The 56,605-nt window shown below is 70.4% G+C and carries 48 protein-coding genes; 24 read left to right on the forward strand and 24 right to left on the reverse strand.

Annotated elements, in window-relative coordinates:
- On the forward strand, positions 1 to 3,033 hold a 3,033-nt coding region (locus AB0H84_RS41465), incomplete at its 5' end, for a DNA-directed RNA polymerase subunit beta (RefSeq protein WP_357617268.1).
- 63 nt (positions 3,034 to 3,096) lie between these two features.
- On the opposite strand, the gene AB0H84_RS41470 is transcribed toward AB0H84_RS41465, so the two are convergent.
- Positions 3,097 to 4,695, reverse strand: a complete 1,599-nt coding sequence (locus AB0H84_RS41470; protein ID WP_357617270.1) for a phospholipase A2 — start codon at positions 4,693 to 4,695, stop codon at positions 3,097 to 3,099.
- Positions 4,696 to 5,072: 377 nt separating this feature from the next.
- On the opposite strand from AB0H84_RS41470, the gene AB0H84_RS41475 reads away from it, so the two are divergent.
- The 4 genes from AB0H84_RS41475 to AB0H84_RS41490 all read left to right on the forward strand — a co-directional run bounded on the left by AB0H84_RS41475 (position 5,073) and on the right by AB0H84_RS41490 (position 9,991).
- Positions 5,073 to 5,696 (forward strand): helix-turn-helix domain-containing protein, encoded by a 624-nt coding sequence (locus AB0H84_RS41475; protein WP_357617272.1) that lies wholly within the window; start codon positions 5,073 to 5,075, stop codon positions 5,694 to 5,696.
- Positions 5,696 to 7,432, forward strand: a complete 1,737-nt coding sequence (locus AB0H84_RS41480; RefSeq protein WP_357617274.1) for an ABC transporter ATP-binding protein — start codon at positions 5,696 to 5,698, stop codon at positions 7,430 to 7,432. The genes AB0H84_RS41475 and AB0H84_RS41480 overlap by 1 nt, the downstream gene beginning before the upstream one ends.
- Entirely contained in the window at positions 7,429 to 9,381 is a 1,953-nt protein-coding gene (locus AB0H84_RS41485) for an ABC transporter ATP-binding protein (RefSeq protein WP_357617276.1), read from the forward strand. The genes AB0H84_RS41480 and AB0H84_RS41485 overlap by 4 nt, the downstream gene beginning before the upstream one ends.
- A gap of 124 nt (positions 9,382 to 9,505) precedes the next feature.
- The gene (locus AB0H84_RS41490) at positions 9,506 to 9,991 is read left to right on the forward strand and encodes an NUDIX hydrolase (RefSeq protein ID WP_357617278.1); all 486 of its coding nucleotides are present in this window, start codon (positions 9,506 to 9,508) and stop codon (positions 9,989 to 9,991) included.
- Positions 9,992 to 10,019: 28 nt separating this feature from the next.
- Here AB0H84_RS41490 and AB0H84_RS41495 read toward each other — a convergent pair whose 3' ends face one another.
- Together AB0H84_RS41495 and AB0H84_RS41500 are read right to left on the reverse strand one after the other, a co-directional pair.
- A complete protein-coding gene (locus AB0H84_RS41495; protein ID WP_357617280.1) occupies positions 10,020 to 10,907 on the reverse strand; it encodes a family 16 glycosylhydrolase in 888 nt (295 codons plus the stop codon).
- A 23-nt stretch (positions 10,908 to 10,930) separates the two neighbouring features.
- On the reverse strand, positions 10,931 to 11,245 hold the full coding sequence (locus tag AB0H84_RS41500) for a hypothetical protein (RefSeq protein WP_357617282.1): 315 nt from the start codon (positions 11,243 to 11,245) through the stop codon (positions 10,931 to 10,933).
- Positions 11,246 to 11,374: 129 nt separating this feature from the next.
- Between AB0H84_RS41500 and AB0H84_RS41505 the strand changes: the two genes are divergently transcribed.
- Genes AB0H84_RS41505 through AB0H84_RS41515 form a run of 3 tightly spaced genes read left to right on the forward strand, consistent with a single transcriptional unit; the run spans position 11,375 to position 18,360 of the window.
- Positions 11,375 to 11,767, forward strand: coding sequence for a YbaB/EbfC family nucleoid-associated protein (locus AB0H84_RS41505; protein ID WP_357617511.1), 393 nt, complete (start codon positions 11,375 to 11,377; stop codon positions 11,765 to 11,767).
- Between the two features lie 13 nt (positions 11,768 to 11,780).
- Entirely contained in the window at positions 11,781 to 17,804 is a 6,024-nt protein-coding gene (locus tag AB0H84_RS41510) for an NUDIX domain-containing protein (RefSeq protein ID WP_357617284.1), read from the forward strand.
- A 40-nt stretch (positions 17,805 to 17,844) separates the two neighbouring features.
- On the forward strand, positions 17,845 to 18,360 hold the full coding sequence (locus tag AB0H84_RS41515; protein WP_357617286.1) for a hypothetical protein: 516 nt from the start codon (positions 17,845 to 17,847) through the stop codon (positions 18,358 to 18,360).
- A 4-nt stretch (positions 18,361 to 18,364) separates the two neighbouring features.
- Here AB0H84_RS41515 and AB0H84_RS41520 read toward each other — a convergent pair whose 3' ends face one another.
- On the reverse strand, positions 18,365 to 19,567 hold the full coding sequence (locus AB0H84_RS41520; protein WP_357617289.1) for a cytochrome P450: 1,203 nt from the start codon (positions 19,565 to 19,567) through the stop codon (positions 18,365 to 18,367).
- A gap of 82 nt (positions 19,568 to 19,649) precedes the next feature.
- On the opposite strand from AB0H84_RS41520, the gene AB0H84_RS41525 reads away from it, so the two are divergent.
- From AB0H84_RS41525 to AB0H84_RS41535, 3 genes are all read left to right on the forward strand, one after another.
- Complete coding sequence (locus AB0H84_RS41525) at positions 19,650 to 20,270, forward strand: TetR/AcrR family transcriptional regulator (RefSeq protein ID WP_357617291.1); 621 nt, start codon at positions 19,650 to 19,652, stop codon at positions 20,268 to 20,270.
- A gap of 91 nt (positions 20,271 to 20,361) precedes the next feature.
- On the forward strand, positions 20,362 to 21,891 hold the full coding sequence (locus tag AB0H84_RS41530) for a carboxylesterase family protein (RefSeq protein WP_357617293.1): 1,530 nt from the start codon (positions 20,362 to 20,364) through the stop codon (positions 21,889 to 21,891).
- Between the two features lie 10 nt (positions 21,892 to 21,901).
- Positions 21,902 to 22,387: a hemerythrin domain-containing protein gene (locus tag AB0H84_RS41535; RefSeq protein ID WP_357617295.1), complete on the forward strand. Its 486-nt coding sequence runs from the start codon at positions 21,902 to 21,904 to the stop codon at positions 22,385 to 22,387.
- A gap of 15 nt (positions 22,388 to 22,402) precedes the next feature.
- Here the strand turns inward: AB0H84_RS41535 and AB0H84_RS41540 are convergent, their stop codons facing one another.
- Positions 22,403 to 23,368, reverse strand: a complete 966-nt coding sequence (locus AB0H84_RS41540; RefSeq protein ID WP_357617297.1) for an MBL fold metallo-hydrolase — start codon at positions 23,366 to 23,368, stop codon at positions 22,403 to 22,405.
- Between the two features lie 155 nt (positions 23,369 to 23,523).
- On the opposite strand from AB0H84_RS41540, the gene AB0H84_RS41545 reads away from it, so the two are divergent.
- Positions 23,524 to 24,957, forward strand: coding sequence for a serine hydrolase (locus AB0H84_RS41545; RefSeq protein WP_357617299.1), 1,434 nt, complete (start codon positions 23,524 to 23,526; stop codon positions 24,955 to 24,957).
- Positions 24,958 to 25,076: 119 nt separating this feature from the next.
- Positions 25,077 to 26,771, forward strand: coding sequence for a DEAD/DEAH box helicase (locus AB0H84_RS41550; RefSeq protein WP_357617301.1), 1,695 nt, complete (start codon positions 25,077 to 25,079; stop codon positions 26,769 to 26,771).
- Positions 26,772 to 26,811: 40 nt separating this feature from the next.
- Here the strand turns inward: AB0H84_RS41550 and AB0H84_RS41555 are convergent, their stop codons facing one another.
- The 4 genes from AB0H84_RS41555 to AB0H84_RS41570 form a co-directional block, all read right to left on the reverse strand.
- Entirely contained in the window at positions 26,812 to 27,315 is a 504-nt protein-coding gene (locus AB0H84_RS41555) for a DUF4232 domain-containing protein (RefSeq protein ID WP_357617303.1), read from the reverse strand.
- Positions 27,316 to 27,412: 97 nt separating this feature from the next.
- Positions 27,413 to 29,467 (reverse strand): S8 family serine peptidase, encoded by a 2,055-nt coding sequence (locus AB0H84_RS41560; RefSeq protein ID WP_357617305.1) that lies wholly within the window; start codon positions 29,465 to 29,467, stop codon positions 27,413 to 27,415.
- A gap of 106 nt (positions 29,468 to 29,573) precedes the next feature.
- The gene (locus tag AB0H84_RS41565) at positions 29,574 to 31,181 is read right to left on the reverse strand and encodes a phospholipase A2 (RefSeq protein ID WP_357617307.1); all 1,608 of its coding nucleotides are present in this window, start codon (positions 31,179 to 31,181) and stop codon (positions 29,574 to 29,576) included.
- A gap of 240 nt (positions 31,182 to 31,421) precedes the next feature.
- Complete coding sequence (locus AB0H84_RS41570; RefSeq protein ID WP_357617309.1) at positions 31,422 to 32,639, reverse strand: serine hydrolase domain-containing protein; 1,218 nt, start codon at positions 32,637 to 32,639, stop codon at positions 31,422 to 31,424.
- Between the two features lie 201 nt (positions 32,640 to 32,840).
- On the opposite strand from AB0H84_RS41570, the gene AB0H84_RS41575 reads away from it, so the two are divergent.
- Positions 32,841 to 33,662: an SAM-dependent methyltransferase gene (locus tag AB0H84_RS41575; RefSeq protein ID WP_357617311.1), complete on the forward strand. Its 822-nt coding sequence runs from the start codon at positions 32,841 to 32,843 to the stop codon at positions 33,660 to 33,662.
- Positions 33,663 to 33,688: 26 nt separating this feature from the next.
- On the opposite strand, the gene AB0H84_RS41580 is transcribed toward AB0H84_RS41575, so the two are convergent.
- From AB0H84_RS41580 to AB0H84_RS41590, 3 genes are read right to left on the reverse strand one after another with little or no spacing between them, the layout of a single operon-like run.
- Positions 33,689 to 34,366, reverse strand: a complete 678-nt coding sequence (locus tag AB0H84_RS41580) for a hypothetical protein (RefSeq protein ID WP_357617313.1) — start codon at positions 34,364 to 34,366, stop codon at positions 33,689 to 33,691.
- Positions 34,367 to 34,369: 3 nt separating this feature from the next.
- Positions 34,370 to 35,377 (reverse strand): hypothetical protein, encoded by a 1,008-nt coding sequence (locus tag AB0H84_RS41585; RefSeq protein ID WP_357617315.1) that lies wholly within the window; start codon positions 35,375 to 35,377, stop codon positions 34,370 to 34,372.
- Complete coding sequence (locus AB0H84_RS41590) at positions 35,368 to 35,682, reverse strand: hypothetical protein (protein WP_357617317.1); 315 nt, start codon at positions 35,680 to 35,682, stop codon at positions 35,368 to 35,370. Before AB0H84_RS41590 ends, AB0H84_RS41585 begins: the two co-directional genes overlap by 10 nt.
- A 168-nt stretch (positions 35,683 to 35,850) precedes the next feature.
- Here AB0H84_RS41590 and AB0H84_RS41595 point away from each other — a divergent pair, with 168 nt between their 5' ends.
- Both AB0H84_RS41595 and AB0H84_RS41600 read left to right on the forward strand, forming a co-directional pair.
- Positions 35,851 to 36,237 carry a YbaB/EbfC family nucleoid-associated protein gene (locus AB0H84_RS41595; protein WP_357617319.1) on the forward strand — a complete coding sequence of 129 codons (387 nt, stop codon included), beginning with the start codon at positions 35,851 to 35,853 and terminating at the stop codon, positions 36,235 to 36,237.
- A gap of 13 nt (positions 36,238 to 36,250) precedes the next feature.
- A complete protein-coding gene (locus AB0H84_RS41600; protein WP_357617321.1) occupies positions 36,251 to 36,631 on the forward strand; it encodes a YbaB/EbfC family nucleoid-associated protein in 381 nt (126 codons plus the stop codon).
- A 168-nt stretch (positions 36,632 to 36,799) separates the two neighbouring features.
- Here the strand turns inward: AB0H84_RS41600 and AB0H84_RS41605 are convergent, their stop codons facing one another.
- Positions 36,800 to 37,882, reverse strand: a complete 1,083-nt coding sequence (locus AB0H84_RS41605) for a LacI family DNA-binding transcriptional regulator (protein ID WP_357617323.1) — start codon at positions 37,880 to 37,882, stop codon at positions 36,800 to 36,802.
- A gap of 180 nt (positions 37,883 to 38,062) precedes the next feature.
- Here AB0H84_RS41605 and AB0H84_RS41610 point away from each other — a divergent pair, with 180 nt between their 5' ends.
- Genes AB0H84_RS41610 through AB0H84_RS41630 form a run of 5 tightly spaced genes read left to right on the forward strand, consistent with a single transcriptional unit; the run spans position 38,063 to position 42,715 of the window.
- Positions 38,063 to 38,917, forward strand: a complete 855-nt coding sequence (locus AB0H84_RS41610) for an ABC transporter substrate-binding protein (protein WP_357617325.1) — start codon at positions 38,063 to 38,065, stop codon at positions 38,915 to 38,917.
- A 33-nt stretch (positions 38,918 to 38,950) separates the two neighbouring features.
- Positions 38,951 to 39,760: an amino acid ABC transporter permease gene (locus AB0H84_RS41615; RefSeq protein WP_357617327.1), complete on the forward strand. Its 810-nt coding sequence runs from the start codon at positions 38,951 to 38,953 to the stop codon at positions 39,758 to 39,760.
- Positions 39,757 to 40,512, forward strand: a complete 756-nt coding sequence (locus AB0H84_RS41620) for an amino acid ABC transporter ATP-binding protein (protein WP_357617329.1) — start codon at positions 39,757 to 39,759, stop codon at positions 40,510 to 40,512. Before AB0H84_RS41615 ends, AB0H84_RS41620 begins: the two co-directional genes overlap by 4 nt.
- Positions 40,509 to 41,570 carry a Gfo/Idh/MocA family oxidoreductase gene (locus AB0H84_RS41625; protein WP_357617331.1) on the forward strand — a complete coding sequence of 354 codons (1,062 nt, stop codon included), beginning with the start codon at positions 40,509 to 40,511 and terminating at the stop codon, positions 41,568 to 41,570. The genes AB0H84_RS41620 and AB0H84_RS41625 overlap by 4 nt, the downstream gene beginning before the upstream one ends.
- A gap of 26 nt (positions 41,571 to 41,596) precedes the next feature.
- On the forward strand, positions 41,597 to 42,715 hold the full coding sequence (locus AB0H84_RS41630) for an FAD-binding oxidoreductase (protein WP_357617333.1): 1,119 nt from the start codon (positions 41,597 to 41,599) through the stop codon (positions 42,713 to 42,715).
- 56 nt (positions 42,716 to 42,771) lie between these two features.
- Here AB0H84_RS41630 and AB0H84_RS41635 read toward each other — a convergent pair whose 3' ends face one another.
- From AB0H84_RS41635 to AB0H84_RS41660, 6 genes are all read right to left on the reverse strand, one after another.
- Complete coding sequence (locus tag AB0H84_RS41635; protein WP_357617335.1) at positions 42,772 to 43,650, reverse strand: hypothetical protein; 879 nt, start codon at positions 43,648 to 43,650, stop codon at positions 42,772 to 42,774.
- Positions 43,651 to 43,780: 130 nt separating this feature from the next.
- Positions 43,781 to 44,854 carry a hypothetical protein gene (locus AB0H84_RS41640; RefSeq protein WP_357617336.1) on the reverse strand — a complete coding sequence of 358 codons (1,074 nt, stop codon included), beginning with the start codon at positions 44,852 to 44,854 and terminating at the stop codon, positions 43,781 to 43,783.
- A complete protein-coding gene (locus tag AB0H84_RS41645; RefSeq protein WP_357617338.1) occupies positions 44,851 to 45,903 on the reverse strand; it encodes a polyamine ABC transporter substrate-binding protein in 1,053 nt (350 codons plus the stop codon). The genes AB0H84_RS41640 and AB0H84_RS41645 overlap by 4 nt, the downstream gene beginning before the upstream one ends.
- Positions 45,904 to 46,007: 104 nt before the next feature.
- Positions 46,008 to 46,988 (reverse strand): ABC transporter ATP-binding protein, encoded by a 981-nt coding sequence (locus AB0H84_RS41650; protein WP_357617340.1) that lies wholly within the window; start codon positions 46,986 to 46,988, stop codon positions 46,008 to 46,010.
- Complete coding sequence (locus tag AB0H84_RS41655) at positions 46,985 to 47,776, reverse strand: ABC transporter permease (RefSeq protein WP_357617342.1); 792 nt, start codon at positions 47,774 to 47,776, stop codon at positions 46,985 to 46,987. The genes AB0H84_RS41650 and AB0H84_RS41655 overlap by 4 nt, the downstream gene beginning before the upstream one ends.
- The gene (locus AB0H84_RS41660) at positions 47,773 to 48,564 is read right to left on the reverse strand and encodes an ABC transporter permease (protein ID WP_357617344.1); all 792 of its coding nucleotides are present in this window, start codon (positions 48,562 to 48,564) and stop codon (positions 47,773 to 47,775) included. Before AB0H84_RS41660 ends, AB0H84_RS41655 begins: the two co-directional genes overlap by 4 nt.
- Before the next feature lie 171 nt (positions 48,565 to 48,735).
- Here AB0H84_RS41660 and AB0H84_RS41665 point away from each other — a divergent pair, with 171 nt between their 5' ends.
- Positions 48,736 to 49,677 (forward strand): LacI family DNA-binding transcriptional regulator, encoded by a 942-nt coding sequence (locus AB0H84_RS41665; RefSeq protein WP_357617346.1) that lies wholly within the window; start codon positions 48,736 to 48,738, stop codon positions 49,675 to 49,677.
- Positions 49,678 to 49,749: 72 nt separating this feature from the next.
- Here AB0H84_RS41665 and AB0H84_RS41670 read toward each other — a convergent pair whose 3' ends face one another.
- The 3 genes from AB0H84_RS41670 to AB0H84_RS41680 all read right to left on the reverse strand — a co-directional run bounded on the left by AB0H84_RS41670 (position 49,750) and on the right by AB0H84_RS41680 (position 52,157).
- Complete coding sequence (locus AB0H84_RS41670) at positions 49,750 to 49,977, reverse strand: hypothetical protein (protein WP_357617348.1); 228 nt, start codon at positions 49,975 to 49,977, stop codon at positions 49,750 to 49,752.
- Between the two features lie 248 nt (positions 49,978 to 50,225).
- Entirely contained in the window at positions 50,226 to 51,446 is a 1,221-nt protein-coding gene (locus AB0H84_RS41675) for a cytochrome P450 (protein WP_357617350.1), read from the reverse strand.
- A 252-nt stretch (positions 51,447 to 51,698) separates the two neighbouring features.
- The gene (locus AB0H84_RS41680) at positions 51,699 to 52,157 is read right to left on the reverse strand and encodes a MarR family winged helix-turn-helix transcriptional regulator (RefSeq protein WP_357617352.1); all 459 of its coding nucleotides are present in this window, start codon (positions 52,155 to 52,157) and stop codon (positions 51,699 to 51,701) included.
- Between the two features lie 98 nt (positions 52,158 to 52,255).
- Between AB0H84_RS41680 and AB0H84_RS41685 the strand changes: the two genes are divergently transcribed.
- Both AB0H84_RS41685 and AB0H84_RS41690 read left to right on the forward strand, forming a co-directional pair.
- Complete coding sequence (locus tag AB0H84_RS41685) at positions 52,256 to 53,653, forward strand: FAD-binding protein (RefSeq protein ID WP_357617354.1); 1,398 nt, start codon at positions 52,256 to 52,258, stop codon at positions 53,651 to 53,653.
- A gap of 198 nt (positions 53,654 to 53,851) precedes the next feature.
- Positions 53,852 to 54,151, forward strand: coding sequence for a hypothetical protein (locus AB0H84_RS41690; RefSeq protein WP_357617356.1), 300 nt, complete (start codon positions 53,852 to 53,854; stop codon positions 54,149 to 54,151).
- Between the two features lie 37 nt (positions 54,152 to 54,188).
- On the opposite strand, the gene AB0H84_RS41695 is transcribed toward AB0H84_RS41690, so the two are convergent.
- Together AB0H84_RS41695 and AB0H84_RS41700 are read right to left on the reverse strand one after the other, a co-directional pair.
- Positions 54,189 to 54,431: a hypothetical protein gene (locus tag AB0H84_RS41695; protein ID WP_357617358.1), complete on the reverse strand. Its 243-nt coding sequence runs from the start codon at positions 54,429 to 54,431 to the stop codon at positions 54,189 to 54,191.
- 10 nt (positions 54,432 to 54,441) lie between these two features.
- Positions 54,442 to 56,605, reverse strand: a 2,164-nt coding sequence (locus tag AB0H84_RS41700; RefSeq protein WP_357617360.1) for a hypothetical protein, incomplete at its 5' end; no start/stop codon positions are given.

Genomic DNA, 56,605 nt, shown 5'->3' on the forward strand with positions numbered 1-56,605 from the left:
CTCATGACGCCGAAGGGCACGTTCATCATCAACGGCACCGAGCGTGTCGTGGTCTCGCAGCTGGTCCGCTCGCCTGGCGTCTACTTCGAACGCACCGTGGACAAGACGTCCGACAAGGATCTCTTCGGCTGCCGGGTCATCCCGTCCAGGGGTGCCTGGCTCGAGTTCGAGATCGACAAGCGCGACAGCGTCGCCGTACGCGTCGACCGCAAGCGCAAGCAGCCCGTGACGGTGTTCCTCAAGGCGCTGGGATGGACGAACGAGCGGATCCTCGAGCGGTTCGGCCGCTTCGAGTCCATGCGGGCCACCCTGGAGAAGGACCACACGGCCGGCCAGGATGACGCGCTGCTGGACATCTACCGCAAGCTGCGGCCGGGTGAGCCGCCGACCAAGGAGTCGGCGCAGACCCTGCTGGAGAACCTCTACTTCAACTCCAAGCGGTACGACCTGGCCAAGGTCGGCCGATACAAGGTCAACAAGAAGCTGGGTGTCGACGCGGAGATCACCCAGGGCACCCTGACCGAGGACGACATCGTCTCGATGATCGAATACCTGGTCCGGTTGCACGCCGGCGAGACCTCGATGGGTGCGGCCGTCGTGGAGGTCGACGACATCGACCACTTCGGCAACCGCCGCATCCGCAGCGTCGGCGAGCTGATCCAGAACCAGGTCCGCCTGGGCCTGGCCCGCATGGAGCGGGTCGTGCGCGAGCGCATGACCACGCAGGACGTCGAGGCGATCACGCCGCAGACCCTGATCAACATCCGCCCGGTCGTGGCGTCGATCAAGGAGTTCTTCGGCACCTCGCAGCTGTCGCAGTTCATGGACCAGACCAACCCGCTGGCCGGCCTGACGCACAAGCGGCGGCTGAACGCGCTGGGCCCCGGTGGTCTGTCGCGTGAGCGAGCGGGCATGGAGGTGCGCGACGTGCACCCGTCCCACTACGGCCGGATGTGCCCGATCGAGACCCCCGAAGGCCCCAACATCGGCCTCATCGGCTACCTCGCGTGCTTCGGCCGCCTCAACGCCTTCGGCTTCGTCGAGACGCCTTACCGCAAGGTCGTCGACGGCAAGGTGACCGACCAGGTCGACTACCTGACCGCCGACGAGGAGGACCGCTACGTCAAGGCGCAGGCCAACTCGGCGCTCAACCCCGACGGCTCGTTCGCCGAGGCGCGCGTCCTGGTCCGCACCAAGGGCGGTGAGACCGAGTACGTGCGCTCCGCCGAGGTCGACTACATCGACGTGTCGCCGCGCCAGATGGTGTCGGTGGCCACCGCGATGATCCCGTTCCTCGAGCACGACGACGCCAACCGGGCCTTGATGGGCGCGAACATGCAGCGGCAGTCCGTGCCGCTGCTGAAGAGCGAGGCGCCGCTGGTCGGCACCGGTATGGAGTACCGAGCCGCGACCGACACGGGCGACGTGATCAGCGCCGAGAAGGCCGGTGTGGTCGAGGAGGTCTCCGCCGACTACGTCACGGTGATGAACGACGACGGCACGCGGACGACGTACCGGGTGGCCAAGTTCAAGCGCTCCAACCAGGGCACCTCGGTCAACCAGAAGCCGATCGTGGCCGAGGGCGACCGGGTGGAGGCCCACCAGGTGATCGCCGACGGGCCGTGCACCGACAAGGGTGAGATGGCGCTCGGCAAGAACCTGCTGGTGGCGTTCATGCCGTGGGAGGGCCACAACTACGAGGACGCGATCATCATCTCGCAGCGGCTCGTCCAGGACGACGTCCTGTCCTCGATCCACATCGAGGAGCACGAGGTCGACGCCCGCGACACCAAGCTGGGTCCCGAGGAGATCACCCGGGACATCCCGAACGTGTCGGAGGAGGTCCTGGCCGACCTCGACGAGCGGGGGATCATCCGGATCGGCGCCGACGTGGTGCAGGGCGACATCCTGGTCGGCAAGGTCACCCCGAAGGGCGAGACCGAGCTGACGCCGGAGGAGCGGCTGCTGCGCGCGATCTTCGGTGAGAAGGCCCGCGAGGTCCGCGACACCTCCCTGAAGGTGCCGCACGGCGAGCAGGGCAAGGTCATCGGCGTCCGGGTGTTCAGCCGTGAGGAGGGCGATGAGCTGCCGCCGGGTGTCAACGAGCTGGTCCGCGTCTACGTGGGCCAGAAGCGTAAGATCACCGACGGTGACAAGCTGGCCGGCCGCCACGGTAACAAGGGCGTCATCTCCAAGATCCTGCCGGTCGAGGACATGCCGTTCCTGGAGGACGGCACCCCGGTCGACATCATCCTCAACCCGCTGGGCGTGCCCGGCCGGATGAACGTCGGCCAGGTGCTGGAGATGCATCTGGGATGGATCGCCGCCAGAGGCTGGGACATCTCCGGGATCGAGGAGGCGTGGGCCGAGCGGCTGCGCGAGAAGGGATTCGAGAAGGTGGCCCCGCGCACGCCCATGGCGACCCCCGTCTTCGACGGCGCCAACGAGGAGGAGATCGTCGGCCTGCTCGGCCACACCAACCCCAACCGCGACGGTGACCGGATGGTGCAGCAGAGCGGCAAGGCCCAGCTGTTCGACGGCCGCAGCGGTGAGCCGTTCCCGTATCCGATCGCGGTCGGCTACGTCTACATCCTCAAGCTGCACCACCTGGTCGACGACAAGATCCACGCGCGTTCGACCGGCCCGTACTCCATGATCACCCAGCAGCCGCTCGGCGGTAAGGCCCAGTTCGGCGGCCAGCGCTTCGGTGAGATGGAGGTGTGGGCGCTGGAGGCGTACGGCGCCGCCTACGCCCTGCAGGAGCTGCTGACGATCAAGTCCGACGACGTCCTGGGCCGCGTGAAGGTCTACGAGGCCATCGTCAAGGGCGAGAACATCCCCGAGCCTGGTATTCCGGAGTCCTTCAAGGTCCTCATCAAGGAAATGCAGTCGCTCTGCCTGAACGTCGAGGTGCTCTCCAGCGACGGCATGTCCATCGAGATGCGCGACACCGACGAGGACGTCTTCCGCGCCGCGGAGGAGCTCGGTATCGATCTGTCCCGGCGTGAGCCGAGCAGCGTGGAAGAGATCTGATCCGCCGATCGCGAACCGCAGGAGCGGCCGGATGGCGAGCGATCCGCCATCCGGCCGGGTCCGTCAGCGTGTGGCGTTCGCGCCGTTCTTGGGGTTGCCCAGGCGAACCCCCTGGCGGTAGACGAAGGCCCACCGCTTGCAGAGGGTGCGGACGAAGATGTTGTACGCGTTGCAGGTCCAGTTCTTGAGCGTGTGGTAGAAGACGTCGTCGACCTGGGACTTGCGATAGCGGTCGAGGTAGTAGCGGTAGTGCTTGTAGGTGTTGCCGATCAGCCCGTAGCCGTAGTCGTGCATGTCGCAGGCCGGCCGGAAGTCGAAGCCGGTGGGGCGGTCGGGGGCGTTGGTGCAGTGGTCGTAGTCGATGCCCATGACGTAGCGCTTGCTGGGCAGTTTCCGCCACAGCGGTTTGCGCCAGCCGTAGTGGGCGACCCAGGATGCGCAGCCGGCCCTCTGGTAGTACAGCCACTTCCAGGCGTCGTTGCAGTACGACGGGTACGCCTGCGGGTTGGAGATGTCGCCCGGGAGGAAGTCACCGGGGTCGGGCGCGGTGGCATCGGGGTCGTTGATCCCCTTCGCGCCCTGGATGGGATCGCCGCCGGCCGGCCGCGACGTGTCGGTGGCGGTCGCGGTGGGGGCGGCGGTGCCGCTGGCGAAGGTCAGCTGCCAGCCGCCGTCCGTGGGCGAGTCGATCGACGTCAGGCGCCCGATCTGGTCGTAGGTGTAGGTGGACGCGGGAGAGCCGCTCAGGCTGGGATCGGCCACGGTGCGCAGCAGGCCGTTGGCGTCGTATCCGTAGCTGGCGACGGTCTGCGGGGCGTCCGTGCCGGACGTGAGCGTGATCTTCTTGAGGCGGCCGGCGAAGTCACCGAAGGAGGAGGTGGTCGCCGTGGTGGAGGTGGCGTAGGTGACCGTCAGGGTCTCCTCGGGCGTCTCGCCCGCGGCCGGCTCCTTGACGGTGCTGACGCGGCCCTGGGCGTCATAGGCCACCGTCGAGGCGCCGTAGGCGGTGTTGCCGGTGGCCGTCACCCGCCAGGTGTCGGTGCTCTGCAGCCCGTCGAGCTTGGTCCAGGTGTAGGTGAGGCCGAGCTCGGCGTTGCTCTGGGAGAAGTTGTCGTCCCCGGCCTCCGTGGCGCCCTTGTCCATCGCGATGGTCTCGGAGATGGAGGTTCGCATCGCCCCGGCCGCCGAGTCCCACCGGGTCGTTTCGGTGATCTTGGATCCGTCGCCGCTCTCGTAGCGCTGGACGCCGCCGCCGTCGGGGAAGGAGACGCTGCTCTTCAGGGCGTAGCGGGTGGTGGTGCCTCCGTCGAGCTCGGTGACCACGATGGCGCCGCTCTGGACGTCCAGCTTCCTGTCGAGCATGCCGCCGAGGAACTCGGCCTGCCAGCCCGGCCCGAACACCGCCATCTCGGGGCGGGAGGCGGGGGCCGACTGCGGCCGCGCGAGGTCGCCGCCGCCGGTGGCCACGCCGTGGGTACGGCCGATCGACCCGGCGGGCACATCCGATTCGTCGATCTTGAAGGTGTCGGTGTCGGAGAAGTACAGACCCGGACCGACTTGCTGGACGGCGTCCGGGTCTTCGGTGGCGGTGGCGGAGGCTGCCGGTGAGAGCAGGGGGAGTAGCACCGCGGCGACGGTGGCGGTGAGCGTTAATCGGCGCACCAGGGCTCCTGAATTGTGGGGGGTGATTAGATCACTTGGACAGTAAATGATCCGAACACCCTCGACAAGGGCCTGGACAAATCTGTGAACCGGTGTTCAAATCGCCCACGGGGCTGGACGCTGAATTGGCTGACAATTCTTCATCTACGCAGGTCGGCGTGGTTGTGTGGAGAAATTGTGGCAACAATATAGAGTTCGCGCGGATAATGCGTCAATTACGCTCTCGCGGTCGCCGAGAAAGGCCGCCTCATAAGATGTGCCGCCCGCCGGCGGAGTCCCCCTGTTCGGATGTGCGCCCACCGTCCCATGCGCGCGACCGGCCCGCCCGGTCTCATAACCTGTTGAACGAGTGAGTGCTCGCTCATTAGACTCGTCCCATGACCAAGAGGCGAAGGGTGCCGGCCATGGCACCAGAAGACCGCCGTGCCGCGCTCATCGCCGCCACGCTCCCCCTGCTGCGCGAGTACGGCGCCGCGGTGAGCACCCGCCAGATCGCCGAGGCCGCGGGCGTGGCCGAGGGCACGATCTTCGGTGTCTTCCCCGACAAGGCCTCGCTGCTCCGGGCGACGCTGATGAGCGCGTTCGACCCGCAGCCGGCGGTCGACGCGCTGGCGTCCATCGGCACGCAGGTCGAGCTGCGCGAGCGGCTGCGTGAGGCGGTCGCGATGCTGCGGCAGGGGATGCGCGCCAACGCCAATCTCATGGCCGTGCCCAGGGAACTGCTCGCCGACGACGCCGAGTTCCACGAGCGGATGCTGGACGGCCGCCGCCGGATCGGGACGGCGATCGCCGCTCTGGTCGAGCCCGACCGCGACCGGCTGCGCCGCTCTCCCGAGGGCGCGGCGCACCTGCTGCTCATGCTGATCGCGGTGAGCGTGCACCGCGGCTTCGGCCTGGGCGGCGAGTTCGGGGACATGGACGACGAGGAGATCGTCTCCGTGCTGCTCGACGGGCTGCTCGTGCGGCCCCACCCCACCCCTTCGACAGAAAGCGCATCTTGATGCTGCTCCGTCTCCTGCGGGTCCAGCTCAGGCCGTACGGGAAAGAGATCACGCTCGTCGTGCTCTTCCAGTTCGTGCAGACCCTGGCCACGCTCTATCTCCCCACCCTCAACGCCGACATCATCGACGACGGCGTCGTCAAGGGGGACACCGGTTACATCATGCGCATCGGGCTGGTGATGCTCGGTGTGACGCTCGTTCAGATCGTCTGCTCGATCGTGGCCGTGTACTACGGTGCACGGACCTCGATGGCCCTGGGCAGGGACCTGCGGGCCGCGATCTTCGGCCGGGTGCAGGACTTCTCCGCCCAGGAGGTCAACAGATTCGGCGCGCCCTCCCTGATCACCCGGACCACCAACGACGTGCAGCAGATCCAGCTGCTCGTGCTGATGACGTTCACGATGATGGTGGCGGCTCCGATCATGTGCGTCGGCGGCATCGTGCTGGCGCTCCGCCAGGACACCGCGCTGTCGTCGCTGCTGCTCGTCGTGCTGCCCGTGATGATCGCCATCGTGTCCCTGATCGTGGTGCGGATGCGCCCGCTCTTCCGCACGATGCAGGAGCGCATCGACCGGATCAACCAGGTGCTGCGCGAGCAGATCACCGGCATCCGGGTCATCAGGGCGTTCGTCCGCGACAGGCACGAGCGCGAGCGCTTCGGCGTGGCCAACGACCGGCTGACCGACGTGTCACTGCGGGTCGGACGGCTGATGGCGCTGATGTTCCCCACGGTCATGCTGGTGGTGAACGTCTCCAGCGTCGCCGTGGTGTGGTTCGGCGGCCACCGCATCGCCGACGGGACCATGCAGGTGGGCGCGCTGACCGCGGTCATCGCCTACCTCATGCAGATCCTCATGTCGGTGATGATGGCGATGTTCATGTTCATGATGATCCCGCGGGCCGAGGTCTGCGCCGAGCGCATCGAGGAGGTGCTCGGCACCGAGCCGACCGTCCACCCGCCGGCCGACCCGGTCATCCCCGAAAGCCGCCTCGGCGAGCTGGAGCTGCGCTCCGTGGACTTCCGCTACCCGGGTGCCGAGGAGCCGGTGCTCTGCGACGTGAGCTTCACGGCGCGGCCCGGCCGTACCACCGCGATCATCGGCAGCACGGGCAGCGGCAAGACGACGCTGCTCAACCTCATCCCCCGCCTCTTCGACGCGACCGCCGGCGAGGTGCTGGTCGACGGCGTCGACGTACGCGACCTCGACCCGGCCGTGCTCTCCCGGGCCGTCGGCCTGGTCCCGCAGTCGCCGTACCTCTTCTCCGGCACCGTGGCCTCCAACCTGAGGTACGGCAGGCCGGACGCGACCGACGAGGAGCTGTGGCGGGCCCTGGAGATCGCTCAGGCCCGCGAGTTCGTCGAGGCGATGCCCGGCGGCCTGGACGAGCCGATCTCCCAGGGCGGCACGAACGTCTCCGGCGGCCAGCGTCAGCGCCTGGCCATCGCCAGGACGCTGGTGCACCGGCCCGAGATCTACCTGTTCGACGACTCCTTCTCCGCCCTCGACTACACCACCGACGCCCGGCTGCGGGCCGCGCTGGCCGAGGAGATCACCGACGCCACGATCGTCATCGTGGCCCAGCGGGTGAACACCATCCGCGACGCCGACCGCATCCTCGTGCTCGACGACGGCCGCGTGGTCGGCAGCGGCGACCACGCGGAGCTCATGAGCACCTGCCCGACGTACCGGGAGATCGTGCTGTCCCAGCTCACCGAACAGGAGGCAGCGGCATGACCACCCAAGCGCCCGCGCGCCGCCCCCAGCCTTCCTTCGGCCCCGGCAGGATGATGTCCGGGCCCGCCGAGAAGGCGCACGACTTCGGCGGTTCGCTCCGCCGCCTGCTGCGGCTGCTGCACCCCGAGCGCGCGCTGCTCACCGTCGTCCTGGCCCTCGGCGCGGCCAGCGTCGCGCTGACCGTGACGGGCCCCAAGATCCTCGGCCACGCCACCGACCTGATCTTCGCCGGCATCGTCGGCGCCCAGCTGCCCGCCGGGGCCACCAAGGAACAGGCCGTGGCGGGGCTGCGCGCCAGGGGGCAGGGCACGCTCGCCGACATGGTGTCGTCGATGAACGTGGTGCCCGGCCACGGCATCGACTTCACCGCGCTGGCGCAGGTGCTCGGCTGGGTGCTGGCGATCTACGTGCTGGCGGCGGTGCTCGGGATCCTGCAGTTCCGGCTGACCACGGTCGTCGTGCAGCGGGCGGCGTTCCGGCTGCGCGAGCGGATCGAGGCCAAGCTGGCCCGGCTGCCGCTGAGCTACTTCGACGGCCAGCCGCGCGGCGAGATCCTCAGCCGCGCCACCAACGACACCGACAACATCGCGCAGACCCTGCAGCAGACGATGAGCCAGCTCATCTCGTCGGTGCTGACGGTCGTGGGAGTGCTGGTGGTGATGTTCTGGATCTCGCCCATCCTGGCACTCATCGCGCTGGTCACGGTGCCGGTCTCGGTCTTCGTCACCACGGCCGTCGGCAAGCGCTCGCAGCCGCAGTTCATCAAGCAGTGGTCGTCGACGGGCAAGCTCAACGGCCACATCGAGGAGATGTACGGCGGTCACACGCTGGTCAAGGTGTTCGGCAGGCAGAAGGAGGCCGCCGAGACCTTCGCCGAGCACAACGAGGCCCTGTTCACCTCCAGCTTCCGCGCCCAGTTCATCTCCGGGATCATCCAGCCGGCGATGATGTTCATCGGCAACCTCAACTACGTGCTGGTCGCCGTGGTGGGCGGGGTCAAGGTGGCCTCGGGCTCGATCTCGCTGGGCGACGTGCAGGCCTTCATCCAGTATTCGCGGCAGTTCAGCCAGCCGCTGACCCAGGTGGCCGGAATGGCGAACATGGTGCAGTCGGGCGTCGCCTCGGCCGAGCGGGTCTTCGAGCTGCTGGAAGCGCCCGAGCAGTCCCAGGAGCCCGAGGGGCCGGCGCGGACCGCGCCGATCAGGGGGCGCGTGGCGTTCGAGAACGTGTCCTTCCGCTACGCGCCGGACCGGCCGCTGATCGAGAACCTGTCGCTGACCGTGGAGCCCGGCCAGACCGTGGCCATCGTCGGCCCCACGGGAGCGGGCAAGACGACGCTGGTCAACCTCATCATGCGCTTCTACGAGGTGACCGGCGGCCGTATCACGCTCGACGGCGTCGACATCGCCGAGATGTCCAGGGAGGAGCTGCGCGCCAACATCGGCATGGTGCTGCAGGACACCTGGCTGTTCGGCGGCACGATCGCGGAGAACATCGGCTACGGCGCGGAGGGCGCCACGCGCGAACGCATCGAGGCCGCCGCGGAGGCCGCCCACGTGGACCGCATCGCGCACACGCTGCCCGACGGCTACGACACGGTGATCGACGAGGAGGGCGCGACGGTCAGCGCGGGCGAGAAGCAGCTGATCACGATCGCCCGGGCGTTCCTGTCGGAGCCGGCGATCCTGATCCTGGACGAGGCGACCAGCTCGGTCGACACCCGGACCGAGGTGCTCATCCAGCGGGCGATGAGCTCGCTGCGCGAAGGGCGCACCAGCTTCGTGATCGCCCACCGGCTCTCCACGATCCGCGACGCCAGCCTGATCCTGGTCATGGAGAACGGGCGGATCGTCGAGCAGGGCACGCACGAGTCGCTGCTCGCGGCGGAGGGCGCCTACGCCCGGCTGTACTCGGCCCAGTTCGCCCAGGCCGTGGTGGAGGTGGACTAGCGGGATTTCGCCCCGTATGTCCGGGCCGCCGCCATGGAGCCCGGCTGCTCGCCGCCGTGGGTGTCACCGGCCCACGGCGGCCGTCGCATGCGCGGGCGACGGCCGCCCGAGCACAATGAACGACATGAGCAAGCCCTACCTTGAGCCGGCCGAGTGGTACGCGACCCTGCCGACGGCATATGCCGCGGCCTGCGCGCTCCTGACCGACGACGACGACCGCGTCCTGCTCGTCAAGCCGAACTATCGCCCGTACTGGGCGGTCCCGGGTGGTGTCGTCGAAGCCGGGGAGGCTCCGCACGAGTGCGCCGTGCGGGAGATCCGCGAGGAGCTCGGGCTGGACGTCCAGGTCGGAGAGTTGCTGGTGGTGGAGTGGTCGCCCCCGCTGGGGGAGCGGCCGAGCCCCATGCTGACCTTCCTCTTCGACGGCGGCGTCGTCGCCGACCCCGGCCGGATCAAGCTCCAGGCCGATGAGCTGGACGCCGCCGAGTTCCTCGGCTGGGAGGAGGCCGAGGAACGGCATCCAGCGCACACCGCGGCGCGGCTCCCCGCCGCGCGCCGTGCCCGCAGGAGCGGCCGTACGGTCTACCTTCCCGTGGGCTCACTGACGTGATGAGGGCCGTGGCGGCACGGGTGGTGGGTCACCAGGCGCGGGTACGGCCCATCCACACGTTGCGAGCGCGGAAATAGGTGTTGCCGGCCGGACCCGGTTGCTGATCCCAGCCGGGATCGCCAGGCTCGAGTCCCGAAGCCCAGGAGCCCATCTGCAGGTTGATGATGAGCCACTGCGGGACACCGGCCCAGCCGACTCCCCGGTGGGTCGCCTTCCAGACCCCGTCGAAGTAGTAGTCGAGCAGGACGTCGTTCCCGTCCTTGGACATCCAGACGCGGTACTTGTGCCAGGCGTCGGGGTTGTGGCCGCTGATCGGCTCACGCTCGACGAGCGCGTCGCCGCCGCCGTCGTTCTTGTTCCACGTGTTGAAGAGGTTGGTGGAGTCCCCCACGTATTCGAGGATGTCGCTCTCCGGCGGCCAGGTCGGCCAGATTCCCGTGGTCCAGAAAGCCGGCCAGATGCCCTGACCGGTCTGCGTGCGGAACTCGCCCTCGATGTCGTACTCGGGGAACTGGTCGTTGACGAGGATCTGCTTCTTGGCATGGACGGCGCCTGAGCGGTACCACAGCGGAGCGTTCGGCGGTTGCGGGCTGTTCCCGTCGGGTGCGGCCAGCCGGGTCGCCGTCAGGGTCAGCACGCCCTGGGCGAGAGAGACCTGGCCGGCGTGCATCCGGGCGGCGCCGTTGTGGGTGTCGGTGTAGGAGTCCCAGGGGTAGAGGTAGTTCCACGCCTGGTCGAAGGCGGACTTACTGCTGAAGGAGGACTTCTCGATGATGTTCTCCCACGAGGCTCCGCTGCGGCGGGCGCGGTCGGCGGCTGACGTCGCGGCGTGTGCCTCGGTGGGGATGAGCGGCAGTCCTAAGGACAGGCCGCCGATGGCCAGCAGTTGACGCCGGTTGATTCCTTGTTCTGCCATATCTGCCTTTTCTTTCGCTGTCCTCATCGAGCGCTGGTGCGCAGGGTGCTGGCGTCCTCGCAGGCGTCGTACGTGTGCGATGCCCGCCGGATCCGGGTTTCCTGCTTCTGGAGCGCGGCCGCCAGCAGTTCGAGCCCGTTGCCGATGCTCTCCATGCGTGGCCCCCGCGCCTGCCAGTACATGAGGCCGTAGTCGTCGTCGCCGAGCGCGGCGCGTGCCCCGGAGGACGACGTCTCGAACCGGGTCCGTACGTCCGCCACATCACCGGCCATCCCGTCCGCCGCGCACGCCAACCGGTCGAGGTGGCTCTTGCTGAAGACGACACCGTCGAAGATCACGGTTCGGCAGCTTAACCGGCACACGCCGCCATCGGGGCGGTTGATCGATATTGCCCCCAAAATCAGGAAAGAATGCTACTTCTGAGATCTTTGAGGCTGAAGTGGCACACGTGAGGGACAGAGGTGACGATGGACGAGTCGTGGCGGCTGCTGGAGCAACTCGTCCAGGAGGTCAACCAGCAGACCGAGCAGCTCAGGAAGATGCAGGAGAAGGTCGGGGAGCTGTCGGCGACGGCCACGTCGAAGGACGGCATGGTGACCGTGACCGTCGGTCCGCGCGGTGAGGTGCGGACGATCGACTTCGACCCCCGGGTCTACCGCAAGCTGTCGCCGTCGGAGCTCTCCGCTGTGATCGTCGAGCAGATCGGGCGGGCGACCAGCGAGGTCTCCGCCGGGATGAAGGAGCTGATGGAGCCCTTCGTACCGAATCTTCCGTTCGAGGATCTGTTCGGCGAGGGGACGGACTTCGCGTCATTCCTGCCGCAACCGAGCACACCCGAGCCGCGGGACCCCCGGCCGTGATCAGGACAGTCTGATGGGGCTCGATCTCAACCTGGTGCCCGACGTGGTGAAGCCGCTGGCGCAGCCGTTGGCGGGCGGTGCGATCCCGGACGCCGACGTCGGCGGGATCATCGCCGAGGCGGAGACGCTGGAGCACCTGGCGGATCTGCTGGCGAAGATCAAGGCGGAGGACGCCCACGCCGTCGTACGCATGCTGCGCGGCTGGGAATGGCAGGGCCCCGCCAAGGAGGCGTTCGAGCAGGCGTTCGCCGCGCTGGGCGGGGAGGCGGAGGCCGCCGGCCGCCCCTCCGCGGAGGCGCTGATCGACCGGCTGGGGCAGGCGCTCCGGGAGGAGTCCGCGTCCCTGCGCCGGCACGGCGTGCGGATGCAGCAGACCGAGTGGATGATCTATGCCTCGCTGGCGCTGCTCGGCGTGATGATCGTCCGACTCCTGGTCTGGATCTACGTCAACGGCCCGGCCGTCCTCAGGCTGATCCAGCACCACACGGTGCTGACCCAGGTGAGGATCGAGACGGTCAAGCGGCTCGTCCTCGTCAACATGGTGAAGTTCGCCGCGATCTCGGGTGGCCTGGACTTCGGCGTGCAGGTGGCGCAGCAGATCTGGGGGGCTCGCGAGGCGGGCGACTTCGACCTCGAGTCGCTGGCGATGTCACTCGGCAGCGGGGCACTGACCGGCGCCCTGTTCGCCGGCGCCAACGCGGGCCTTTCGCGCCTGCTGAGCCGGCCGATGGTGTACGTCGCCTCGGAGGCCGAGCTGGCCGTGCGTGACAGGGTCGTGGCGATCACACAGAGCATGTACGGCCAGGCGCTGCTGGGCGGAGTGGCGGGCACCGCCGGCGCCGTCCCCGGCCTGGCACTCAGCGGGCAGCTCGACGCCGAACACCTGGCCTACACCTTCATCTCCGGCGTCGCGGGCGGCCTCGACATCCCGGCCTCGGCACGGGTGAGCTTCGTCCCGATGCGGGCGGTCGCGGAGCTCGGCGATTCACCCCTTCTGGAGGCCCCCCACGCCGATCCTCCGCACTCACCCGATGGGCCGCCCCCGGCGGATCCCCGAGCCCTCGAGCCGCACCGGCCCGGGAGCCCCGGCGACCACACCCCACCGGCTGCCGACCACGACGCGACTGCGCTGGTGGAGCACTCCCGGCCCGAGGAGCACGGCGACGCCGACACCTCGACCGACCGTGACCAGTCCCAAGCGGGCGACGTGCTGCTCCAGCCGTACCCGAGTCCGGTGATCATGGGTGAGGTCACCCGTCGCCACGACACGCTCCTGCCCGGCCCGGTCGGCGACAGGGCGGGCCACGGCGGAACCCCGGCGCGACCCCCGCAGGGCCTCCCTGCCGAGCGAACCCCGACCGGTGAAGCCGCCCCCGCCTCTCCGCCGGTTTCGAGCAGGCTCAGCCGCGGTTCCCTGCTGCCGGCCACCGTTCCGGCGACCATCAGCACGACGCCTTATGACGTCGGCACGCCAGAGCAGCACGCCCAGAGGGCCGATGAGCCTCCCAAAGCAGCCGCCGAACAGCGGCCTGAGGCTCCCAAGGAAGCCGCCGAACAGCGGCCTGAGGCTCCCGAAACGGCCGAACCGGGATCAACTGCCCACAGCAGGCCCGAACCACCAGAGCAGTCTCCCGCAGGCGCCCCTGCGCCTCACGCGCCACGCGACCACGGCACCACGCCGGAGACGCGGACATCGGCGCTCCCGGAGACGCCCCTGGAGCAGGCCCTGACGGGACAGGCCCCGGAGCCCGTGGCGGGCCCGTCCGGCGCCCGCCCGGCGACCAGTCACCTCAGTCACGGGGACCGGCCCTACGACGCGCTGCCCGTGCATCCGATCCCCGACGCGACGGCGGCCGCCCACCCGCACTCCTCCGAGCAGGGGGCACCCCACGCTCCGGACGCCTGGCGTACGAGCCTTCAGGGCGGCCCGGACGTGCCCGCGGCTCGCACCGCCGCACTTCCGGAGGACCCTCGCCGGATCGAGCCGGTGACGAGACGGGTGGCGGACCTGCTCAGCCGGGACGGCCAGTACGACCCCATCAGCGGCGCCGCCTGGGAGGCCGCCTACACCACGACGGTGAAGACGCTGATGGACACGATGGACTCCTCGACGAGGGACATGCTCGGCGTCGGGCGCAAGCAGCCCCTGCGTCAGGCGGTCGGCGACCCCGGGAGCTATCTCGTCCTGAGTGAGGTCAAAGCCGTGGGAAGAACCGTGCGGACCTGGCAGGCGGTCGAGCGGAACTCCATCCAGTCCTTCGTGGAAGGCTCTCTCAGGTTCTCGGACACGCAACGCCGGATCATCCGCCAGATACCGTTCGACTCACCCGAAGCGCTCCGCATAGCGAGGCGGCTGGCCGTCGAAGAGCTCCTGAGAACATGGGGCTACGGCGCCGGCGAGATGCTGCCGGAGCGGCTGGCCATGCACATGGCCGCGCGCGACGAGTTCGGGCTGACCGGGATCCTCGACCTGGAGACGTACGGCTCTCCGAGCCGCAGCACGACCGCCAGGGCGGTCCACGCCCGCAGCGGCGACATGCTGCGCGACTTCCTCCGGCAGCAGTACGCGGAGACGCAGCGCGAGCTGGGCCGCCGCGGCATCGAGGAGCTGGTGCTCTACCGGGGGATGACGCTCGACCCGTTCCATCCGGTCCCCGCTCTGGCGGACGCCGCGAACGGCGACGTCGTGCCGGCCCCGCCGGGGCTGCCGTTGCAGTCCTGGAGCGCCATGCCCGGGGTCGCCAAGCGGTACACCGGCCTGGGGGACGGGGCGGTCATGGCGGGGGTCATCCCCGCCTCCCAGGTGCTGTCCACCCCGTGGACGGGGATGGGCCAGCTGCCGCTCAACGAGTTCGTCGTGCTCGCCACGCCCGGCGAGGTCACCGTGCTGCGGCCGCCGCACGTCAGCGCGCCCGATCCCACTATGTCCGACATACCGCCCGGCTGGCAGCTCTCGAAGCCCGGCGACGGGTGGACGTACTGCGAGCAAGGGCACCGGCACTGGGGGACCGAAGGCGGGTCGGGCCTGCTGGCCTTCCACCGCCCCCCAGGCGGCGAGGTCCACGTCCTCATGCAGCTCCGCTCCATGGAGACGCATCACGGTGGTACGTGGGGACTGCCCGGCGGCGCCCGCCACAGCGGCGAGGACCCGGTCGAGGCGGGCCTCCGCGAGGCGGCCGAGGAGAACAGGCTGGACCCGCGCGAGGTGAACGTACGGGGAGTGCACCACGACGATCACGGCGGCTGGGCGTTCGACACCGTCATCGGCGAGATGGCGCACCTGGCCGACGTGTGGCCCGCGTCGCGCGAGTCCCTCGACAACGCCTGGGTGCCGCTGGAGGAGGTGCCGCGCCTCAATCTCCATCCCGACCTCGCCCGATCGTGGCCCAGCGTGCGTGCGGAGCTCGAACGCGTCCTGACGGACTCCGGCACCGGTGGCGGCCGGCCGCCCGCCCCAGACCCGACGCCCCCGGGTCCGGCCGCACGTCCCCTGGGAACGCCTCCGGACATTCCCGGCGAGTACTCGCCGATAGCTGATCCGCGGCCACGGAACTTCGCCGAGGCCGCGGCGATCGTCCACCGCTGGACGCCCGGCAACGAGCGCCGGGACGGCAGCGATGAGGAGCTCCTGGCGGAAGGCCGGCGGCTGGTGGACCAGCTGCCCGTGCTCGACCAGGGCGACACGACGGCCAGAGCCCTGGCAGCCATGAGCCGGATCATCCAGTGGCATGATCCGCGAAGGGCCCTCCCCGAGATCGCGGCCGAACTCGGCCTGGGCCGTGATGTCGACGCCCTGGTCGACCTCTACGGCGACGCCCGGCGGCATGGCCTGGCCCCCGACAGCGCGACCGACCGTGCGGGGCTGACCGATATTCTCAAGAGGAGCATGGAGGCGGACCCCCATCGCTGGGCGGGGCAGCGGCACCACACCCTGTTCTCCCTCCATGACGTGACCGCCGCGCAGGCACGCACGGTCGGGCTCCTGGTCCACATGATGAAGGAGCCGGTCACCTACCGGAGCGCCAGGGACTTCGTCAGACCGGTGATGGAGCGGCACGGCATCCGCGACACCGCGCAACTGCTCCCGGTCGTCCGGGCGGCCCACGAGAACGGCTACCTGCCCGGTGGGACGAGCGGGGAGGCGGCGTTCCACGCGGGCATGGACCGGTTCCGGCAGGAGGACCCGTACCTGTGGGACGGCGTGCTGCTCGCGGAGCGGCACTCCCTGGCCGATCCCGGCGACGCGACGGCACGTCTGGTCGCGCTCCTGGACGAGCACGCCTCACGCACCAGCACGGGTGCCGAGCGCGCCGTCCCGCCGCTGGAACGCCTGGCCGGCGACGTCGGCCAAGGGCGCTCGGTCGAGCAGCTCGTACGCCTGGCCGAGGACGCGCTGGCGCACGGCGCCGACCTCGCGCACGCGAGCGGCCCCCGTGAGCTCACCGGCCTCCTCCACGCCCACCGGGCGCGAGATCCGCATCTCTGGGACGGGCTGCGGATCGCGGCCGAGCGCGACATCACGCATCCGAGCGACGACGAGGCGCGAGCCCTTTCCCGTCTCGCCGAGATCACCGGGTCGGATGCGCCGTCCCGGCTGTGGGTGTTCGATCCGCTGCGCCGGCTGGCGGGAGAGGCGGGTCTCGACCATTCCGTCGAACGGCTGGCGCAGCGGGCGGCCGAGGCCCAGCGGGCCGGCTTCGACCTCTTCGGACCGGTCGACCGGCGTCAGGTGATCGACGCCCTGACCGGGAACGCCCCGATCGGCCGGCCACCGGGCACACCGGAGGTCCCGCCGGGCCTGCACGATCTCTCCCCCTCGACCGTCCGGGACGCCCGGCAGGCCGCGATCCGCGAGCACGCCGAGGCGCAGCAGGCGTATCAGCAGGCCCACCCACGCATGCGCCGCGCCCTGTCCCGGTTCGCCGGCAGCGACGCGCCGGCCGTGGCGGCGCAGGAACGGGTCGCCTCGCTGGAGGCCCGGGCCCAGGCATGGCAGCGCCGGCCGGAGCTGCCCGAGGTCTCCTTCACGCGGGACTTCGCGGCGTTCCGGAGGGCCTACGAGCAGGCGCTGGACCGCGCGTCCAGAGGAGAGCCGGTGATCCCGTACATGGTGGAGAACGCCACGGCGTCCCTGGGCGCCCGGGACGGCGGGCGCGGGTTCGGGCTGGAGCTCGAGTTCGACCTGCCGGGTCCCGCCTCCCGCCAGGGGCTGGAGGCCATCGCCCGTGCCCTGCACGAGGCCGGTCTGACCAGTGACGCCCAGGTGCACTCGTACCACACCATGCAGGGACAGGGTTACCGCTCGGGAAAGAACGGCGGGCGCGGCCTCTGGAGGCTGGAGAAGGACGGCACGGTCGCGGGCGAGCTGATCTCGCCCATCCTGTACGACGAGCCGGCGACGTGGGAGAACCTCCGCATCGCCTGCGAGATCATCCGAGCGCACGGCGGCACGGCCACCGTCTCGACCGGCGGGCACGTGCACGTGAGCACGCACGACTACGACCACATCGTGGAGCACTACACCGGCATGCTGGAGTACGTGGACCATCACTCCGACACACTGTTCAGACTCGGGCACAACCCGGAGCGGGAGAGCCACCGGGGCCTCCAGTACTGCCGGCCCAACCAGCGGCCCGCGGCCGGCTACGAGTCGATGGGACCGACGCGGAACTCCAACAGCAACCGCAAGGTCGCGGTGAACATGGCGGGCATGAAAGGCACCTCGAAAGACCACGTCGAGTTCCGGCTGTGGGACGGCTCGCTCGACGCGGCCGTGATCCAGGCCCAGACGAAGGTGTCGATCGCACTGGTCGAGGCGGTGCTCCGCAACGCGCCGCTGGGCGATCTGCCCAACATGGGCCGGCGTGACCGGCTGGGCACCCACGCCGGGCTCCGCGACCTGGGCGCCGCGCTCGACCTCACCGAGCCGGGCAGCCTCTCCTTCCGCAGCCTGGTGGACGAGCTGTTCTGGCGGGCCGCCGACAAGGAGCAGCTCACCGCCCTGTACGCCGCCACGCGCTGGGTGCGCGGGGCATGACGGCGCCGAACGACCTCACCACGGAACGGGATGCCGACCAGTGACCGTGATCCTCCGCAACACCTCAGCGATGGAGTCGCCGCCGGTCGCACCGCGCAGAGGCGACGGCCGGCCGTACCGCTACGAGATGATCTACGCGGGCGGAGACCACCGCGGCTACGCCGACGAGCCCGCCGAGCTGGTCGGGATGCTCGTCCCCGGTTACGACGCGCTCGCCACCGACGACGAGCGGATGACGGCGCGGGTCCGCCTCGCCATGGACGCGCAGGTCAGGTTGCAGGCCCAGCTCGCGGCCGGCCCGCTGCTCGACGGCTGCGGCGAGGTGGAGCGCGCCGTGCTCCTCGGCGGCCGGCACGAACCGCCGGCGCCCGCCCGATGGGAGGCGCCGGTGCCGCTGGTCCTGGTCTCGACCTTCTACGAGCCGGCCGGGGCGCTGCCGAGGCCGTCGGGGCCCGCGGACCTCCAGGTGTGGCTGGACCCGGCCGACGAGTGGACCTTGCTGGCCAGCCTGCACAGTGCCGGCGTGATCGCCGTGAACAGGCGGCGCGAGACCTGAGGCGTCACCAGGTGACGGGCAGCTCGTGCATGCCGTAGACGGTGGCGTCGTCCTTGAACTCGAGCTGCTCGGCGGGGACGGCCAGCCGCAGCCCGGGGATCCGCCGGAACAGCGTGTTGAAGACGATCTCCAGCTCCACGCGGGCCAGGTTCTGGCCCAGGCACTGGTGCGGGCCGTAGCCGAACGCCAGGTGGCTGCGGGCGTCGCGCTCGATGTCGAACGCGTCGGCGTCGGCGAACACCTCCGGGTCGCGGTTTCCGGCGTTCGCCAGCATGAGCACGCCTTCTCCGGCGGGGATGACCGTGCCGCCGAGCTCCACGTCCTCGAGGGCCACCCGCGCCATCGCGAACTCCGCGATGGTGAAGTGCCGCAGGAGCTCCTCGACCGCGCCTGGCGCCTTGGCCGGGTCCTCGCGCAGCGCGGCCAGCGCGTCGGGGTGCCGCAGCAGCATGTACGTGCCCAGCGAGATCATGTTCGCGGTGGTCTCGTGCCCGGCGATCAGCAGCAGGAACGCCAGGCTGAGCAGTGTGCCACGGTCCACGGCGCCGGTCTCACGCTGCTTGATCACCTGGCGGCCGAGCAGGTCGTCGGTGGGGTCGTCCTCCTTGGCCCTGATCAGCTTGTCCAGGTAGATGGCCAGCTCGAGGGAGGCGTGCTGCCGCTCCTGCTGCGTGATGGTGCGGTTCAGCAACTGCGCGGAGTGCGTCTGGAAGAAGTCGTGGTCGTCGTAAGGCACGCCGAGCAGTTCGCAGATCACCAGCGAGGGCACCGGCAGCGCCAGCGCCCGCACCAGGTCGACCGGGCGCGGGCCGGCCAGCATGGCGTCGAGGTGCTCGTCCACGATCTGCTGGATACGCGGCCGCAGCGCCGCCATGCGCCTGACGGTGAACTCCCCGACCACGGCGCGACGGGCCTGACCGTGCTCGGGCGGGTCCATCTCGAGCATCGTCTTCGGGAACGGCGACTCGCCCGGCCCCGTCTCGCCGTTCAGCCTGGGCGCGCTGGGGTGGCGGCGGTCGGCGGTGAAGCGGGGGTCGCTCAGGACCGTGCGGATGTCCTCATAGCGGGCGGTCACCCAGGCCGCCGAACCCCTCGGCAGCGCGACCTTGACGACCGGCTGCTCGCGCAGGAAGCGAAGGTGCTGCTCCGGCGGGGCGTACGGGCAGGTGCGGGTGATCTGGAGCGTCTCAGCGGAGTCAGCGGTCACGAATGTCCCCCATGGCGGGTGATCCTTAACTACCCTACACGCGTAGGCTAACCTACGGATGTAGGGCACAGTACACTGAGGCGTGGCCCTCCCCAGAGACAGAAACAGCGATCTGAACGACCCGCGGGTGCGCCGCACGCAGGCCGCCCTGCGGCGCACGCTGATCGAGCTGGTCCAGGAGCGCGACCTGTCCCGGGTCAGCGTCGCCGACGTCGCCGAACGCGCCGGGGTGAGCCGGTCCACGTTCTACGACCACTACCGCGACGTGCACGAGCTGGCCGAGGCGGCCTGCACGGCGATGATCGACGACCTGATCGACGCCATCCCCGATCCCGGCACCCAGGAAGAGAGCACCGACACCCTGCTGACCTTCTTCGCCCACCTCGACGAGCACGCCGGGCTCTACCGCAGCGTGCTCGGGGCGCAGGGGAGTGCGCGCGTCATCGACCACGTACGCCGCCGCGCCACCGTCGCGGCCTACGTCGGCGCCCGCCGCGCCGCCACCGGAGGCGACGGGCCATCGCCCGCCGACTACGCGGGCGGCGTTCCGCATGACGTGCCCGCCGCGTTCACCGCGGGCGCGCTCATCGGCGTCGCCACGGACTGGCTCCAGCACGGATGCCCGTGCTCGCCCGCCGAGATGGCCGCCCTGACCCGGCCACTGCTGGCGGCCCTCTACGAGGACGCCCGCCCACAGTCCTGACACCCGCCCACAGTCCTGACACCAGCCCACCGTCCGCACCCTGAGGCCGCTGCCCACAGGTAGGGTCGCGCCACGTAGTGAGGAGCCGCCGATGTCCGCAGTCGAGTCCCGCGACCCCGAGGTCCGTACCGCCGCAGGTGTGGTGCGCGGGCGCGCGGAGGGCGGCCTGGCCGTCTTCCGCGGCATCCCGTACGCCGCGCCCCCGGTCGGCGAGGCCCGCTTCCAGGCGCCCGGGCCCGTGCGCGGCTGGGACGGCGTACGGGAGGCGCACGCCTTCGGCCCGCCGGCCCCGCAGGACGCGCAGATGGCCGGCCGCGGCGGCGGGGACTTCCTCATGGGGGCGGGCGACGACTGGCTGACCGTCAACGTCTGGACGCCCGACCCCGACCCGGCCGCCCGCCGCCCGGTGATGGTGTGGATCCACGGCGGCGCCTACAAGCTGGGCTTCTCCGGCAGTCCCGGTTACGACGGCCGGCACATCGCCCGCGAGGGCGACGTGGTGTTCGTGTCGCTGAACTACCGCCTCGGCATCGAGGGCTTCGCCCGCCTCGACGGCGCGCCCGCCAACCGCGGCCTGCTCGACCAGGTCGCCGCCCTGGAGTGGGTGCGCGAGAACATCACGGCGTTCGGCGGCGACCCCGGCCAGGTGACCGTGCTCGGTGACTCGGCCGGCGCCGGGTCCATCGCCGCGCTGATGGCCATGCCGAGCGCGGCGGGGCTGTTCCGGCGGGCCGTCGGGCAGAGCGTGCCGGGCACGTTCCTCTCCGACGCGCTGGCCAGGGACGTCGCGGCGGCCATCGCGGCCGAGGCGGGCCTGTGTCCGACGGCCGGGGACCTGGCCGGTGTGGATCCGCGGGAACTGCCGGCGGCCGGGCAGGCGCTGGGGTCGAAGATGCGGCAGTACGAGGAGCGCTGGGGCTCCTTCGCGCTCACGCTCACCCCCTTCTCGCCGGTCGTCGACGGCGAGGTGCTGCCTGCCGCGCCCTGGCAGGCACTGGCGGCCGGCGCGGGACGGGACGTGGAGCTGGTCATCGGTCACAACCGCGACGAGTACCGCACGTTCCTCCTGCTCTCCGGAGAGCTCGGCAAGATCACCGAGGAGCAGGCGGCGGAGGCGCTGCGCCACTTCGGCCCCGGCGAGGACGGCGAGCGGGCCTACCGCGCGGCCTTCCCGGACGCGTCCGCCGAGGAGCTCTACGAACGCGTGAAGAGCGACTGGCTGTTCAGCATGCCGGTGCTGCACCTGGCCGAGGCGCAGGCTGCCGGAGGCGGACGGGCGTACCTGTACGAGCTGGCCTGGCAGTCCCCGGGCATGGGGGGAGCGCTGGGCGCCTGCCACGGCCTGGACGGCCCGCTGCTGTTCGGCACCTACGACGCCCACCTGGGCCCGGCGGTCATCGGCCCCGACCACATCGCCGAGGCCCGCGAGCTGACGTCCCAGATGCGCACGGCCTGGACCTCTTTCGCGACCTCGGGCGACCCGGGCTGGCCCGCGTACGACTCCCGGCAGCGCGTGACGCGGGTCTTCGACGCGCCGCCGTCGGTCACGGCGTACCCCGAGGAGATCTCGCGCCGCCTGTGGCAGGAGCACGTCTTCGAGGCGCTTCCCCTGCTGTCATGATGGTGGACGCATGAGCACTCAAGACCGCCTGGCCGCCTTCGGCCTCGAATTGATCAACGTTCACGACTGGCTACGCGAGCAGCTTGACCGGCTCCGGGATGATCTGTCCGCCGCCACACCCCCGCAGAGCGAGCTGCGCGTCCACTGCCTGGCCTTCTGCACGGCCCTGACCAGGCATCACACCGGTGAGGACGACACGGCCTTTCCCGCGCTGGCCGTCCGGTTCCCCGAGCTCGCACCCGTACTGCTGAAGCTGCAGCAGGACCACACGGCGATCGAGGGCATCCTCGACCGGGTCGCCGAGCTGGTCGAGGGCTTCGACGCGGCGGTCGGACCGGACGAGGTCCGAAGAGTGCGGGGCGAGCTGGACGGGCTGGCCGCGATCATGGAGTCGCACTTCGCCTACGAGGAGCGCGAGATCGTCACGGCGTTGAACAAGCTTGACGTCCCCGGCTGGCACCGCGACGTGCCGCGCTTCCTCGACAGGACCACCTGACGGGATACGGCGGCATCACGCCGTGGACTGGTGCTGCTCGGGCAGCCGGCTCTCCGGGTGCGCCCAGGCCAGGACGTTGTCGTGCCCCTCGCGCTGGAAGAAGTCGTGCACCTCCTGATCGGAGTGGCGCAGGCTGAAGTGGGTCAGGACGAAGAGCGTGTCCGGGTGCGCCTCGACCACGGGCTTGAGCCGGCTCCAGACCGTGTGCCCGACCCGGTCGGCGCGGGGCAGCTCACTGTCGTACAGAAAGGTGCACTCGGTGATGACGACCGGATAGGTGAACAGCCACGGATTCCGCTCGAACACCGACACGTGCGTATCGCCGAGGAAGGCGAAGAGGGGGCGGCGTACCTGCCGGTCGACCGCCACGCCTTCCTGCCGTTTGCGGGCGATGACGCGGCCGAACTCCGCGCCGCGTCCCGCCTCGGTGAGGGTACGCCGGAGCTCCTGGAATTCGGGCAGCAGCTCTTTGCCGGTCGCGGAGAAGGCATAGCCCACGCAGGGCACCTTGTGCTCGCACCGCACCACGCGGACGTGGTGGCCGCGGGAACCGAAGGTGAATTCGTCGCCGGGCCGGACGCCGTGCACGCGACCGGCCGGGGCCAGCGCGGGATCGTATGCGGCCGCGTGATTCAACTCGGCGGAGGCACGCAGATAAGCCTCCACATAGGGCAGCGCCTCGGCCGGTACGTAGATGTCGGCGCCGGACGGCCTGGAGGCCAGATAGTCCAGGTCCTTGGAGTGGTCATGGTGCGTGTGCGTCAGGAAGACCGTCTCGGGCTGCCGTCCCTCGCACAGTCCGGCGTCCAGGGCGCACCGCAGCTCCGGTATGTGGAAAAAGGTCTTGTCGTTCGCCCGGGAGTAGCCGGTGAGCGTGAATGTGGTGCCGGGAATCTGCCAGGTCTTCCACTGCCGGAAAGGGTGGCCCTCCACCAGCAGGTCGGGGAGGTCGGCCGGGCGATGGGAGGTGGTCTGTGTCATCGGATGCGCCTTCCTGGGGTCCGAGCGTGTTGTCGTCCCGGCCTGATGGCCGAGGGCCAGGCTTCCGGACCGGCGCCGGAAATTCCACCGGATATCACCTCGAAATCTCTCGAACCGGCGGCCTTCCCTAGATCATTCTGGCTACAGTGACGCGGGTGACTACAACAAGATCCAGAAACCGACATCGAGGTCTCGCCGGTCTCGCCGCCGGCGCCGTCCTGCTCGGTGGCCTCGTCGCGCCGCCCCAGGCAGCCGCGGCGGAAGCCGGCTCCCCACTCGCGCAGCACCTGCGGCAGACCATCGACCGGTTACAGTTCGAGCAGGTCCTGGACACCGACCCGCCGACGAGCGCGGCCGAGCTCAACGCGCTGCGGCAGAACGACGTCGACAAGGAGGCGGTCAAGCCGCCGCAGCGGGCGGACCTGAAGGCCGCGGCCGCCGCCGCCCAGCCGATCTCGCAGCAGCCGCAGATCGACCTGACGGTCATCGAGCTGAACTGGCTCGGCCGTCCTGTCTCCTCCGGCACCGTGCTGATGAGCCCGCAGTACCCGGACGGGAAGATCGTGCCGGTGGACCGCAACCTGCACACCACCGACGTGCGCTGGCGGCAGTGGGACGACGCCGGCTGGTACGCCAACCATGGCCAGGGCAGCATCGACGTGGTGGCGGGACGGGAGAACGCCTCCATCGACTTCATGCTGCCGTACCCCGCCTCCGTGCTGAAGCTCATGGTGGCCTTCGGGGTGCTGCGGCTGGTGGACAAGGGCGAGATCTCGCTCGACGACACCTACGCCTACCAGCCCACGACGATCAGCTCGCTCTGCGGGCCGGCCAGCAGCAACACGGTCCGCAACTACCTCGACGCCTCGCTCACCTGGTCGTCGAACGCCGCCTCCTGCGCCATGGTCAAGCTGCTGCACGACCACGGCGCGGTCGACGGCCTGAACCAGACCTTCCAGGACCTGGGCCTGGAGACGCTGCAGCTGAAGAACACCAACCCGGCCAACGGCGCCCGCTGGGGCAACCCCGTCACCATGAGCTCCCTCGACACGGCCAAGCTGCTCATGCTGGTCAACGGCGGCCTGGGCACCCTGTGGACGGCGCCCGGCGGCACCGCGGTCACCGCCGCCGTGCTGAGCCCGGCCTCCCGGGAGTTCTTCAAGAGCAAGCTCGCCGACCAGGGCATGAACATCACCCTGTCGACCACCAACTGGTGCGGGGCCACCTATCCCGCCCAGGGCATCCCGCAGCTCACCCCGTCGCGCTGGATCGGCGCCGACGGCACCGTGAGCATCCCCGGCGAGGGCGTCGCGTACGGCCACGACGTGCGGCCGTGCAATGACGCGGCCGAGGTGACGTTCGCCCACAAGAACGGCTGGGTGAACAACTCCGGCGCCGACGCGGGCATCGTCAAGGCCCTGCCCGGCAAGGGAGGCCGCACCTACATCGTCGCCATGTTCTCCAACCTCGGCTACCAGTACGTCGACTCCAACCGGCCGCCGACAGGCGCCGAGAACGTCTGGTTCACCGAGAAGATGGCCCTGCTCGGCAAGGCCATCGACACCTACGAGAAGTGGCGTCACCCCTAAGAGAACCGGGCGGGTGGACGCCATCGCGTCCACCCGCCCGCTCGGCGAAGCCCTCATGGCCTGATGTTCTCCGGCCCTTGGCAAGGGTAGACCTGCGGTATTGCGTACGGTGGGGATGCATGACCATGAATGAGACCGACGGCGAGGTCACCTTCGCCGATCTGGGGCTCCGAGCCGAGCTCCTTGACGTGCTGTCCGATCTGGGCTACGAAGAGCCCACGCCGATCCAGAGAGCGGCGATCCCGCCGTTGGTCCAGGGGAGTGATCTGCTCGGGCAGGCGGCGACGGGCACGGGCAAGACCGCGGCGTTCGCGCTGCCCGTGCTTCAGCGCATGCCGCCCCCTGGTGATGGCGCCGGGCCGGCGACGCTGGTGCTGGTGCCCACCCGTGAGCTGGCCGTTCAGGTGTCGGAGGCGTTCCACCGGTACGGCCGCATCCTGGGCGCCCGCGTGCTGCCGATCTACGGCGGAGCGCCCATCGGCCGGCAGTTGCAGGCGCTCAAGCGCGGGGTGGACGTCGTGGTGGCGACACCGGGACGGGCCCTCGACCACATCGGCAGGGGGACGCTCGACCTGGAGAGGTTGCGCACCGTCGTCCTGGACGAGGCGGACGAGATGCTCGACATGGGCTTCGCCGACGACATCGAGGCGATCCTCGCGGAGACCCCCGAAGACCGCCAGACCGTGCTGTTCTCCGCGACGCTTCCGCCGCGCATCGACGGGATCGCCCGCCGTCACCTGCGTGACCCGGTCCGGATAGAGATGGGGCACGCGGCCGCGGCGGGGCGCGAGGCGACGCCGCTGGTGGAGCAGAGCGCGTACCTGGTCGCCAGGGCGCACAAACCGGCGGCGCTCGGGCGTCTTCTCGACATCGAGGCGCCGGCGGCCGCGATCGTCTTCTGCCGCACCCGTGAAGAGGTCGATCACCTCACGGAGACCATGAACGCCCGCGGCTACCGTGCCGAGGCCCTGCACGGCGGGATGGAGCAGGAGCAGCGCGACCGGGTGATGTCACGGCTGCGGGCGGGGACCGCCGACCTGCTCGTCGCGACCGACGTGGCCGCGCGGGGCCTCGACGTCGAACAACTGACCCACGTCGTCAACTACAACGTCCCCTCCGCCCCCGAGGCGTACGTGCACCGCATCGGCAGAGTGGGCCGCGCCGGCCGCGAAGGGGTCGCGCTGACCCTGGTGGAGCCGCGCGAGCACCGCATGCTCAAGGCGATCGAACGGGTGACCAACCAGCGGATCCCGGTGGAGCGGCTGCCCACCGTCGCCGACCTGCGGGCGCGCCGGATGGAGCTGACCCGTGCCGCGCTGGAGGAATGCCTGCTCCAGGACGACCTGGAGCCGTTCCACGTCGTGGTGGAGTCGCTCGCCGACGAGTTCGATCTCATGGAGGTGGCGCTCGCCGCCGTCAAGCTCGCGCACGAGGCCGGCGGGGCCACGCTCGACGAGCAGGAGATTCCCGAGGTGGCCCCGCGGATCGCGGACGATCGGCGAGGGCGGAGGGAGGGCGCCCCGGCCGGCGGGCGGTACGGCCGCGCCCCCGGGGGTGGGATGGCGCGCCTCTTCTTCGGCCTGGGCCGCAGCGCGGGGATCCGGCCGCAGGATCTGGTCGGCGCGATAGCCGGGGAGTCGGGCCTGAGCGGGCGCGACATCGGCGCGATCGAGATCGCTGACCGGTTCTCGCTGGTGGAGGTGCCGCAGGCCGCGGCCGACGACGTGATCGCCGCGCTCAAGCGCACCACGATCAAGGGAAGGAAGGCGGTCGTCCGCCGCGAGCGTGACCCACGCGGCAGACGACCACGGTGATGACACGCGCGGGGTGAGGGCCGCACGCGCCCTGATCCGGTCAGCGCAGAGGTGCGACGTCGATGCGGCCGTCGTCGCACACGGTCGCGGTGAAGGGGATCTCCAGGTGGGCGCTCTCGTCCGGAGGGATGATCATGAGGCGGGCGGCCGTCGGGCAGGTCTTCTCACCGCCCGTCTGGATCACGCCCCAGTGGAGCCCGGCCTGTGCGCTACGTCCTGGATTGAGGGTCACCCGGTGTGGCGTCACGCGGTCTCTGCGGACCCTCGTACGGAGGGCGTCGCCCCTGCCGTCGATCATGATGAGTCCGACGAACCCGTAGAGCGAGCACGTCCTGGCCGATCTGTTGGTGAGCGACAGGTCGGCGTTGCGCTGGCCCGCCCCCGGGTCGATCCGGCCGATGCTCGCCCTCAACTGTCCCGTCACGCAGCGCGGGGCCGCGGTCTCCGCCGAAGAGGTGGCGTGGGCCTCGGCGCCCCAGCCGTTGACCGCCAGCAGCAGCATGGCGGTTACGGCGGCGGCGGCGAGCCTGCTGTCAGCTTTCATACCTTCTTTGACGCTCGTTACGGCGCCGGTGTTCGCGGCGCGACATCGGGAAAAGGGCCGGGACGGCCGCCCGCGGGCAGCCGTCCCGCGGGCGCCGCTACAGCGTCAGGGTCCATCCGTTGATGAAGCCCTTGTCGCCCTTGGCGAGATCTTCCACCCGGAGTTTCCAGGTGCCGCTGGCGGGTGAGACGTTGGCGTTCACCCAGTAGTTCTCGTCGATGTTGTCGGTGCCGTCCTTGGGGTCGGCGGCGCGCAGCGGGTACACCTTGCCGTCCGGCGCGACCAGGTCGAGCTTCAGGTCACCGCGCCAGGTGTGCTGGATCTCGACGTGGACCCGGGTGCGGGTGGGGGCGTTGCCGTTGAGCCAGGCCAGGACGATGCCGGACTCGGCGACGCCGGGATCGGGGATGGCGGTGTCGTCCCAGTTGCCGAAGCAGGGCAGCCGGATCCACCATCCGTCGATGAAGCCGGTGTCGAGATATTCGACGTCCTGCACGCGGAGCTTCCAGGTGCCGCTGGCCGGGGAGGCGCTGGCGTTGACCGTGTAGGTCTCGTGGATGATGTCGGCGCTGTCGTTGGGGTCGTTGGCCTGCAGCGGGTAGACCTTGCCGTCCGGGGCGATCAGGTCGATCTTCAGCTCGCCGCGCCAGGTGTGGTGGATGTCGACGTACACCTCGGTGGTGGCGGGCGCGGTGCCCATCAGGCCGGTGACCGGGATGGAGGACGTCACGGTGCCGTGGTCCGGGATCGCGGTGTCCTTCATGTTCTCGAAGTACGGGATGGGCCAGGCGCCCGGGTCAGGGCTCTTCCCCAGGACGGCGGCGTCCACCTGGATGCGAGGGGTGGTCACGCCGTTGTAGGCGATGGATTTGCCGGTGGTCTTCAAGGCGGTCTCGAGCTGGGCCAGCGGGGCGTCGGGCAGCGCCTGGCGCAGCACGGCCAGGGCGCCGGTGACGTGCGGCGCGGCCATCGAGGTGCCGTTCAAGGAGGCCCATTTGTTGCCGGGCACGGAGGAGACGATGGAGACGCCGGGGGCGAACAGGTCCAGCAGCGCGCCGCGGTTGCTGAAGGGCGCTACCCCGTCCTGGTCGTTGGTGGCGCCGACGGTGATGGCCGAGGACACGCAGCCGGGGGCGGCCACGGCGGCGCCGAAGCCGTCGTTGCCGGCCGCGATCACGGTGGCCACGCCGGCGGCGCGCAGGCTGTCGATGACCGTCTTGCGCGGGTCGCCGTCGCAGGCCGCGGTGTACTGGCCGCCGCCCAGGCTGAGGTTGGCCGCCACCAGCGGCACCCCCTCGTCCTTCAGCTGCAGCACCTTCTCCAGGCCGGCGAGCTGCGCGCTGGTGAAGCTGAGCACGCACGGGGCGGCGCCCGCCCCGCACAGGTCCTCGGAGCTGAACCTGCTGAACACCTGGATGGCGACCAGCTCCGCGCCGGGCGCGACGCCGGCCGGCGGCGCGCCGGTCACGCCCGTGCCGTCGCCGACCGCGATGCCGGCCACGTGGGTGCCGTGGTCGCAGTCCAGCGCGGCGTCGGCGCAGGGGCCCTGGTCGGCGTCGGCGGCGCCGGGCCCTTCCTGCTGGGCGGTGCCGTCGGGGCAGAGGCTGGTGGCGGAGTAGTCGGCGTCGATGGGGGAGAAGCAGGCCTCTTCCAGCACCCGGTCCTTGAGGAAGGGATGGTTGACCGCGACGCCGGTGTCCAGCACGGCCACCACGCTGCCGGCCCCCGTCTTGCCGGCGAGCCTGGTCTTGTCCGCGCCGATCAGCGGGACGCTCTCGGCCAGCACCGGCCGCACCGGCCGGTCCTCGGTCACGCTCACCACGCTGGTCAGCTTCGACAGCCGGTCCAGCCCGGCCTGGTCGACGTGCAGGGTGACCACGGGGAAGCGGGACAGCTGCTGGACGACCTGGCCGCTGGCGGCCGCGTCCGGCAGGTCGGCGCGGGACTTGCTGACCACGTTCACTCTGACCTTGCCCGCGGCGGCCACCCGCTCGCTCAACTTGGGCTCGATCCAGGGCGCCGCCGACGTGGCCTGCTGGGCCGTCGAAGCGGCTGCCGCGGGAGCCGTGGGAGGGGCCGTTGCCGCGTAGGCCGGCCCCGTCACCATCGCCGTGGCCGTGAGCGCCACGATGACACCGGATAAGACTCGCATTGATTTCATGACGTACCGCGCCTTACATAACGGAGGTGCAGGGGAACGACGCAGGCATGAGAGGTGGCCGGACGGCGGCCGATGCCGCCGTCCGGCTCGGGGAAGGTCAGGGCATGCCGAAGGCCATGACAGCCGCGTAATAGACCGCGGCGAGCTTTCTGCAGCTACCTCGCACCAGGAAGAAGTAGCCGCCGCACACCTTGTCCTTGAGGGTGATGTAGAACCGGGTGTCCACATCGAGCTTTCGCCAGGTAGTGCGGTCGAGGTAGTACTTGTACTTCTTCTTCTGGTTGGTCATCAGGCCGTACCCGTAGTCGTGCGAGTCACAGGCCGGCCGGAAGTCGAACCCGAGGGGACGGTCCGGAGACTTCGTGCAGTGGTCGTAATCGATGCCTCTGACCTTGAAGCCGCTGGCGGTCCGCTTCCAGTCCGGCTTGCGCCATTTGCCGCCGTGGAAGGCCCAGGCCGAGCAGCCCGACTTGGTGTACCACATCCAGGTCTTGGCCGTGTCGCACTTCTTCGGGTAGGACTGCGGGGGATCCACGCCGTCCGGGAGGAAGTCGTCGGCCGGCGGCTCGGTGGCGTTGGGGTCGTCCAGCCCGGCCGCGCCCGTGGTCGCCCCGCCGTTGACCGGCATGTCGGTGCCGGTGGCGGTCACCGTGGGAGCCGCGGCGCCCTCCGCGAAGGCGAGCTGCCATCCGCCGTTGCCGGCGGACTCGATCGACGACAGGCGCCCCACCGAGTCGTAGGCGTAGCTCGCCTGGGTGGCGCCGACGCTGGGATCGGTCACGGCGCGCAGCAGGCCGTTCTGGTCGTAGGCGTAGCCGGCCTCGGTCTGCGGCGCCTGGGTCCCGTAGGTGACCGTGACCTCCTTGAGCCGGCCCGCGTAGTCGCCGAAGGAGGTGCCGCTGGCCGTGGTGGCCGTGGCGTAGGTGAACTTGGTGACGGACGTGGGGGCCTCGCCACGGGCCGGTTCCTTGACGGTGCTGACCCGGCCCTGGGCGTCGTACGTGATCGAGGACTTGCCGAAGGCGGTGGTCCCCACGCTGGTCACCCGCCAGGGGTCGGCGCTCGGCGCCCCGGACTGCCGCGACCAGGTGTAGGTCAGCTTGAGGTCGGCGCTGCTGATGGGCGTGCCGTCGGCGTTGGTGAAGGGTTCGTCCCCCGGGTCCAGGGAGCCCAGCTCCGTCGAGAACGTCTCGATCGTCGTGGTGCGCATCGCGCCGACGGCCGCGTCCCACTTGGTGGTCTCGGTGATCTTGGATCCGTCGGTGGCCTCGTACGTCTGGATGCCGCCGCCGTCGGGGAAGGAGACGCTGCTCTTCAGCGAGTAGCTGGTCGACGTCCCTTCGTCGAGCTCCGTGACGACGATGGTGCCGTTCTGGTTCTCCAGCTTCCGGTTGATCTCCCCGCCGGCGAACTCGGCCTGCCAGCCCGGCCCGAAGACGCCCAGCTCGGGGCGGGTGGCCGGGGCCGACTGCGGCCGGGACAGATCGCCGGCGGTCATGGCCACGCCGTGCTTGCGGCTGATCGCGCCCGCGGACACGTCCAGCTCGGTGAGCCTGAAGGTCTTGGTGTCGGAGGAGTACTGGCCGGGGCCGATCTCCTGAACGCCGGCCGGTGGCGGGTCGGCGAGCGCGGCGGCGGAGACCTCCGGGGCGAGGAAGGGGAGGAGCATCGCCCCGAGGGCCACGGGGAGCGCTAATCGGCGCAAGAGGTGCCTCCAGGAAGAGGAAAAGTGATTTGATCACCTGGAGAGTAAGTGCTGGTAAATCGCGCGACAAGGGCTGGACATTTCCCCGGAACGGTGTTCAAATCGCCGACGAAGCTATATCTCGAGCTGTGACGTATTCGCGCGTTCACGCAGGTCGTACGGTTGTGTGGTGAATTTATGGAGAATTTATGGCGATAATATGGGGCCGTCGGGAATAATGGCCGCTGCATTGGTGTGGACTCATCCGGTGAAGGCGGCCAGTGCGATGCGTATGGTTCTCTGGTTCTGGCCGGAGGCCTTGGCGTCGGTGGAGTTGACCGAGTAGACGAGGGTCCGGCTCAGGTCACGGGTCGCGCCGACGCCGGCGGCGTAGCCGTAGCGGGCGCCGGTCTTGCCGTAGGCCACGATGCCGCCCGGCAGCACCATTTTCGCCATGCCGGAGGTGTAGACGGCCGGCTGGTTGCCGCACTTGTCGTACATCGTCACGTCCGGGACCGTGAACATCGGCTCCAGCTGCGCGGGCGGCACGACCTTCCCCGAGAACAGCGCCCGGACGAACTTCTCCAGGTCCGCGGTGGTGGAGATGAGATCACCGGAGGCCCAGGTGGAGGTGGCGCTGGTCTCGGTCATGTCGACCACCTGCCCCGTACCGTAGGGGACGGCGTCGTCGAAGCCCGCGGGCACGGACTGGTAGCCCTTGTGGTGCGGGCCGCGGATGCGGGGGGAGGCGCCGGGCAGGTAGCTGTCGCGCATGCCGACCGGGCGCAGGATCCTGGAAGTGACCTCGTGCTCGTACGAGCGTCCGGTGACCTTCTCGATCAGCAGACCGGCCACGAAGGTGTTGGTGTTGAGGTAGTGCTGCCGGGTGCCGGGCGCGAACTCGATCGGGTTGCGCACGGCCAGCGCGACGTACTCCTCCGGCGTCCAGGTCTTGAACCGGGTCCGGTACACCCAGTCGAACGTGTCCGGCAGGTCGGGCGACGGCAGGCCGCTGGTGTGGTTGAGCAGCTGGCCGACGCGGACGTCGGGGTAGGAGTCGGGCAGCAGGCCGGGCAGGTACTCCTGGACGGTCCCGTTGAGTGAGATCTTGCCCTCGGCCACGAGCTGCAGCACCACCGAGGTGGTGAACATCTTGGTCACGCTGCCTGCCCGGAAGCGTACGTGCTGCGACGCCTTGCGTCCGGTGGCGAGATCCGCCACGCCGGTCACGCCCGCCCACGAGCCCTTGGTGCCGCCCACCCGGACGATCGCGGCAGTGGCGTCGGCCGCGGGCAGGCCCGCGATGGACTGCCGCAGCGCGGCGGCGTTGACGGGCGGGACGGTCGCGTCCGGATCGGGCTGAATCACGGCCGGTGGCGGGCAGGCGCTCGGCGTGGGGGCCGGGGTGGGCGTGGCCGCGTAGGCGGGCGCCGCCGCGACGAGGGTGGCCAGGGCGAGGCAGGCGGCTGACAGCTTCATCGGAGGATCTCCAGGTGAGGGGATTGCTGGTGCGATGCGCCCATCCTGTCGATCAGCGATGCCGCCGCGGATCGCCGGTGCTACCTATTTCCTCTCTCACTCTTACGAGTGAGTCCCGGCAATACCGGGCGTCTCACTGATTCTGATCCCAGATCTGGCGATTCCCCATAAGATGCGATCAAAGGTGAGGAAGGGTGTAGCGTGACCGAGCGTGAACGGCTTCCGGGGAAGATCGATCCGACCGTCCCCACCGTCGCCCGCATGTACGACTATTTCCTGGGCGGGAAGGACAACTTTCCCGCCGACCGCGAGGCCGCCGAGAAGATCCTGGAGCTGAGCAGGCAGGGTGGCGCGAACGTACGGGAGATGGCCCGGGCGAACCGCGGCTTCCTGGTCCGCGCCGTGGAGACGATGGCCAGGGCCGGCGTGCGGCAGTTCCTCGACATCGGCACCGGCCTGCCCACGCAGGACAACGTGCACCAGGTCGCGCACCGGATCATCCCCGACGCCAAGGTCGTCTACTCGGACAACGACCCGATCGTGCTGGTCCACGCCCGGGCGCTGCTGGCCGACAACCCCGACACGGTGATCATCGACGGTGACGCGCACGACCCCAAGGCGCTCCTGACCGCCGCCGCCCAGCACCTCGACTTCAGCCGGCCCGTGGCGGTCCTGGCCGTCGCGCTCTTCCACTTCTTCGGCGACGACGACGAGGTGGCCGGCATCGTCCGGGCCCTGCGCGAGCCGCTGGCGCCGGGGAGCCACCTGATCCTCTCGCACGCGTACGTGGAGAAGGGCCAGAGCACCCCGGGCCTGAGGAGCGAGACCCAGGACGTCTACCGGCGTACCACCTCCGGCGCGCTGCACCTGCGGGACTACGACGTGGTGCGCACCTACTTCGACGGGCTGGAACTGCTCGAACCCGGCCTCGTGCCGGTGCAGGACTGGCGCAACGACGACCCGTTCATCCCCCCAGGGCTGGAGAAGGGCGGCATCCTGGGCGGCGTCGGCCGCGTTCCCTAGCACGGCCGTCCGCGGCCCTCGGCGCGCTACTCGGCCAGCTCCTCGAGCCGTTGCCGGGCGAACGAGCTGATCTCCTCGTCGTCGGCGGTGGCCGCGTGCCGCAGGAGGTTCGTGTCGTCCTCGTCGGACAGGTGCGCGGCGGCCGCCGCGGCGAACAGCCGGGCCAGCGGGTCGAGCCCCTCGAGCCGGGCGACGACGTCCCGCGGGTCGGGCTCCTCCTCCCCGTCCAGGCGGATCAGCCACTCGGCCAGCTCCTTGACCTGGCCGGGCTCCAGCGCCGCCGCCCCGGCCGCCAGCTGCTCGTCCGTGGCTTCGGCCAGGAACTCCAGCACCTTCCAGCGGACGGCGCTGTCGAAATCCCGGCTCAGGTTCATGACCTGGGCGATGACGGGACCGTGCCGGGCGTCGGCGCTCAGCAGCACGACCTCGATCGCGAAGTACCGAACGCGGCGCAGCGGGTGCGCGAGCAGCGCCGGGACCTCGTCCAGCATCGGGGCGGCGCGCTCTCCCAGCTCCGACAGCAGCCAGCTGCCCGTCCCCACGACGGCGTCGTCGCCGCTGTGGAGGAGCCTGCCGAGGTTCTCGACGGGGTATCCCGCGTACAGCTCACCCAGCAGGTCGTTGGCCGCCGGGCCCACGACGTCGTCGTCGGCCGAATGCGTGCGGATGCGCTCAATCAGGTCGTCGCCCGCTTGCGTCTGCATCTCCTACTGTCCCCCCCATCTCCGCTGTATGTCCTCTCGGACCTTCCTGAGGGCCTCCTTCTCCATATTGATCCGGGTCCTGTGCCCGGCCTCCTCGCCGAGCACCCTCTGCTCCGTTTCTCTCCTGCTGATGCTCGCCAGCAGTTCCCGCTGGACCCGCTCCGCCTCCTCTTTCGACATGCCCCTGGTGCTGTTGGGAAGCGCGCCGTGGATCTTCCCCGACCCGTCCCGGCGGAAGCTGCTGAACATGCCCCCGCCGCCGCCGCCTCTGCCCCGGGCGCCGCCGCTTCGGCCGCCGCCGCTCCGGCCGCCACGGCCGCCGCCGCCTCTTCGAGCATTGTTGTTGTTGCGGCCCATGGTCGCCATGTAGTCGCGCGCGTGGCGGGGGCCGGTCATCGCCCTCGGACCCACGGCGCGGCCGCCGGCGCCGGCCAGCGCCGGGGTGCCGCCCGGGCGGCCCAGTCCGCGCAGGTCGCCGAAGATGCGGTGCCAGATCGCCGTGGCCTTGGAGCTGAGTCCCGGTGCCAGCACCTTGGCGGTGCCCTCGCCGGCCTCGCGCAGGCCCTTCCCCGCGGCGTTGCGGGCGAGGAGCATGCGCGCGTACGCGGCCGTCGCACCGGCCGCGCCCCCGAATACCACCAGCTGAGCGACGTTGACCATCGCGCTGGCGGCCTGGGTGCCCACGACCAGCTTCGCCGCGGTCACCACGTTCGCCGTGCCGTCGAGGACCACGGGCACCACTCTCGCGGCGGCGGCCGCCTGGGAGAGATGGCCGCCGTTGCCACCGGTGGCGTTCCAGCGGCCGGCCATGACCGTCGCGGACTCGCCGCGGTAACTGGCCTGCGTCCGGCGGACCGACGCGTCGGCCTCCACCCCCGAGCGGTCGGTCCCGGCGGTCACGGTACGCCAGGCGGTGGCGTCCTTCCTGATCTCGTCCTCGTCGATGTTCGGCCAGAGGATGCCGAGCATGTGCACGAACCCCGCCACCTCCGGCGGAAGGATCACGCCCATGCGCTGCTTCCGAGGTTCTGGACGTTCGCGTCCTCGGCGGCCTGCGTGTTCCTGCCGACGGCGTCCAGCCCTTCGCCGGTTCCCGTGATCTCCGACGACACCCCGGTGAGGGCGGCGAGTCCCATCTGGGTGCACTCGGCGTACGCGGCGGTGATCACGCCGAACAGCCCGTCGTCACCCCACGCCGCGGCGCCGTTCGCGCGCTCTTTGAGCCGCTGGAGCGCGGCGTCGTAGTCCTCCCCGAGGGTCCTGATGTCCGAGGCGTTCTGCCCCACCGCCCCCAGAGCGATCTCGAGTCCCGTCATGCCGCAGCACCATATCGTTACATGTCGGTTAATAGGCAAGATTTCCGGTTCATGAGATCCACATCTCAACGTCAAGATCGAGTCAGGATGTGTCTAGACTGGTCGGCCAGTACGCCATCAGCCAGTACTCCATCTGCCAGTACGCCATCTGATCGCCGGAGTCATGACATGCCGACACCCGCGCCGGAACACGACGCCGAATACCTGGCCGCCTACCTCGACCAGAGCCGGCAGATCATGCGCGACCTGCAGGCCGCCAGGGCCGCGATCCAGCAGGTGGAGGGCCGGGCCGGGAGCGACGACGGTCTGGTGGAGGCCGCCGCCGACGGCCAGGGCGGCCTGACCCGCCTCCGCATCGACCCGCGGGCGCTGCGGCTGAGCGAGCGGGAGCTCGGCAGGAAGGTCACGGCCGTGCTCCAGGAGGCGCAGGCCAACGCCGAACGGCAGGCCCTGGAGATCGCGGAGAAGGTCAAGGGCCGGACCCTGCCGGAGCCGCTCGACGAGACCTTCGTACGGCAGCGGGTCGAGCAGGCGGCCCGCGATCTCTATGTCTGAGGGGGAGTCAAGCGTGTTCGGCCCGCTGATCGATCCGGGCAACATCAGGGACGAGGACCTGGACGAGGCCGGCCGCCAGGGCGAGCGCATGCTGGCCTGGCTGGAGACTGCGCAGGAAGAGCTCAACAAGATCGTCGGTACGGGGGCCGGCCCGAGCGGCTACGTCACGGCGAGCGTGGACCCGAACGGCCGCGTGCTCGACGTCTCGTACGGCGCCCGGGCCATGAAGCTGAGCAGCCACGAGCTGGCCGAGGAGACGCTGGCCGCGGTGCGCGACGCCGTCGCGGACGCCCAACGCCAGACCCACGACCTCATGCGCGCGGCCCTGCCCGGTTATGACCCGGTCGAGGCGACCGCCCGTCTCGAACGCCTGCTCAACGGCGACCCGCACTGACCGACAAGGTCGCGGCGGCAACCCGGACCGGCTCGACGAGGTCACGGCGGCGACGCGCACCCCGGCGCAGGACGGACTCCGGCGTGGGATGGACCCCGGCGCAGGAGGACCCCGGCGTGGGACGGACTCCGGCGTGGGACAGAGCCCCGCTTCTGGGTGCGACGCCGCTCATGAGCGCGCCGGCGATCCGCCGCCCACCGGCCCGATCGAGCCGCGCCGGATCAGGGTGGCGGGAAGGGGCACCAGGGGCGGGGAGTTCGTGGCGCCACCGATCAGCGCGGCGAGCCGGGCTCCGGCCGCGTACCCGATGTCGTACGTCGGCTGCGCCACCACCGTGATCGGCGGCGTGACCAGCCGCGCCCACGGCTGGTCGTCGTACATCAGGACCGAGACGTCGTCGGGTATCCGCAGGCCCTCCTCCTGCAACGCCCCGACGACGACCTGGCCGATCAGGCTGTCAGAGGCGATGAGGGCCGTCGCCGGGCGCGGGCCGCGGACGAGATCCACCACGGCCTTGCGGATCGCCGCCTCGTCGTGCCGGCAGGACCGCAGCAGGTCGGAATCCCAGGTCAGGCCGCGCTCGGTGAATCCGCCGACCAGGCCGGCGACGCGGGCGGCCACCGGGGACGGCAGCGGGTGGGGGCCGTCCGTGCGGACGTCGCTGCCGTCGGCGGTGGTGATGTAGCCGATCCGGCGATGCCCGAGGGCCAGCAGATGGTCGGCCGCCTCCCGTGCTGCGGGCTCGATCTCGGCCCGGGCGGCGTCGACGGCGAGTCCGGGGACGATCCGGTCGAGCAGCACGAGCGGGCGTCCGGCATCGACCACGGCCCGCAGATGGGCCGAGTCGCCCGTGGAGGCGGGAGCGACGATCAGCCCGTCGACCCGCTTGTCCATCAGCATGTCCACCGCGGCGCGCTCGGCCATCACTCGTTCGCTGGTGTTCGCGAGCACCACGGTGAAGCCGGAACGCTCGACCGCGTCGGAGATGCCCCGCGTGGCCAGCGAGAAGTAGGGGTTCTCGATGTCGCCGACGACCACGCCGACGCTGTGCGAGCGGCCGGTGTTCAGCGTCCGGGCCGGCTGGTTGGGGCGATAGTTCAGCCGGGCTGCGGCGGCCAGCACCCGTTCGCGTACGGCGTCGCTCACGGCGCCGTACGCGCCGAGCGCGCGAGCCGCCTGAGCCTTGGAGACACCGGCCTCGCGGGCGACGTCGGCGACGGTGATCTCGCGGTGGTTGCCTGCCTTCGCCATGAATCCTGCCTTGCTCGGGTCGCCTCAGCGCCGGCGACGGCGGACGGGTGTCGGGGACATCGACCCTTGACGTGCGAGGGAGGCGTCTCCTAGTCTTCGGGAAATCCCGCTGAGACCGGTCTCAATCAGCATACACGGGTGAGACCGGTCTCACTGAATCCCCACCCTTGGGCGGTCCCCGTGTCTCCAACCCCTCGCAAATCCGTACTGGTGGCGCTGCTGGCGCTCGTCGCCATGCTGGGCCTGGCCGCGTGCGGCGGCGGCAGCACCGAGAAAAGCGCCGACAACCCCTACGGGCTGATCACGCCCGGGCAGTTGCGGGTCGCCAGCCTCGGCGACGCCAAGCCCTACACCTTCACCGATGCCAACGGCCAGTTCAGCGGCTTCGACGTCGAGCTCTTCCGCGACGTCGCCAAGCGGATGGGCATCACCGACGTCGTCTACACCGGCCAGGACTTCTCGGCCATCCTGCCGGCCGTGGCCAACGGCCAGTTCGACGCGGGCGTCGCCGCCATCGGCATCACCGACGCGCGCAAGAAGACGGTCGACTTCAGCACCGGCTATCTGGCCGGCTACCTCACCGTGATCACGAAGAAGGACTCCGGCATCACCTCCGCCGACGGGCTCGCCGGCAAGCGGCTGGGCGTCGTCCAGGGCACGCTGCAGGAGGCGTACGCGGTCAAGAACTTCCCGAAGGCCAACCTGGTCCGCTTCCCGGACAACAACGCGGCCATCTCCGCGCTCAACCGCGGCTCGGTCGACGCCCACTTCCTCGACTACGAGGCCGCGAAGTCCTACATCGCGCAGTTCGGCCTGGTCAGCGCCGCCGACATCCCGTCCTTCGACGCACCGGCCGGGTTCGCGATCAAGAAGGGCAACTCCGCGCTGAAGGCGGCCCTGGACAAGGCGCTGGTCGCGGCGATGGAGGACGGCACCTGGAAGCGGCTGTACGAGAAGTGGTTCCCCGGCTCGCCGATGCCCAAGCAGTACCTGCCCGGCGGTGACCACACCGGCGCGCCGGCCGCCGCCAAATGATCGGGCCGCCCCAACACGCAGAAAGGAGCTGACGTGGACTGGCTGGACGACCTGATCCGCACGTTCTTCGACTTCTCGGCGATGGCCGAGGTCCTGCCGCAGATGCTGGCGGTCGGCCTGGCCAACACGCTGATCATCTCGGTCGCGGCCACGGTGCTCGGTCTGGTGCTCGGCATGCTGGTCGCGGTCGCGGGCATCTCTACCGCGCCGTGGCTGCGGATCCCGGCCCGGGTCTACACCGACCTCTTCCGTGGGGTGCCGGCGATCCTGACCATCCTGCTCATCGGTCAGGGGTTCGCCAGGCTGAGCCAGTCGATCTTCGGTCCTTCGCCCTACCCGCTGGGGATCATCGCGCTGAGCCTGATCGCCGGCGCGTACATCGGCGAGATCTTCCGGGCCGGCATCCAGAGCGTCGACAAGGGCCAGCTCGAAGCCTGCCGGGCGCTGGGGATGAACTACGCCAGGGCCATGCGCCTGGTGGTCGTGCCGCAGGGCGTGCGACGGGTGCTGCCGGCCCTCGTCAACCAGTTCATCGCGATCGTCAAGGACTCCAGCCTGGTCTACTTCCTCGGCCTGCTGGCCAGCGAGCGTGAGCTGTTCCGGGTCGGTCAGGACGCCGCGATCCTGTCGGGCAACCTGTCCCCGCTGCTCCTGGCCGGAGTGTTCTACCTGGTCATCACGGTGCCGCTGACTCACCTGGTGAACTACTTCGACCAACGGTTCCGCACCGGCCGGCGCAAGGCCGGGCCGGTGAGCGGCCTCAAGGAGCTCGACGAGCTCGACAGCGGCACCCCTCTCGCCACAGGAAGCGCCACAGGAAGCGCCACAGGGAGCAAGGCATGAACGCGGAGACGCCGACCCCGACCTTTCACGGCTCCGGCTTGGAGCTGGTCGGCCTGTCGATGGCGTACGGCAGCTTCGACGTGGTCCGCGACGTCAGCTTCGAGGTCCGGCCGGGCAGTACCACCTGCGTCATCGGACCGTCGGGGTCGGGCAAGTCGACCCTGCTGCGCGGCATCAACCGGCTGCACGAGCCCAAGCGCGGCGAGGTGCTGCTGGCCGGCGAGAAGGCCTCGGCGATGGTGCCGGAGCAGTTGCGGCAGCGGATCGGGCTGGTGTTCCAGCACTTCAACCTGTTCCCCGACCACACGGCCCTGGACAACGTGGCCCTGGCGCTGTGGAAGGTCAAGGGCATGTCCCGGGCCGCGGCGCGGGAGCGGGCCGGCCGGGCGCTGGCCGAGGTGGGGCTCGCGGAGCGGGCCGACCACCGGCCCCGCGACCTGTCGGGCGGCCAGCAGCAGCGGGTGGCGATCGCCCGGGCGCTGGCCATGGAGCCGGAGGTCATGCTGTTCGACGAGGCCACAAGCGCGCTGGACCCCGAGCTGGTCAAGGGGGTGCTCAACCTGATGGCGGGCCTGGGCAGGCGGGGCATGACCATGGTCGTGGTCACCCACGAGATGGGCTTCGCCCGCCGGGCCGCCGACCAGGTGATCTTCATGGACGAGGGCGAGGTGGTCGAGCGGGGCAGCCCGGAGGAGCTGTTCGATCGTCCCCGGAGCCCGCGGTTGCAGCGGTTTCTTTCGGAGGTGTTGTGAGCGTGCAGGACGGCGGCCGGCCGATCCGGACGGGGATCATCGGCTTCGGCACCGGCGGGCGGGTGTTCCACGGCCCGCTCCTGGCGGCGAATCCCGCATTCGAGGTGACGGCGGTGGTCACCGCCGACCCGGATCGCCGGGCACAGGCGGCGAAGGACCATCCGGGGGCCGCCGTGCTGCGGACCGCCGAGGAGCTGTTCGCCGAGGCCGGCCGGCTCGATCTGGTCGTGGTGACCACACCGCCCGACTCGCACCACGACCTGGCTCTGGCCGCACTCGCCCGCGGGCTGGCCGTGGTGGTGGACAAGCCCTTCACGGTACGGGCCGAGCAGGGACGGGAGCTGATCGCGGAAGCGGAGCGGCTGGGGCTGCTCCTCACGGTCTTCCACAACCGCCGCTACGACGGCGACTTCCGCACCGTACGCCGGCTCGTCGGGGACGGGTCGCTCGGCGAGATCCGCACCTTCGAGTCGCGCTTCGAGTGGTGGAAGCCGGACGAGCCCAAGGCCTGGAAGGCGCAGGCCCTGCCCGCCGACGGCGGCGGGATGCTGTTCGACCTCGGGCCGCACCTGCTCGACCAGGCGTTGCGGCTGTTCGGCCCGGTCGGCTCCGTGCACGCCGAGCTCACCCGCTACCGGCCTGGCCCGGGTGGCGACGATGAGGCGTTCGTCTCCCTGGTGCACGAGAGCGGGGTACGCAGCCACCTCGCGATGAGCTCGCTGGCCCCTCTCGAGCGGCCCCGGTTCACGATCGCCGGATCGGCGGCGGGCTTCGTCAAATGGGGACTCGACTGCCAGGAGCAGCAGCTGGCCTCCGGCCTCGGTCCTGGCGACGCGGCGTACGGCCGGGAGCCCGAGGAGCGCTGGGGGCGGCTGGGCGGACGGGACGGACAGTCCCCGGTGCCGGCCGAGCCGGGCGGCTACCCGGACTTCTACGACGAGCTGGCCGTCGCCCTGAGCGAGGGCGGCGCGCCCCCGGTGGCCGCCGGTGACGCGCTGGCGGTCATCGAGCTGATCGAGCAGATCTACGCCTCCACCGACATCCGTCGCGGTCACTGACCTCGGTGGCCCACGAAAGGACCTTCATGAGCAGCACCCAGCCCCGGACCGTCGTCGTCGGCGGCGGCATCATCGGGGTCTCCACCGCCCGCCATCTCGCCCGGGCCGGTGCCGACGTCACATTGATCACCGAGGGGGAGCTGACCAGCAACGCTTCTGGCCGTTCGCTGTCGTGGCTCAACTCCGCGGGCGTGCGCGGCGAGGAGTACCACCGGCTGCGGCTGGCCGGGATCGACCGCTACCGGACCCTGGCGGCCCAGCACCCGGGCCTCAGCTGGATGCGCTTCGACGGCGGACTGACCTGGGAGGCGCCGGAGAACGCCGACGACCTGCACCGGATCCACGAGTACGAGCTGGCGCACGGCTACGACAGCCACCTGATCCACCCGGACCGGGTGGCCGAATACACCCCCGGCATCGACCCGGCGGCCATCTCACCGGCCGGTGCCATCTGGAACCCGGGCGAAGGCTGGGTGGACCTGCCGAACCTCGCCCAGCACCTGATCAAGGAGTTCGCCGAGCACGGCGGCCGCCTGGTGACCAACGCGGGACCGGCCCGGGTCGAGACCGCGGGCGGATCGGTGTCCGGGGTCCGCACCGCCGAGGGCGAGTCGTACGCCGCCGACACGGTGGTGCTGGCCACCGGCCCTGCGGTGCCGGCGATGGCCGCCGAGCTCGGCGTCGCCATCCCGGACCAGACGCCGATCTCCCTGCTGGTGACGACCAAGCCGGTCGACACGCCGCTGCGCGCGGTGCTCAACACCCCCCGGGCCGCGGTCCGCCCGGCCCCGCACGGCGCCCTCGCGGTCGACTCGGACTGGACCACGGCGAGCATCCGCCCGGCCGCCGACGGCGGCTTCGCCGTCTCCGAGGAGGTCGTGGCGGAGCTGCTGGCGGAGGCCTCCCGGCTGCTGGCCGGCAACCCGCGACTGGAGCCGGAGCGCCTGGCGATGGGGCCCAAACCGATCCCCGGCGACGGCGATCCGGTGCTCGGCCGGGTCGACGAGGTCGGCGGCCTCTGGGCCGCCTTCACCCACAGCGGCGCCACACTCGCGCTGATCGCGGGCGAGCTGCTGGCGTACGAGATCGGCACGGGCCGGGCGCACCCCATGCTGGCCCCGTTCAACGCCCGCCGGTTCCGGTAGTCCGGCGGTCAGGGGCGGACGGCACTCCCGTCCGCCCCTGACCGGGACGCCAGGTGCTAGGAGAACCAGTTGGCGCCGAGCTCCTGGATGGTCCTGCTGCCCTTGGGCACCAGCAGCGCCTCACTCAGCACCTGGTTGACGCTCTTGGCGTCATTGACCATGGCGAACAGGAAGAACGAGCCGCCGTCCGCCGTACGGAAGCCGAAGACCGAACCGTGGCCGGCGAACGCGACGTACAGCCCCTTCTGCACGGCGCGGAACGCCTTGCGGCTGTAGCTGTTCCTGGCCAGGCGGTAGCCGGAAGCGCCCTCCTTCTTCCTGCCGTTCCAGAAGTTCTGGTACTCCTCGGTCACCGCGCGGGCCATGGCGTCGTCCATGTCGGTGACGTAGCCGTCGGCGTCGAGCAGCGGCTCGGGCATCCGCCGGCCCCAGTGCACCGGGGTCGCGACGGCCAGCTTGAAGGGCTGTCCGGGGGAGCGGAAGAACGCGAGCACGTGCGGGCGGGCATGGCCCTTGGTGTCGGCATAGGTCGCCTGCGCGATGAACCAGTCGCCGATCGACGGCTGCCGCTCCGGCCTGGGCAGGTAGAGCGTCGGGGCGCCGGTCAGATTGATCGGCTTGTGCCCCGGCTGCCACCCGAAGGTCTCGTGGTTGCGTTCGAGCACGCCCTCGTGCAGCGCCCCCTCGACGAACAGCGCTTCGAGCCGGGTGTTCTGCCGCCACCACTTGCGCTTCTTGAGCGTCGCGTTGTACTTGCCCACCCACTCCCGCAGGGCCTGACCCGCCTGGGGGACGGTCAGCGCCGCCCTGGCGGCGGAGGGAGTGGGGGCGGCGCTCGTGGGAGACGCCGCCGGGGTGGGCGTGGGCGCGCCGGCGGGCCGGGGGACCAGCCGCTGAACCGCACCGCAGCCGGACAGGCTCAGGACAAGAGCCACGATCAGCAGCCTTCCGCGCACCGGAACCGACCCCCAAGAACAGGCAAAGACATGACCGAAACGAACATATCGGACAGGGCGGCTGAGCCGAGGCGCATGCGACGGCTCGGCTACCTGCCCGGCCGGCCGCTCACTCCATGCTCGCGAGCTCTCTCTCGAAGCGCTCGCGCAGCGCGTCCTTCTCGGGCTCCGGCAGCCAGCACGCCTCCACCCCGGCCAGCGCCATCGCTCGCAACCGCTCATCCGTCACGGCGAGCTGGCCGGAGAGGATCCGATACTCGTTCGCCAGCGACGTCGGGAACATCCCGGGGTCGTCGGAAGCGGGAATGACGTTGAGCCCGGCGTCGAGCATCGCCGCGATCGACGCCCGCCGCCACGGCCGCCACGAGCGCCGCGAGGTGGTCGAGATGACCGTGAACGGGATCTGCTCGTCCCTGACCCTGGCCACCACCTCGTCGTCCTCGAGGACGAAGTAGCCGTGGTCGATCCGGTCGCACCCGAGCACGTCGAGGCAGGTGATCGTGTTCGCGGCGACGGGCGCGTGCTCGGAGGAGTGAGCGGTACGGCGGAGCCCGGCCGCACCGGCGAGCCGGAAGGCGGCCTCGAACCGCTCGGGCGGCCCGGCGGTCTCCAGGTTGTCCAGCCCGATCCCCGCCACGTAGTCGTGCGGGTGGTCCACCACCGTGCGTACCCAGGAGAGCGCCTCCTCTCCCGACTTGCTCCGGTCGATGGCCGCGATGAGCCGGCCCGACATGCCGAAGTCGCGCTCCGCCATCCTGATGCCCTCGGCGTACGCCTCGATCACCGCGGCGTAGCCGAGCTTCTCCTGATGTTCGGTCAGCGCGTCGAAGGAGAGCTCGAGATGCCTGGTCGCGCTGGTCCGGTGGGCGGCCTCGAACGCCTCGTAGGTGATCCTGGTGAGGTCGTCGGCCTCGCGCAGGACCTGGAGAACCCACGAGGACACCTGGAACAGGGAGTAGGAGACCTCGGGCTCGTCCGCGCTCCTGCCCTGCGGAACCGCGATCCGGGTGTCCAGGTAGAGAGCCGGGTCCGGCGGGAGCGAGTTCACGTCCGCGTAGATCCGCTCGGGCGTGTCGGGCAGGTCGAGCCCCTCCCGCCTGGCCAGCTCGGCGAAGGTCGAGGCACGCACGGTGCCGATGAGGTGGCAGTGCAGATCGACCTTGGGCATCAGGTCCAGGTTCACTTGCCGGCCACCTCGCGGGTGAAGCGGTCGACCCAGGTGGCGCGGGTGTCGACGAGCTGCGCGGGGTCGAGGGTCTTGAACCCGGCGGCCACGGGGTCCTTCGCCGCCTCACCCGTCACCTTGGCGATGTCGGCCGGGACCTCGGCCTTCGGGTTCGTGGGCAGGTCACCGACGGCCTTCGCCATCGCGCTCTGCGCCTCGGCCGAGAGCATGTAGTCGATGAACTTCGCCGCCCCCTGCTGGTTGCGCGCGCCCTTGGGGATCATCGCCCGGTTGGTGGCCATGTAGCGGCCCTTGGCGGGAGCCGTCCAGGCGATCGGCTCGCCCGAGGTGACGAGCTTGGTGGCGAAGCCGCTCAGCGCGTCGGCGGCGACGATCTCACCCTGGGTCAGCAGGTTCGTGACCTCGGTCGAGGAGGTGTAGAACTGCAGGACATTCGGCGCCCAGCCGGCCAGGGTCTTGAACGAGGTGTCGACGTCGTAGGGGCCCTTGCCGTACGACTCGCCCACCCCCGAGACCATGAGCTGACCGGCGGTCACCGAGATATCGGGAAGCGCGACCTTCTTCTTGTTCGCCGGGTCCGCGAACAGCGCCCAGTCGGCGGCCTGCTTCTCGTTGAGCTTGCCGGTGTTGTAGATGATCCCGTTGAGCTGGTGCGTGTAGGCCGGCCCGTCGTAGGCGCCCTCGGTCGCGAACGGCGCGAGCTCCTTCATGGTGGGTACGTCGACCTTCTGGAAGAGGCCGTCCTTCTGCCCGAGCGCGGCGAAGTAGTCGGAGATCAGCACCACGTCCGCCTCCGGCTCGCCCTTGGCGAGCTTCAGCTTCGACAGCCGGTCGGAGTTGGAGCCGGTGTCCAGCTCGACCTTGATCCCCGTCTGCTTGGTGAACGGAGCGACGACCGCCTGCTCGAACTCCTTCACACCGAAGGGGAAGGTGCTGACAACGATGGTGTTCTGATCGGCCTGCTTCTCACCGGAGCCGGAGCCGGAACATCCGGCTGCGGCGAGCACTGTCAGAGCAGCGGCCAGTACGGCGCGGCGCGTGGGCATGGTCGTTCCTTCTTTCAACGGGCTTTCAACGGCTTGAGCGGCTTCGGCGGGCTTGGGCGGGCCTGTGCCGGGCTTGGGCGGGCTTCAGCGTGGTTCGGCAAGCTTCAGCGGGGGAGCGGGACCAGGTGATCGTCCGGCGTGAGCACCGTGACGCTCGATCCGGGCGTCAGGGGCTTCGCGCTGCCGCGTACGTCGGCGAGCAGCCTGACGGTCGCACCCGACGGGTCGACCACGTCGAGCGAGACCAGCAGATCGACGCCGCGGAAAGCCACGTCGACCACCGTCGCGTCGAGTCCGTGACCTTCCTCGGCGATGCGCAGATGCTCGGGCCGGATGGTCAGGGGAGTGCCGTCGGCCGCGGTGAGGAAGTTCTCGTAGCCAAGGAACTCGGCGACGAACCGGTCGGCCGGACGGGGGAAGACGTGCTGGGGCGAGCCCTGCTGCACGATCCTGCCCTCGTTCATGACGACCATCTCGTCGGACATCTCCAGCGCCTCGTCCTGGTCATGGGTGACGAGGATGACGGTCAGCTCGGTCTCCGCCTGGATGCGCCTGATCTCGGCCCGCATCTGCACGCGCAGGCGCGCGTCGAGGTTGGACAGCGGCTCGTCGAGCAGCAGGAGCTTGGGCCTGATCGCGATCGCCCTGGCCAGCGCGACCCGCTGCTGCTGCCCGCCGGAGAGCTTCTTCGGCTTGCGGCCGGCCAGGTGCGCGAGCCCGACGAGCTCGAGCGTCTCCATGACCCGCGACCGCCTTTCCGCGGACGGCACCTTGCGCAGCTTGAGCCCGTACCCGACGTTGTCGGCCACCGTCATGTGCGGGAACAGCGCGTACGACTGGAAGACCATCCCCAGATCCCGCTTCTCCGGCGGCGTGCGCGTGCTGTCGACCCCGTCGATGCGGATCGTCCCCGACGTCGGCAGGGAGTAGCCCGCGACCATCCTGAGCGTGGTGGTCTTGCCGCAGCCGCTCGGGCCCAGCAGCGTCGTCAGCTTCCCTGACGGCACGGCGAGGTCGATGTCGTCGACGGCGGTGAAGGAGCCGAACCTCTGGGTGACTCCGATCAACTCGGCGGCGGCGGTCATTGGTTGATCCCTCCGAAGATCTTGGCGAATCCGACCGTGCGCTCGGCGATCACCGCGATGACCACGGTGGCGGCCAGGATGAGGGTGGACGCGGCGGCGACCATCGGGTCATAGGACTGCTGCACGTAGTCGAGCATCGTCACCGGCAGCGTCCGGAAGTCGCGCCCCTGCAGCAGGAGCGAGAGCGGCACGTTGTTGAACGACGTGACCACGCTGAGCAGCCCGGCGGAGAAGATCCCCGGACGCAGGACGGGCAACGTCACGTTGAAGAACGCACGCAGCGGCGAGGCGCCCAGACCCCGGGCGGCCTCCTCGAGCGTGGGGTCGGCCAGCGCGAGCGAGGCCCCGGTCACGCGTACCGCGTAAGGCAGCATCAGCGCCGTGTGCCCGACCAGCAGGGTGCTGAAGTTGTCCAGGTCCAGGCCGATCATCAGCTGCTGGAACAGCGCGAGGCCCACGACCAGCTCGGGGACGATGAGCGGCGACAGGAACAACCCCTCGACCAGGCTCTTGCCAGGGAGCCTGCCACGGTGGACGGCGAGCGTGACAGGCACGCCGATCAGCAGCGCGAGCGCGGTGGCGAGCACGGCGAGCTCCAGGCTGGAGATCGCGGCTTCCATGAACGGCTCGTAGCCGAGCGCCTCGTCGAACCAGCGCAGCGAGATCCCGTCCGGCGGGAACCGCAGGGTGCTTCCCGCCGTGAAGGCGGTGGCGACCACGAACATGATCGGCACGATCATGATGACGTAGCCGACGACCGCGAGCGCCGCCGTGATCGGCCGCTTCATGAGGTGGCCCCCTTCCGGCCGATCAGCGAGGACAGCCCGGAGACCAGGAAGACCAGGACCGTCATGATGAGCGCCGTTGCCGAGGCGGAGGCCCACTCGACCGTGGTGCTCGCGTAGTTGAACAGCTGCGTGGAGAGCATCCGCTGGCTGGACCCGCCGAGCAGATAGGGCGTGGTGTAGGCGGTGACGGACCCCGCGAAGACCAGGGTGGCGGCCACCACGATGCCCGGCATGGTCAGCGGGATGACGACGTTCCACATCGTACGGATCCTGCTCGCGCCGAGCCCGCGCGAGGCGTCGTCCAGGCCGGGATCGACCTGCGCGACGGCCGAGTAGCAGGAGATGATCGCCAGCGGCAGGAAGAGCTGGGTGAGGCCGAGGACGATCGCCAGCTTGGTGTAGAGCAGCTGCGGCGCCACGTCGACGACGCCGAGCTGGACGAGCAGCTGGCCGAGCGCCCCCTTGGAGCCGAGGATCACCAGCCAGCCGAACGTCCGCACCACGTTGCTCAGCATCAATGGGAAGATCGCCACTGCCAGGAAGACGCCGCTCCAGCGCGACGGCGAGCGGGCCAGCCAGTAGGCGATGGGAAAGCCGAGGACGACGCAGATGATCGTGACAGCCAGGGCCAGCCCGACCGTGCGCCCGATCACCTCCAGGTCGTAGGGGTCCTTGAGCATCTCGCCCAGGCGCGCGAAGATCTCGCTGGTCGGGACATCCGGCGGCGCGAAGAGCATCGCGGCGGAGGGGATGAGGAAACCTGCGACGAGAAGGACGAGACCAGGCACCAGTAGAAGGGCCGATGTGCGGGAGATGTCGGCGTCCTTTCTCAGTGGCGTACGCTTGGATGGAACCGGTTGCGGAACCGGTTGCATGAGCCTGACCATAGATTATGAGCGGCCTCGCGCACAAACCCCCTGTGTGGATTCCGGGTCACGACGACAACTCAAGGAGGATGGGTGCCGACACTCGCGGACGTCGCCGCGCTGGCCGGGGTCTCCAAGGCGACGGCCTCCCGGGCCCTGGGCCGGCCCGACCTGGCCGCCCCGGAAACGGTGGCCCGCGTCCGCGCAGCCGCCGAACAGCTCGGGTTCGTCCCCAACCGGGCAGCCACCCAGCTGGCCCGCGGCCGGACCGGGGTGGTCGCCGTCGTGGTGCCCACGCTCGACAACACGTTCTTCACCCCGATCATCAGCGGCGCCCAGGCACGCGCGGCCGACTCGGGCATGCAGCTGACCATCGCGGTGCACTCCCTGGAGCACTCGGCCCAGCTCGCCGCGGTCGAGCAACTCGCGCACCAGGTCGACGGCTTCCTGCTGGCCGCTCCCCGAGGTTCGGACGAGATCGTCCGCGCCGCCGCGTCGTTCAAGCCGACGGTGCTCATCGACCGCGAGATCGAGGGCATGACCTCGGCGGTCGCCGACACGGCCACCGCCTTCGGCGCGCTCGTCAGCTGGTTCGTCGCGAAGGGCCACGAGCGCATCGTCTACATCGGCGGCCCGGCGGGCTCCTGGCAGGACCGCCAGCGCCAGGCGGCCATCCGCGCCGCGGCCGAGTCGAGCGGCGCGACGCTGACCATGCTCGGCCCCTACCCCTCGACGTTCGCCGCCGGAGTCGAGGCGGCGGAGGCCGTGGTGGCCGCCCGCGCCACCGCCGTGGTCCCGTACGCGACCTCCATCGGCCTCGGCCTCATGTTCGTCCTGCTCCGCCGCGGAATCCGCGATGTCGTGGTCAGCTCGGAACGCATGATCGTCGATAGCCTCGGCCTGGGCGACGTTCCCTCGATCGACGTGGACGGCGAGAAGCTCGGGGAGGTGGCCATGGACCAGCTCATGACCCTGCTCGGGGAGCGCAGGGAGGCACCGCCCACCAGACGCCGCCTCACCGTCCCGATCAGCTAGGCGGATCGCCCGGATCCGGTCCGCCTCGCGGCCCTCACCGAGGAGGCCGTCCGGCTGAGGGCGAGCAATCCGTCACCGGATCGGGACCCCGTGGCCACCCGCACCGTGCACGCCCGCCCGCCCGCGTCGTGCACGCCCGCCCGCGTCGTGCACGCCCGCCCGCGTCGTGCACGCCCGCCCGCGTCGTGCACGCCCGCCCGCGTCGTGCACGCCCGCCCGCGTCGTGGCCGGCCGCGCCGCGCTGTGCGCCGCGGCGGCCACCGTCGCGTCGGGCGCGGGCGCGCCCAATACGCCACCCATCTTTCCTCGCCTACACGCGCCACCTCGCGCCGAACACCAACAGCCAGGCCCTGCTGCCCTCCATCCACGTCCGGCACGCCGGTGCCCGGCCAGGACAGGCTCGATCGGAGCGCCGCCAACCGGGTGCTCACCGGCCATCGCGACCACGCCATCCGGCCCTCGTCATCCGGCCCTCGTCATCCACGAACGTCTGATCCATGACCATCCATGACAACGGGCATCGGCCACCCTCAGCCGGCGGGTCCTGATCAGCCGAAGCGCAGCGGTAGCGCATCCGGACCCTGGATCCCGAGGGGTCCTTGCCAGGTGATCGGCCCCACAACGGAGGGCGGCCCCAGCCGTTCGGCGAGGATGGGAAGCGCCTCCCCTATCTCGACGCGAGCCAGAGCCGAGCCCAGGCAGTGGTGCGGGCCCGCACCGAACTGCAGTGGGGGCTTCTCTCTGACGGCCGTGATGTCGAAGCGATCGGCGTTCTTGTGGGCGCGCGGGTCGCGCTGGGCGATGCTCACGCACATGATGAGGAAGGTGCCGCGCGCGATGTGCAATCCCTCATAGTCGAAGTCCTCCGCGGCGAACCGGTAGATGGAGCCCGCCGAGGGAAGCCAGCGCATCACCTCTTCGACGGCCTGGGCAGCCAGCTCCGGCCGCTGCCCCAGCAGGGTCCACTGGTCGGGGTGCTCGGAGAAGGCGACCATGGCGTTCGCGAGCTGGTACCGGGTGTTGTCCTGCGCGCCGAACACGAGCGTGACCAGGAGGTTGCGCAACTCGTCCTTGCTGACGCGGCCGTCGTCGGCTTGATAGGCGGCGACCAGGGCGGAGCTGAGGTCGTCGGTGGGCCTGGCCGATTTCTCCTCGATGAGGAAGTCGGCGTAGTCGTTCAGACCGCGTACCGCGGCTTCCACTCTGGTGACGACATCGCCCCCGGCCGCGAGGCTGAAGACCAGGCCGATGTCCCTCGTCCAGGTGCCGAAGACGTCGTAGTCCTCGGGCGGCACGCCCAGCAACCGGCACATGACCGCCAGCGGCAGCCGGGAGCCGAAATCCTCGACGAACTCGCACACTCCGGCCGACGCCAGGCCCTCGGTCAGCTGCTCGACATGCGCCCGGATGAACGGCCGCAGGCTCTCCACCGTACGCGCGGTGAACGCCTTGCTCATCAGGCGGCGCAGGCGGCGATGGTCCTCTCCGTCGTGGTTGACGATCATCGGGACGAACCACTCGTAAATCGGACCGTCGAAGATCCCGTTCGTCTCCAGATACCGCTTGCCGTTGTGGTCCAGCCTCCGGTCGCGTAAAAGGTCGTTGGCCTGCTCATATCGCAGCACGAGCAGCCCTAGGGGGCTTGTCGCGTACCAGCTTTGCGCCTGGGCCGCGAAGACCTCAGGTGCGCCGAAGTCGAAAGCCGGATCCAGCACATCGAGGAACGGCACGTTCTGGGAAGAGGGCTCCTGGCCCACGGATGTCGACAACGTCGTCCTCCCTGCAGAGATGGGCGTACCGTCCACACTCCCCGACACCCGGGCGAAAATGAAGTAACGCGTTGCTCACTCTTCTGGATTATGGCCGTCCGTCCAGTCGCCGGCCATTACCCGCCGGATCGACGATTTACCGGTAATTCCAAATTCCTCAAGAACGCGACGCTGTCGTGGCCCCACACCGGGTACGGCAAAGGCCCGTCACCGGCGACGATATTGGCCTACTGCCGATCATCGAATGACGCATCAGCCGTGCCTGTCGGCGTGATGATCGACGACGCGGGTGAGCAGGTCGATCAGGTTACGCCGGTCGGCGGCGGGCAGCGCGGCGAGGAACTCGTCCTGGGCGGCGGCGACCAGTCGGTCGAGGTGGGCCAGTTGCTCTCGGCCTGCCGCGGTGATGGTGATGACGTTGCGCCGGCGATCTTTCAGGTCGGGTGCGCGCTCGAGAAGTCGCCGTTCGGCGAGGTCGTTGACGATCGCCACCATGTCGCTGCGGTCGATGCCGGTGCGGCGGCCGAGGGCGGCCTGGCTGGCCGGCCCGTACTCCTCCAGCGTGGCGAGCAGGGAGTAGTGGTAGCGCCGAACGCCGGCCTGGGCGAACGCTTGATCGACGATCCGGTTGGCGGTCTGTGCCGCCTGGTTGGTCAACCTGCTCGGCAGCGTGCGCAGCCGCTGCGGCGGCGTTCCCTCTGCGGCGTCCACGGAGGCACTCTAGCAAATTGTTGGCCCTACCCACGATTATGTGTATCGTTGGTGCAACCAACATTGGTTGGGCCAACGGTTTCCTTGTGTGAAGGCGGATGACTGACATGCTGAATGCGAACTCTGCGGCCGACGCGCCGATCCGGGGCCGCACGCTCCACCCCGGTGACGAGGGCTTTGAGGAAGCTTGCTCCGGCTGGTTGCTGACGGTTGAGCACCGGCCCGCGGTGGTCGTGGTCGCCGCCGACGCGGATGACGTGGCCGCCGCCGTCCGGTTCGCGGCGGAGGCGGGACGCCCGGTCGCGGTGCAGTCCACCGGGCACGGCAAGTCGGTGCCTGCGGATGGAGCCGTGTTCATCGCCACCGGGCAGCTGCGCGAGCTGTCGGTGGACCCGCGTGCCGGCACCGCGAGGATCGGAGCCGGGCTGCGGTGGGGCGAGGTGCTCGCCGCAGCGGCCGAGCACGGCCTCGCGCCGCTGTGCGGCTCCTCCGGCCAGGTCGGGGTGATGGGCTACCTGACCGGCGGCGGGCTCCCGCTGGCCGCCCGCACGTACGGCTTCGCCGCCGACCGCGTCCGCTCGCTCGACATCGTCACCGCCGATGGCCTGCTCCGCACCGTCTCGCCCGACCAGGAGCCCGACCTGTTCTGGGCGGTGCGGGGCGGCAAGAGCAACTTCGGTGTCGTGGTCGCGGCCGAGATCGAGCTGCTGCCGCTGCGCACGGTCTACGGTGGTGAGCTCTACTACCCGGGCGAGGACCCCGGGCACGCTGCCCGCGTGCTCGGCTCCTACCTGGCCTGGGTCAAGGAGCAGCCCGACGAGATGTCGTCGTCCGTGACGCTGCTGCGCCTCCCCGACGTGCCGCAGCTGCCCGAGGAGTTCCGCGGCCGCTCGTTCGTGCAGGTCCGGGTGGTCTACACGGGGGACGAGGAGCAGGGCGCGCGGCTGGTGCAGCCGTTGCGCGCGCTCGGCCCGGAGAAGGACGCCTGCGGCGCCATGCCGTACACGCAGATCACCGAGATCTACCAGGACCCCAAGAACCCCGTCATGGCGCACCTGCGCAGCGCGCTGCTGCACGAGCTGGACGACGAGGCCGTGGCGGAGCTGGTCTCGTTCATCGACCCGTCGACGCCCGGGGGCCCGTTCCCCGGCATCGAGCTACGTCACCTGGGTGGGGCGCTGAATCGCCCGCCCGGCCGCCCGCACGCGGTCAGCACGCAGGGCGCGGCCTTCCACCTGTGGCTGCGGACGCCGGCTCCGGCCGGGCAGGCCGACGCGGCGCGCAAGGCCGCCGACGCGGCGCTGGAGCGGCTCCGGCGCTGGGACACCGGCGCCATGCTGCCGGGGTTCCTGTTCGACCACGACTCGGCTCCCGAGCGGGTCAGCCGGGCCTACACCGAGGCGGACTACCGGCGGCTGGCCGCACTGAAGGCGCAATACGACCCGAACCAGCTTTTCCGCCCCAACCACAACATCCCGCCGGTTCTCGAGCACTGACTTCCGCTCCCACCCCGGGCTCCAGCATGCGGCTGCTACGGCAACCAGCAACGCATGAGACCGGCGCCGGGCGCAAACCCGGTGCCGTGACATATGTCCTGTCATTGTCCTGGTCCGCTCCCGGCGGGACGGCAAGAATTCACGCACGAAGAAGGCCGAGCGCGTACCGGTCGCGCACATACAGGAAGGCGCTTCAACATGACCATCGGCAAAAGAGTGGCAATAGTGGCTTCGGCGTTCGCCGTCGCCGGTATCACCCTGACGGCTTCGGCCCAAGCGGCATCCGCGGCGCCGCCCAACCTGCCGCCGGCGGCGATCCCGCCGCCCAGGTGCATTCCGCAGAGCCAGTACGACCAGCCGTACGAATGGGAATACCAGTTCACCAAGACCCTGGGCAAGGGCGGCCACGGCGTCCGTACCCACGTGTTTGCTATTTACTATGCGCCCTCCAACATATACACCCTCTCGACGAAGGTGACGTGCAGCGTGAGATTCTGAAAACGTAGCGATGCCGGGGTGGCGGGTCGCCCCGGGGTCAGGAGCTCGCCTCGTCCGCGTAGCGGCTCAGGCACTGCGCGGACTTCTCCAGGTCGGCGGCGGCCGCCGCGCAGGCAGCGAGGTGGGCGGTCACCGATGCGTGCAGCCAATGCGGTGCCCCGCCACCGGCCTCCAGCCCTGCCTCGATCGCGCGCAGGCGCTCGGCGCAGGCGGCGAGGGCGCGCGCGTCCGAACGCAGGACTTCGGCATGGGCGATGATCGCGGCGAGCTGGGCGGACATGGCTCCTCCGTCAGGCCGGCGGCACCGGGACGGCGGCGTCCCGGAGCGTCTGGCGGGTGGCGGTCGACAGGCACAGCACCGGGCGGGCCCCGTCGAGCGCCAGTTCGCGGAGCTGGGCGGCCAGCGGGTGGGCCGACTGCGGCTCGACGATCAGCCGCAGTGCCGGCGCCGCGTGCAGCCGGGCCTGGCCGCGGGTCCGTACGCAGGAGCGCAGCACGGCACCGGCCTCCCGCGCGTAGCCGACCAGGCCGGGATCGCTCAGGGGCAGCCCCGGACCGAGCCGTCCCCGCAGGGTGAGGATCTGGCCGACGGCGACGTGGGCGGACCGGGTGCCGAGCCGGAGTTCCAGCGGCGTCAGGTACGTCTCGCCGCCCCACAGTCGCGGGCCGAGGGCGCGGACGACCGTGGTGTCGACCGCGGAGCCGACGAGGAAGGTGCCGGAGCGGCGCAGGTCCGCCGCCCGCAGCAGGTCAGGCCAGACGGAAAGGCAGGAGCGTCGCCTCAGCGGCCCGGACCCGACGGGAGAACGGGAGCGTCGACGTAACGGGCCGGGCACGACGACGCCGACCTGCAGCTCCCCGTAGCCGCCCGCACTGGTGTCCCGGTTCGAGGCGGCGTGCACGGCGACCAGCGCACGGCCCGCCACCTGTACGGCGGGACCGAGCCCCGTCCCCTCCAGCAGGCCGGCCGCCGCTGCCGGGCGCACCGCGAAGTACGCCGTGAGCGCGTTGCCGTCGCGGCACCTGATCGGCAGCTCGACGGCTCCCTCGGGACCGTCCACGGAGCGGGTGGGGACCGTCAGGAAGGGGAACTCCTCCGGGTCGGGCGGGCGGTCGAACAGCAGGTACGCCTGGGAGCGCACGACCTGCCCCCGGAACGGCGTGAGCCGCTCGTCGATGTGATCGCGAGCCTCGGGCAGGTCGTCGGCCAGGTTGGCGAGGTACTGCTCGATGCTGTGGCATTGCGGGAACAGGTGGGTGGAATCGCCGTAGTCGACCACGTACCAGTCGGGATGCAGGTCGAAGCAGTTGCCGGCGCCCTGCCCGTCGAGGGTGGGGATGATGTCGTGCTGGTTGGTGACGCTGGCCACCCAGGTACGCGGGTCGGCGGGGCGTTTGAAGTCGACGGGCGAGCCGACGGCGACGGCGTGGGTGACCGTGTGACGGGCGCAGAAGTCGGGGTCCTGCGCCAGGTTCATGATCGCCGCCCCGCCCGCACTGTGTCCGACGAGCGCCAGCTCGGCGCCCGGAGGCGGCCCGTAGTCGGCGACGGCCTCGGCCAGGGCGCGGCTGTAGGGGCTGCTGGACAGGACGGCGCTGCTGAACGCGCCGAGCAGGTCCTGGGGCGATTCGCCGTCGGGACGTCCCACTCGCATGCCCGGCGCCTGGAGGACGTGGCGGATCACACCGTCGGGTCCTTCGACGCTCTGGATGAGGGCCCGCCCGGTGGTGCCGATCGTGCGGATGTTGGTCAGGAAGCCGAGCAGCGACCCCCGCGTGCAGAGCCGGGCCGACTCGGCTGCGGTCAGCTCGATCCGGCGCGCGGCGCCTTCCCCGGTGTCGAGGACGGCGATGGCCCTGTTGCTCATGCCGAGGATCGGATCGGCGGTGGCGAAGCCCTTTCCCGTCGCGATGAGCCAGGCGGTGGCGTCGTTGAGCGGGTTCTCGTCCAGCAGCGCGCGCAGCGCGAGGACCTCGCCGAAGACCGGGGCGAGCTGGCTGAGCGCGCGCACCGCACCACGGTCCTTGAGCAGGGCGCGCAGGGCACGTACGGCCTCCAGATCGCGGTCGGCGGCGGCCGCGTCGATGAGCCGGGCGAGCATGGGGTCCCCGGTCAGCTCGGGGTGAGCGACCGCCACGGCCGCCACGCGCAACCGCAGCGACGTGGCCAGCACGCGTACGGCCAGACTCTCGGCCCCCAGCATGGCACCGGCCTTGGCGGCCACAGTGGCCAGCCGGCCGCCAGTGAACGCGCACCCGAGGCCCTGACCGTTCGTCGTGGCCCGCAGCAGCGCGCGGTAGGCGGGCCGGGCCGCCGCTGGAGCCTGCGGCAGGGCGCGGAGCAGCGCGTCGTCGGTGAGCGCGGCCGTGGCGTGAGCCGCCGCGTCCTGGATCGTGAGCGCGATGTCCACCAGCTCGCGTGCCGCGGCGCGCAGCGGCCCGGCGGCCGGATCG

The organism is Nonomuraea sp. NPDC050786, from assembly GCF_040654115.1.
Classification (GTDB): Bacteria; Actinomycetota; Actinomycetes; order Streptosporangiales; family Streptosporangiaceae; genus Nonomuraea.

Coding starts and splice junctions, on each gene's coding strand:
- AB0H84_RS41495 (WP_357617280.1), bottom strand. CDS start 10,907: ATGGCAGAACAAGGAATCAACCGGCGTCAACTGCTGGCCATCGGCGGC.
- AB0H84_RS41695 (WP_357617358.1), bottom strand. CDS start 54,431: ATGTCCGCCCAGCTCGCCGCGATCATCGCCCATGCCGAAGTCCTGCGT.
- AB0H84_RS41620 (WP_357617329.1), top strand. CDS start 39,757: ATGAACGCGGAGACGCCGACCCCGACCTTTCACGGCTCCGGCTTGGAG.
- AB0H84_RS41550 (WP_357617301.1), top strand. CDS start 25,077: ATGACCATGAATGAGACCGACGGCGAGGTCACCTTCGCCGATCTGGGG.
- AB0H84_RS41485 (WP_357617276.1), top strand. CDS start 7,429: ATGACCACCCAAGCGCCCGCGCGCCGCCCCCAGCCTTCCTTCGGCCCC.
- AB0H84_RS41475 (WP_357617272.1), top strand. CDS start 5,073: ATGACCAAGAGGCGAAGGGTGCCGGCCATGGCACCAGAAGACCGCCGT.
- AB0H84_RS41645 (WP_357617338.1), bottom strand. CDS start 45,903: ATGCCCACGCGCCGCGCCGTACTGGCCGCTGCTCTGACAGTGCTCGCC.
- AB0H84_RS41480 (WP_357617274.1), top strand. CDS start 5,696: ATGCTGCTCCGTCTCCTGCGGGTCCAGCTCAGGCCGTACGGGAAAGAG.
- AB0H84_RS41570 (WP_357617309.1), bottom strand. CDS start 32,639: ATGAAGCTGTCAGCCGCCTGCCTCGCCCTGGCCACCCTCGTCGCGGCG.
- AB0H84_RS41510 (WP_357617284.1), top strand. CDS start 11,781: ATGGGGCTCGATCTCAACCTGGTGCCCGACGTGGTGAAGCCGCTGGCG.
- AB0H84_RS41605 (WP_357617323.1), bottom strand. CDS start 37,882: ATGGCGAAGGCAGGCAACCACCGCGAGATCACCGTCGCCGACGTCGCC.
- AB0H84_RS41555 (WP_357617303.1), bottom strand. CDS start 27,315: ATGAAAGCTGACAGCAGGCTCGCCGCCGCCGCCGTAACCGCCATGCTG.
- AB0H84_RS41490 (WP_357617278.1), top strand. CDS start 9,506: ATGAGCAAGCCCTACCTTGAGCCGGCCGAGTGGTACGCGACCCTGCCG.
- AB0H84_RS41530 (WP_357617293.1), top strand. CDS start 20,362: ATGTCCGCAGTCGAGTCCCGCGACCCCGAGGTCCGTACCGCCGCAGGT.
- AB0H84_RS41685 (WP_357617354.1), top strand. CDS start 52,256: ATGACTGACATGCTGAATGCGAACTCTGCGGCCGACGCGCCGATCCGG.
- AB0H84_RS41540 (WP_357617297.1), bottom strand. CDS start 23,368: ATGACACAGACCACCTCCCATCGCCCGGCCGACCTCCCCGACCTGCTG.
- AB0H84_RS41560 (WP_357617305.1), bottom strand. CDS start 29,467: ATGCGAGTCTTATCCGGTGTCATCGTGGCGCTCACGGCCACGGCGATG.
- AB0H84_RS41595 (WP_357617319.1), top strand. CDS start 35,851: ATGCCGACACCCGCGCCGGAACACGACGCCGAATACCTGGCCGCCTAC.
- AB0H84_RS41655 (WP_357617342.1), bottom strand. CDS start 47,776: ATGAAGCGGCCGATCACGGCGGCGCTCGCGGTCGTCGGCTACGTCATC.
- AB0H84_RS41590 (WP_357617317.1), bottom strand. CDS start 35,682: ATGACGGGACTCGAGATCGCTCTGGGGGCGGTGGGGCAGAACGCCTCG.
- AB0H84_RS41690 (WP_357617356.1), top strand. CDS start 53,852: ATGACCATCGGCAAAAGAGTGGCAATAGTGGCTTCGGCGTTCGCCGTC.
- AB0H84_RS41630 (WP_357617333.1), top strand. CDS start 41,597: ATGAGCAGCACCCAGCCCCGGACCGTCGTCGTCGGCGGCGGCATCATC.
- AB0H84_RS41585 (WP_357617315.1), bottom strand. CDS start 35,377: ATGGGCGTGATCCTTCCGCCGGAGGTGGCGGGGTTCGTGCACATGCTC.
- AB0H84_RS41650 (WP_357617340.1), bottom strand. CDS start 46,988: ATGACCGCCGCCGCCGAGTTGATCGGAGTCACCCAGAGGTTCGGCTCC.
- AB0H84_RS41580 (WP_357617313.1), bottom strand. CDS start 34,366: ATGCAGACGCAAGCGGGCGACGACCTGATTGAGCGCATCCGCACGCAT.
- AB0H84_RS41505 (WP_357617511.1), top strand. CDS start 11,375: ATGGACGAGTCGTGGCGGCTGCTGGAGCAACTCGTCCAGGAGGTCAAC.
- AB0H84_RS41535 (WP_357617295.1), top strand. CDS start 21,902: ATGAGCACTCAAGACCGCCTGGCCGCCTTCGGCCTCGAATTGATCAAC.
- AB0H84_RS41670 (WP_357617348.1), bottom strand. CDS start 49,977: ATGGGTGGCGTATTGGGCGCGCCCGCGCCCGACGCGACGGTGGCCGCC.